At 61.9% G+C, this 43262-nt stretch carries 45 protein-coding genes and 2 riboswitches (1 of these 47 cut by a window edge); of the genes, 9 read left to right on the top strand and 36 right to left on the bottom strand.

Annotated elements, in window-relative coordinates; translation table 11 throughout:
• The first annotated feature begins 109 nt into the window (after positions 1 to 109).
• The gene (locus ACN0VH_RS06420; RefSeq protein ID WP_417699962.1) at positions 110 to 361 is read left to right on the top strand and encodes a response regulator; all 252 of its coding nucleotides are present in this window, start codon (positions 110 to 112) and stop codon (positions 359 to 361) included.
• Between the two features lie 234 nt (positions 362 to 595).
• Here the strand turns inward: ACN0VH_RS06420 and ACN0VH_RS06415 are convergent, their stop codons facing one another.
• Positions 596 to 985, bottom strand: a complete 390-nt coding sequence (locus ACN0VH_RS06415; protein ID WP_417699960.1) for a DUF983 domain-containing protein — start codon at positions 983 to 985, stop codon at positions 596 to 598.
• Positions 986 to 1157: 172 nt separating this feature from the next.
• Here ACN0VH_RS06415 and ACN0VH_RS06410 point away from each other — a divergent pair, with 172 nt between their 5' ends.
• Together ACN0VH_RS06410 and ACN0VH_RS06405 are read left to right on the top strand one after the other, a co-directional pair.
• Positions 1158 to 2546: an aminotransferase-like domain-containing protein gene (locus tag ACN0VH_RS06410; protein WP_417699958.1), complete on the top strand. Its 1389-nt coding sequence runs from the start codon at positions 1158 to 1160 to the stop codon at positions 2544 to 2546.
• 37 nt (positions 2547 to 2583) lie between these two features.
• Positions 2584 to 3450: a DMT family transporter gene (locus tag ACN0VH_RS06405; RefSeq protein WP_417699956.1), complete on the top strand. Its 867-nt coding sequence runs from the start codon at positions 2584 to 2586 to the stop codon at positions 3448 to 3450.
• A 10-nt stretch (positions 3451 to 3460) separates the two neighbouring features.
• Here ACN0VH_RS06405 and cobF read toward each other — a convergent pair whose 3' ends face one another.
• The 10 genes from cobF to cbiE all read right to left on the bottom strand — a co-directional run bounded on the left by cobF (position 3461) and on the right by cbiE (position 10946).
• Entirely contained in the window at positions 3461 to 4228 is a 768-nt protein-coding gene (gene cobF, locus ACN0VH_RS06400; protein ID WP_417700008.1) for a precorrin-6A synthase (deacetylating), read from the bottom strand.
• Positions 4229 to 4410: 182 nt separating this feature from the next.
• A complete protein-coding gene (locus tag ACN0VH_RS06395; protein WP_417699955.1) occupies positions 4411 to 4911 on the bottom strand; it encodes a hypothetical protein in 501 nt (166 codons plus the stop codon).
• Positions 4912 to 4974: 63 nt separating this feature from the next.
• Positions 4975 to 5664 carry a CbtA family protein gene (locus ACN0VH_RS06390; protein WP_278921247.1) on the bottom strand — a complete coding sequence of 230 codons (690 nt, stop codon included), beginning with the start codon at positions 5662 to 5664 and terminating at the stop codon, positions 4975 to 4977.
• 4 nt (positions 5665 to 5668) lie between these two features.
• On the bottom strand, positions 5669 to 5839 hold the full coding sequence (locus tag ACN0VH_RS06385; RefSeq protein WP_278921246.1) for a CbtB domain-containing protein: 171 nt from the start codon (positions 5837 to 5839) through the stop codon (positions 5669 to 5671).
• Positions 5840 to 5874: 35 nt separating this feature from the next.
• Positions 5875 to 6094: riboswitch (cobalamin riboswitch) on the bottom strand.
• Between the two features lie 95 nt (positions 6095 to 6189).
• The gene (locus tag ACN0VH_RS06380) at positions 6190 to 6525 is read right to left on the bottom strand and encodes a DUF1636 family protein (RefSeq protein ID WP_417699954.1); all 336 of its coding nucleotides are present in this window, start codon (positions 6523 to 6525) and stop codon (positions 6190 to 6192) included.
• Between the two features lie 4 nt (positions 6526 to 6529).
• Entirely contained in the window at positions 6530 to 7267 is a 738-nt protein-coding gene (gene cobA, locus ACN0VH_RS06375; protein WP_417699953.1) for a uroporphyrinogen-III C-methyltransferase, read from the bottom strand.
• Entirely contained in the window at positions 7264 to 8580 is a 1317-nt protein-coding gene (locus tag ACN0VH_RS06370) for a cobyrinic acid a,c-diamide synthase CobB (RefSeq protein ID WP_417699952.1), read from the bottom strand. Before ACN0VH_RS06370 ends, cobA begins: the two co-directional genes overlap by 4 nt.
• Positions 8573 to 9367: a precorrin-4 C(11)-methyltransferase gene (cobM, locus tag ACN0VH_RS06365; protein WP_278921242.1), complete on the bottom strand. Its 795-nt coding sequence runs from the start codon at positions 9365 to 9367 to the stop codon at positions 8573 to 8575. The genes ACN0VH_RS06370 and cobM overlap by 8 nt, the downstream gene beginning before the upstream one ends.
• Positions 9364 to 9741, bottom strand: coding sequence for a cobalamin biosynthesis protein (locus ACN0VH_RS06360; protein WP_417699951.1), 378 nt, complete (start codon positions 9739 to 9741; stop codon positions 9364 to 9366). The genes cobM and ACN0VH_RS06360 overlap by 4 nt, the downstream gene beginning before the upstream one ends.
• Positions 9738 to 10946 carry a precorrin-6y C5,15-methyltransferase (decarboxylating) subunit CbiE gene (gene cbiE / locus ACN0VH_RS06355; RefSeq protein ID WP_278921240.1) on the bottom strand — a complete coding sequence of 403 codons (1209 nt, stop codon included), beginning with the start codon at positions 10944 to 10946 and terminating at the stop codon, positions 9738 to 9740. Before cbiE ends, ACN0VH_RS06360 begins: the two co-directional genes overlap by 4 nt.
• Between cbiE and ACN0VH_RS06350 the strand changes: the two genes are divergently transcribed.
• A complete protein-coding gene (locus tag ACN0VH_RS06350; protein WP_417699950.1) occupies positions 10945 to 11688 on the top strand; it encodes a cobalt-precorrin-6A reductase in 744 nt (247 codons plus the stop codon). The two genes, cbiE and ACN0VH_RS06350, sit on opposite strands and share 2 nt — an antisense overlap.
• Here ACN0VH_RS06350 and cobJ read toward each other — a convergent pair.
• The 7 genes from cobJ to ACN0VH_RS06315 form a co-directional block, all read right to left on the bottom strand.
• A complete protein-coding gene (gene cobJ / locus ACN0VH_RS06345; protein ID WP_278921238.1) occupies positions 11670 to 12431 on the bottom strand; it encodes a precorrin-3B C(17)-methyltransferase in 762 nt (253 codons plus the stop codon). The two genes, ACN0VH_RS06350 and cobJ, sit on opposite strands and share 19 nt — an antisense overlap.
• Positions 12428 to 13165, bottom strand: a complete 738-nt coding sequence (locus ACN0VH_RS06340) for a precorrin-2 C(20)-methyltransferase (protein ID WP_417699949.1) — start codon at positions 13163 to 13165, stop codon at positions 12428 to 12430. The genes cobJ and ACN0VH_RS06340 overlap by 4 nt, the downstream gene beginning before the upstream one ends.
• A gap of 2 nt (positions 13166 to 13167) precedes the next feature.
• Complete coding sequence (locus ACN0VH_RS06335) at positions 13168 to 13797, bottom strand: precorrin-8X methylmutase (protein WP_278921236.1); 630 nt, start codon at positions 13795 to 13797, stop codon at positions 13168 to 13170.
• A gap of 1 nt (position 13798) precedes the next feature.
• Entirely contained in the window at positions 13799 to 14986 is a 1188-nt protein-coding gene (cobG, locus tag ACN0VH_RS06330; RefSeq protein ID WP_417699948.1) for a precorrin-3B synthase, read from the bottom strand.
• Positions 14983 to 18228, bottom strand: a complete 3246-nt coding sequence (cobN, locus tag ACN0VH_RS06325; RefSeq protein WP_417699946.1) for a cobaltochelatase subunit CobN — start codon at positions 18226 to 18228, stop codon at positions 14983 to 14985. Before cobN ends, cobG begins: the two co-directional genes overlap by 4 nt.
• A gap of 89 nt (positions 18229 to 18317) precedes the next feature.
• Complete coding sequence (gene cobW / locus ACN0VH_RS06320; RefSeq protein WP_278921233.1) at positions 18318 to 19352, bottom strand: cobalamin biosynthesis protein CobW; 1035 nt, start codon at positions 19350 to 19352, stop codon at positions 18318 to 18320.
• On the bottom strand, positions 19349 to 19768 hold the full coding sequence (locus ACN0VH_RS06315; RefSeq protein WP_417699945.1) for a DUF1636 family protein: 420 nt from the start codon (positions 19766 to 19768) through the stop codon (positions 19349 to 19351). Before ACN0VH_RS06315 ends, cobW begins: the two co-directional genes overlap by 4 nt.
• Before the next feature lie 94 nt (positions 19769 to 19862).
• Positions 19863 to 20091, bottom strand: a riboswitch (cobalamin riboswitch).
• A 50-nt stretch (positions 20092 to 20141) separates the two neighbouring features.
• Here ACN0VH_RS06315 and cobO point away from each other — a divergent pair.
• The gene (gene cobO / locus ACN0VH_RS06310) at positions 20142 to 20777 is read left to right on the top strand and encodes a cob(I)yrinic acid a,c-diamide adenosyltransferase (RefSeq protein ID WP_417699944.1); all 636 of its coding nucleotides are present in this window, start codon (positions 20142 to 20144) and stop codon (positions 20775 to 20777) included.
• Between the two features lie 104 nt (positions 20778 to 20881).
• On the opposite strand, the gene glpD is transcribed toward cobO, so the two are convergent.
• The 15 genes from glpD to ACN0VH_RS06235 form a co-directional block, all read right to left on the bottom strand.
• Entirely contained in the window at positions 20882 to 22492 is a 1611-nt protein-coding gene (gene glpD / locus ACN0VH_RS06305; RefSeq protein WP_417699942.1) for a glycerol-3-phosphate dehydrogenase, read from the bottom strand.
• Complete coding sequence (locus ACN0VH_RS06300; RefSeq protein ID WP_278921229.1) at positions 22485 to 23270, bottom strand: DeoR/GlpR family DNA-binding transcription regulator; 786 nt, start codon at positions 23268 to 23270, stop codon at positions 22485 to 22487. Before ACN0VH_RS06300 ends, glpD begins: the two co-directional genes overlap by 8 nt.
• Positions 23271 to 23441: 171 nt before the next feature.
• A complete protein-coding gene (locus ACN0VH_RS06295; RefSeq protein ID WP_417699941.1) occupies positions 23442 to 24527 on the bottom strand; it encodes a DUF1513 domain-containing protein in 1086 nt (361 codons plus the stop codon).
• Positions 24528 to 24568: 41 nt separating this feature from the next.
• Positions 24569 to 25573, bottom strand: a complete 1005-nt coding sequence (locus ACN0VH_RS06290) for an imelysin family protein (RefSeq protein ID WP_278921227.1) — start codon at positions 25571 to 25573, stop codon at positions 24569 to 24571.
• Position 25574: 1 nt separating this feature from the next.
• Positions 25575 to 27167 (bottom strand): di-heme oxidoreductase family protein, encoded by a 1593-nt coding sequence (locus ACN0VH_RS06285; protein ID WP_417699940.1) that lies wholly within the window; start codon positions 27165 to 27167, stop codon positions 25575 to 25577.
• Positions 27124 to 27612, bottom strand: coding sequence for a bacterioferritin (gene bfr, locus ACN0VH_RS06280; protein ID WP_417699939.1), 489 nt, complete (start codon positions 27610 to 27612; stop codon positions 27124 to 27126). Before bfr ends, ACN0VH_RS06285 begins: the two co-directional genes overlap by 44 nt.
• On the bottom strand, positions 27560 to 27853 hold the full coding sequence (locus tag ACN0VH_RS06275) for a (2Fe-2S)-binding protein (protein WP_278921224.1): 294 nt from the start codon (positions 27851 to 27853) through the stop codon (positions 27560 to 27562). The genes bfr and ACN0VH_RS06275 overlap by 53 nt, the downstream gene beginning before the upstream one ends.
• A 248-nt stretch (positions 27854 to 28101) precedes the next feature.
• The gene (locus ACN0VH_RS06270; RefSeq protein ID WP_417699937.1) at positions 28102 to 29118 is read right to left on the bottom strand and encodes a porin; all 1017 of its coding nucleotides are present in this window, start codon (positions 29116 to 29118) and stop codon (positions 28102 to 28104) included.
• Between the two features lie 86 nt (positions 29119 to 29204).
• Entirely contained in the window at positions 29205 to 30473 is a 1269-nt protein-coding gene (locus tag ACN0VH_RS06265) for an imelysin family protein (RefSeq protein WP_417699935.1), read from the bottom strand.
• Between the two features lie 47 nt (positions 30474 to 30520).
• The gene (locus tag ACN0VH_RS06260) at positions 30521 to 31000 is read right to left on the bottom strand and encodes a hypothetical protein (RefSeq protein ID WP_278921221.1); all 480 of its coding nucleotides are present in this window, start codon (positions 30998 to 31000) and stop codon (positions 30521 to 30523) included.
• The gene (gene hemP / locus ACN0VH_RS06255) at positions 30997 to 31170 is read right to left on the bottom strand and encodes a hemin uptake protein HemP (RefSeq protein WP_278921220.1); all 174 of its coding nucleotides are present in this window, start codon (positions 31168 to 31170) and stop codon (positions 30997 to 30999) included. Before hemP ends, ACN0VH_RS06260 begins: the two co-directional genes overlap by 4 nt.
• A 525-nt stretch (positions 31171 to 31695) precedes the next feature.
• Positions 31696 to 33414, bottom strand: coding sequence for a methionine--tRNA ligase (metG, locus tag ACN0VH_RS06250; RefSeq protein ID WP_278921219.1), 1719 nt, complete (start codon positions 33412 to 33414; stop codon positions 31696 to 31698).
• A 138-nt stretch (positions 33415 to 33552) separates the two neighbouring features.
• The gene (locus tag ACN0VH_RS06245) at positions 33553 to 34782 is read right to left on the bottom strand and encodes an MFS transporter (protein WP_417699934.1); all 1230 of its coding nucleotides are present in this window, start codon (positions 34780 to 34782) and stop codon (positions 33553 to 33555) included.
• An 83-nt stretch (positions 34783 to 34865) separates the two neighbouring features.
• Entirely contained in the window at positions 34866 to 35477 is a 612-nt protein-coding gene (locus ACN0VH_RS06240) for a YceI family protein (RefSeq protein WP_278921217.1), read from the bottom strand.
• Between the two features lie 264 nt (positions 35478 to 35741).
• Entirely contained in the window at positions 35742 to 36143 is a 402-nt protein-coding gene (locus ACN0VH_RS06235) for a rhodanese-like domain-containing protein (protein ID WP_278921216.1), read from the bottom strand.
• A 157-nt stretch (positions 36144 to 36300) separates the two neighbouring features.
• Between ACN0VH_RS06235 and ACN0VH_RS06230 the strand changes: the two genes are divergently transcribed.
• Complete coding sequence (locus ACN0VH_RS06230; RefSeq protein ID WP_278921215.1) at positions 36301 to 37344, top strand: aldo/keto reductase; 1044 nt, start codon at positions 36301 to 36303, stop codon at positions 37342 to 37344.
• 216 nt (positions 37345 to 37560) lie between these two features.
• Here ACN0VH_RS06230 and ACN0VH_RS06225 read toward each other — a convergent pair whose 3' ends face one another.
• A complete protein-coding gene (locus ACN0VH_RS06225; RefSeq protein WP_278921214.1) occupies positions 37561 to 38598 on the bottom strand; it encodes a GlxA family transcriptional regulator in 1038 nt (345 codons plus the stop codon).
• Positions 38599 to 38731: 133 nt separating this feature from the next.
• Between ACN0VH_RS06225 and bcoG the strand changes: the two genes are divergently transcribed.
• The gene (gene bcoG / locus ACN0VH_RS06220) at positions 38732 to 39649 is read left to right on the top strand and encodes a 3-dehydrocarnitine:acetyl-CoA trimethylamine transferase BcoG (RefSeq protein ID WP_278921213.1); all 918 of its coding nucleotides are present in this window, start codon (positions 38732 to 38734) and stop codon (positions 39647 to 39649) included.
• A gap of 73 nt (positions 39650 to 39722) precedes the next feature.
• Here the strand turns inward: bcoG and ACN0VH_RS06215 are convergent, their stop codons facing one another.
• A complete protein-coding gene (locus ACN0VH_RS06215; RefSeq protein ID WP_417699932.1) occupies positions 39723 to 40196 on the bottom strand; it encodes a DUF1203 domain-containing protein in 474 nt (157 codons plus the stop codon).
• 74 nt (positions 40197 to 40270) lie between these two features.
• On the opposite strand from ACN0VH_RS06215, the gene ACN0VH_RS06210 reads away from it, so the two are divergent.
• Both ACN0VH_RS06210 and ACN0VH_RS06205 read left to right on the top strand, forming a co-directional pair.
• The gene (locus ACN0VH_RS06210; protein ID WP_417699931.1) at positions 40271 to 41746 is read left to right on the top strand and encodes a carnitine 3-dehydrogenase; all 1476 of its coding nucleotides are present in this window, start codon (positions 40271 to 40273) and stop codon (positions 41744 to 41746) included.
• The gene (locus ACN0VH_RS06205) at positions 41743 to 42513 is read left to right on the top strand and encodes an SDR family oxidoreductase (RefSeq protein WP_417699930.1); all 771 of its coding nucleotides are present in this window, start codon (positions 41743 to 41745) and stop codon (positions 42511 to 42513) included. Before ACN0VH_RS06210 ends, ACN0VH_RS06205 begins: the two co-directional genes overlap by 4 nt.
• Positions 42514 to 42637: 124 nt before the next feature.
• On the opposite strand, the gene ACN0VH_RS06200 is transcribed toward ACN0VH_RS06205, so the two are convergent.
• A protein-coding gene (locus ACN0VH_RS06200) for a helix-turn-helix domain-containing protein (protein ID WP_278921209.1) crosses the window boundary here: on the bottom strand, positions 42638 to 43262 show its 3' portion. 239 nt of this gene lie beyond the right edge of the window; 625 of the gene's 864 nt are visible here — the last part of the coding sequence; its start codon lies beyond the right edge, outside the window; the stop codon is at positions 42638 to 42640.

The raw sequence follows: 43262 nt of genomic DNA, 5'->3' as shown, positions 1-43262 counted from the left end.
AAACTGGCCGCGTAGGGCCATCAAACCAACCCCAAGGACTCTCCGCTAGGTGGAGGAAACTTGGGGCTCAGGTCACCAGGATCCCGCTGTCGTATTGGTTGATATCAATATGCCCGAAAAAGACGGCATCGAAGTGATCGAAGGGCTGACTGATATTTCGCGCCCACTGCGATTTCGCTTTATGACCGGGGGCGCAGATGCCCCAATGTTGGCGGCCAAATTGATGGCGCGGGCCAGAAATCTTTCGGTTGGGCGCAATCTCTATAAACCCATTCCAATGGACACGCTGAAACGGGTGTTGGTGGAGGAGTGGGAGGAGCTTTTGCTTTTGCAGGAAAGCCCCAGCCAGCAGGTGCAATAAGCACGCCTGCCAGGTGGTTAGCTCGCTTGATATCCGCAGCAGCGGCCTTACCAGAGTGATCCTGGCTTTCAGGTGGTGGAGGTGGTCGTTGATTGGTCGGCCGGTAACACATGTGTCTGCCGTAGGGGCGGGGCGCAGGTTATCACCATACACGCGGCCACCGGACGGATCGGCCCATACGGCCATGCAGCATGGGATAACGTCACTGGCTTCTGGCTCAAGGGCTGGCTGGCGTCAAAAGCCGTGCATGCGTTTGGCCCATTGATAGGCTATAACCAGTCCCTTCATGCGGGGCAAGAGCGCCAGCGAGGCGCCAATGGTCACCGCAGACATGATCAAGGCCAGGGTCAGCGGATCGGGGCGGTAGGTGATGTAGGTGATGTGCAGCACGAACCCCAGCAGATGGCCCACCAGCAGAATGGTCAGGTAGGCTGGGCCGTCATCGGCGCGGTTGTGGTGCAGCGGTTGACCGCAGTTGCCACAACTGTCTTTTACTTTCAGGTAGCTGTGCAACATCTTGCCTTCGCCACAGTTGGGGCAGCGCAGCCGTAGCCCACGCAGGACAGCAGGTTTCCAGGGGCGTGGTGCTGCTTCTGTCGGGGTGATTTGGGCGGGCGTGGTCATGGCGGCTCTCCTGTGTTGTACGGTTTCTAGGATGTTCGAAAATTGATTGCAATCAATTATGCAATCAATTACCGATCAATTTGACTGCAACGGGTCAACCGCCTGTGCGTGCCTCCGGCATCAAAGAGCGCTGGACAGCCCGCCACGGGAGCGCCTGCCAAGGGAGAGAGTTTTGAAACAATGGCATCCAACCCTGCCGGGTTCTGATCGGCCGCGCTATGTGGAGATTGCCGACGCCATTCGCGCCGATATCCGCGCTGGGGTGCTGCATCCGGGCGACCGCCTGCCGCCACAGCGCGGAGTGGCACAGGAATTGGGTGTTGATTTTTCTACAGTTTCAAGAGGGTACGCCGAATCCGTGCGCCGGGGGGACATTGAAACCTTTGTTGGACGTGGCACCTTTGTGCGCGCACCAGAGGTCGCCACAAAACCGGACGAAGCCCTGCCTCTGCCAGATCCGCGTCGGGTTCTGGAAGAAGATCCGATGATGAATATGCCGCCAGAGCCCAATGATCCGGCGCTGGTCGCCCGGATGGCTGCTGGCGTCTCCGATATTGCCGCCAATCTTGTACCGCTGCTGCGCTATCAATCGGTGCGGGGCAGTGCCGCCGACCGCGACATTGCCCAGGGCTGGATGCAGGCCAATGGGCTGGAATATGCACCGGATCGCTTTGCCATCACACCGGGGACCCACGCCAGCCTTTATGCGATATTGACGCAGCTGAGCGAGCCGGGGCAGGTGCTGCTTTGTGAGACCTTGACCTATCCTGGTATTCGTGCCATCGCGGCCCGTCTGGATCTGCGTCTGGTGGGGGTTGCTTCTGACCAGGATGGGATGTGCCCGCAGGCGCTGGAGCAGGCGATCACCAGCCATTGGCCGGTGGCGCTTTACCTCAATCCGACCTTGCAAAACCCAACGACCCAGACCCTGAGCGAGGGCCGCCGCCGCGAGATTGCCGAGGTGTTGAAACGACATGAGATGCCGCTGATCGAGGATGATGCCTACCGCTTTGTCGCGCGCGATGCACCGCCGCCCCTTGCCCAATCTCTGCCTGATCTGGCCTGGCATGTGGCGGGGATTTCAAAATGCTTTGGCGCCGGGCTACGGCTTGCCTATACTACGGTGCCGCAACGGGCGGATATGGGCGGGTTCTTGCAGGCCCTGCGCAGCATTAATGTGATGGCCTCGCCGCTAAGCCTGGCGCTGTTGGGGCGCTGGATCGAAGATGGTACCGCCGCCGAGATCCAGGCCTTCGTGCGCAGCGCTGCCGCCGAGAGACAGGCGCTGGCGCAGAGCTGTCTGAGCGGCTGCGCCCTGCGCGGCGCACCCGAGGCCTTTAACCTGTGGATTGATCTGCCCGCAGGCACCAGCCGGGCAGAAATCATGGGTCGTATGGCCAATCATCAGATTGGCATTATGCCCAGCGATGCCTTCACCGTCACCGAAACCCCCAGTGAAGCCCTGCGCGTGTGCCTTGGCGGACCCATCGGTCTGCCGCAGTTGCGTCAGGATCTGATGGCTCTGCGCGATGCCATCCTGCGTAAGGATTGGCTGGGATGATGGGTACTGCAATCCTCCCCTCTCTCGGAGAGCGCCGATGACCTCACATATTCCATTCCGGGTTCTGGGGACGGTGGTCCTGGCCATGACCCTGATTGTCACCGGTGATGCCGCTGGCAAGGCCCTGACCATGGCGGGGGCCAGCCCATTTTTCGTGGCCTGGTCGCGTTTTGCCGTGGCGGCGGTGGTGCTTCTCCCCTTTAGCGGCTTGCAAGCGGCAGAGCTGCGCGGGTTTCTTGATTGGCGTATCCTGTTGCGCGGTCTGCTGATCGCCACGGGCATCCTGTGCATTTTGACCGCGCTGCGTACCGAACCGATTGCCAATGTCTTCGGCGGTTTCTTTGTCGGGCCGATTGTGGCCTTTGCGCTGTCGGCACTGGTGCTGAAAGAGCGCGCTGATCCAAGCCGGGTGGCACTGTTGCTGGTCAGTTTTGGCGGTGTGCTTTTGGTGGTCAAGCCGGGGTTCGGCATGCAGGCCGGTATGGGGTTCGCCGTGCTGGCGGGCTGTTTCCATGGGTCTTACCTAGTGGCGACACGCAGCCTTGCAGGGCAGTACCGACCTCGGTTCTTGCTGATATCACAGTTGATTATTGGTGCTGTTGTGCTGCTGCCCTTTACCCTGGGGGCGCTGCCGCAAAGTCTGGGCCCAACGCAGATCGGGCTGGTCTTGATCAGCGCCCTTGGATCGGCGGCGGGGAATTTCCTTTTGGTGCTGGTCAACCGAACAACCCCTGCCAATATCGTGGCGCCACTGATCTACAGTCAGCTGCTGGCTGCCACGGTGCTGGGCGGTGTTGTCTTTGGCACCTGGCCCGATGGGGTGGCGCTCTTGGGGCTCTGCGTGATTATCCTGTCGGGACTGTCATCGCTGTGGCTGGCAGGGCGGCGCCTGGCGCAGCCTTGAACCCGGCGTTTTAAGCGGCGGAGGGCGTGCGGCGTAGCAGGTAGATATCCATGATCCAGCCGTGGTCAGCCCTTGCCCTGGCGCGGGTTTCGCAGATCTGGTCTGCCACCTCGCGCAACCTGCCAGAGATGCTGATCTGGTTTTCCATGCCAGCATAGGCTGACCACCAGATGTCAACGCCAGTGGGGTCGATCTTCTGGAATGAGCAGTCGCCATCCAGCATGATCACCAGGGTATCGGCACTGTCAGGCCAGCCGTTTTCGCGCAGCTGTCGCCCGGTGGTCACCGTAAAGGGTGCGCCAATCTCGTTCAGGGGGATGGCATGTGCGGCGGTCAGCGCCTGGATCGAGGTCACGCCGGGAATGACCTTTAGCGTGATATCCTGCGTGGCCTTCAGGCGCTCGGCGATGCGCATGGTGCTGTCATATAGCGACGGATCCCCCCAGACCAGAAAGCCAACCCTGACCTTGCCACCGGGGCAGTGGTCGCGGATGGTTTTGATCCAGACCTCGGCAATGGCATCGTGCCAGTGATCCACGCGGGCGGTGTAGTCCTGGATCGCGGGGTCGCGCACCGGCAGGGAAAATTCAACAATGCGCGGGCCGGGGGGCTGGATCACCTGGGCGCAGATCTGCTGGCGCAGCCCGGCGAGGTCGTCTTTGCCCGCGCCCTTATGCGGGATCAGGATCAGATCGCAGGCATTGAGCGCGGCGACTGCTTGCAGGGTCAGATGCTGCGGGTTGCCGGTGCCAATGCCAATGAGCGAAAGCTCGATCATGGCCGCCGTACTGTCATTGTTCATCTGTCGGGCTCCTGCCAAAAAGAAACACGGCCCGCTATGGCGCCGTGTTTCAGCATAATCAAGCCCGGATCCGGCGGCATCGCGGGATCGGGCCGCTTTGTATCGACTTCGCGTCAGGTCAGGCGGCAGACCAGGGCTGCAACCGGGGCACCAAGGGGTCAGGGGTTTTCAATGATCACGCTGTCAGCAATCGGATCTGTCTCGATCATCAGCGGGCTGTGGCTATTGGCGTTCAGCGCCACCGTGATTTCGACCTTGCCCTTGGGCAGATCGCCCAGATGCAGCCAGTTGCCATAGAGCCGCGTCAGCTTGCTGCCGTTGATATAGACATGGGCATGGCCTTCGCCGGGACGATCCGCGGTAGAGACGTGCTCGGGCGAGAAGAGGAAATTCTCTGTCGTGACCTGCAGGTTCCAGCCAGACATCGGGTCCTTGTGGACTTTGACTGCGATTTTCGGCGCGCTACTGCCCGCTGTGATCATCAGCGGCTGGCTATGCGCGTGGCCGAGGCTTTCCATCTGGTGCTCTGCGCCGCCGTGCTGCGCCGGGTCGCCGTGGTCGTGACCGGTGAAGGTGATGCCATTGCCGGCAGCGACAACAAAACCGATGCCACAGCCAAAGGTAAGCCCAATGGCAAAGAGTGCGAGGGAACGGGACATTCTTGATCCTTTGAAACAGAAACCTCCGCCGGTGGCGATGCGTCGGCGGAGGTCTTGTTGCGATTACGCTGCGGCGGTACGAGGCGCTTCCGACTGCCAGAAATAACCGGCGAAGGTGCCAAGCAGAACCCAGGCGGCCATGCCAACGCCAAGGGCGCGTGCGGCAAACAGCGCGCCGATCTCGGTTGGAACCGGACCGGTAAAGCTGTCTGGCTCCGGGGCACCAATCAGATGCGGCAGCAGCAACAGCGCCACGGCAATGGCATAAGAGACCAGATTGCCGCCAAAGGCGATGAGCCACATGGCAATGCCAGCAGCAGCCACGGTTGCTGTCCACCAGATCTGGCGGTCAAAAACATCGGCAGCGGCGACGCCGGGCACTTCTGGTGCCAGGGTCAAAGCTGGCGCCAGATGGAAGGTGACAAAACCTGCCAGCCCCCAGAGAATGCCCGCCCGTGCGGTGACAACATGGCCCTTGCTCTCGGCAAGTGACATCAGGGCAACCATGACCAGCGCATAGCCGGTGTAGGTCAACATGGTGAAAATGATGCTCAACCCGTCGCGCATGACGTCAAAGCCGGGCAGCTCCGGATGCGCCGAAACTGCGGCACCGCCAAAATGCACCAGCTCGCCGCTTTCATAAAGCTCGGCATGCAAAAGAACAGGCTGCACAAAAAGAAGCTGCAGCAGAGCGGTTATCAACCCTGCTGCAGCACCAGCGAACAACGCGCTGGTCAAGATACGGTTCATCATCTGCTTAGTGGCAGGGGAAGCCGGTTGCGTGACGGACGTCATGGGCCGCGTCATGCAGGGCAGAGGCCTGTACGTGACCGGTCAGGGTGACAATACCCAGGCCGAGGATCACGGCAAACAGAGCGGGTGCAAAACCAACGCCTGCAGCGGATTTGTTCAGTGTCTTTGTTGTCATCATTATTCTCCACGTCGTCACACCCGACGACAAAAGTTGCATTCCAATACATGGCCGGTCTCCTGACTCGCAGGTCACAGCGGTTTTTCCCCTTCCCGGTGGCCAGATTGGCCCCAGTGGATATGAAAAACCGCTCTCTGCTCACAGTCGCGGGGGCGGTTGAGGGTGTGGCGCCGCGATTTGGTCCGCCATTCCTCATTCCCGTTTCAGCCCTGATGCTTTGCACCGTTGGACACCATGTTCATTTGTTGTGCCCTTTGTCACACCGCCCGGTCAAGTTGGAAACCGTCCTGCATGGGCAAAGATGCGACTTTTCGGCGGGCAGGGTGATTTTGCCCCTGTTGCAGGATCTAGTCCAGATCCGCCGGGATTCGCGCGATGGCCTTCATCCGCAGCGCTCCCAGAGGGCGGGCATCTGCCAGGGTGCCATCTGCGCTTTCGTCAAAGAGCCGCAAAAAGACGACGATATCTGGCAGGTCCGCTGCGGTGATCTCGCCAAAGAGATAGGCCGTCTTGCCGCTTTGCCGTACCGCAAGGGTCTGCGGGCGTGTGCAGCCGGACATGCAGTCCACCTCCTGCACCCGCGCCGCGATCCCGGCCTGTTTCAAGGCCTCTGTCAGGCGAAGGGGCAGGGCCAGATCGGCGCTCCGGCAACTCCGGCAGAGGGTCAGGGTCGGCTGCGGCACCGGCTCAGCCTCTCGGGGTCAGATCGGTATCGGCCAGCGGGCCGTAGAGTATGAGAACCGGCGCAGTGGTTTCCATCGCACGCAGAACCTGTGGCAATTCACCCACCGTATGGCAGCTGAGTTCCTGTTCGGGTGTGGATACCCCCAATGCCACCAGCGCATGGGTTTCAGGTGGCAAACCGGCTTCGACCAGCTTTTCCGCCAGGGCGGCAAAGGTGCGTTTGCCCATATAGACAACCGTGGTGGCATCAGGGTCGGCCAGTGCCGCCATGTTGAGGCTATCTGGCAGGCCACCGGTGACGTCGTGACCGGTGATGAACTGCATACGGCGCGCCGTCAGCCGCCGGGTCAGCGGGATATTGGCCGCCGCCGCCGCCGCCGAAGCGGCCGTTACACCAGGCACGATCTCAAACGCGATACCGGCGGCCCGTAGCGCAGTGATTTCTTCTTCCAGGCGACCAAAAACGCCACTGTCGCCGGATTTCAGCCGCACCACATTCTGTCCGCTTAGGGCGTAGTCCACCAAGAGCTGGCTTACGTGGTCCTGTTTGGGCGAGGGGCGTCCGGCGCGTTTGCCAACACCCACCAGATCGGCCTCGGCGCGGGCATGGGTAAGGATCGGCCCGGCAGACAGATCATCAAACAGCACCGCATCGGCAGCTTCCAGTCTCTTGACCGCCTTCACCGTCAACAGGTCGGGATCGCCCGGCCCGGAAGAGACAAAGCTGACAAAGCCGCTCATGCGCCTTCTCCGGTGATCAGATGGAAAAAGGTGCCGGTGACATGGCCCTTGATGGAGCCGGTCTCCGGCACCGGATTGCCATCGGCGTCCATGACATGGGCCAGTGGGGCGTCGGGTTCATCCAGAATGGTGGAATAGTGGAACTCATGCCCGCGCAGGGCTGCACCTGTTGCAAAGCCCGGCATCGGCGCCTGCAGCTCGGCGCGGCGATAGCCCAAATGGAATTTGCGTTTTTCATAGGAGGTGACCAGCCCCAGCAGACCGGCCATCTGATGGCGATTGCCTTCCTTGTCGATCAGCGCGTTGCCAAGGGCCATGTAGCCCCCACATTCGCCATGCACTGGCTTGGTCTCGGCGTGCTTGCGCAGGCCCGCACGGAAGGTCTCGGCGGCGGCCAGGGTGCCGCCGTGCAGTTCCGGGTAACCGCCGGGCAACCAGACCAGATCGGCGTCTTGGGCCGGGGCCTCATCCGCGAGGGGGGAAAACGGCAGGATTTCAGCGCCAGCGGCGCGCCAGCCGGTCAAAAGATGCGGATAGGTAAAGGAAAAGGCCGCATCCCGTGCCAGCGCGATGCGCTGCGCCGGGGGCTTTGGCAGCCTGTTGGGGGCTGGGGCGGCCGCGCCCATGGCTGCCGATTTGAGCGCCTCAAGATCCACATGTTCGCGCAGGAAAGTGGCATAGCCTGCGATGGCGGCTTCCAGATCGGGATGTTCCACCGCCTGAATCAGGCCCAGGTGGCGTTCGGGCAAGGCGAGATCGCCGCGCCGGGGCAGCGCGCCCAGAACCTTGACGCCTGCGCGCTCCATCCCCAGCCGGGTCAGGCGTTCGTGGCGGGGGCTGGCAACCCGGTTCAGGATTACGCCCGCAAAGGGCACCTCGGGGTCGTAGGATTTAAACCCCAAAGCGGTGGCGGCAGCGGACTGCGCCTGGCCGCCCACGTCAATCACCAGCACCACCGGCCAGCCCATACGCTTGGCGGTTTCGGCAGAAGAGCCAAAGCCGGTCTGCCCACGGGTGGCAACCCCGTCAAACAGCCCCATCGAGCCTTCGCCGATGCAGATTTCAGCCCCTGTTGCCTGTCCGGCAACCGCATCCAGCAGCGGCGCGTCCATCGCCCAGGTATCCAGGTTAAAACTGGGGCGTTTGGCGGCGGCAAAGTGAAAGGCCGGGTCGATGTAGTCGGGGCCGCTTTTGAAGGGCTGAACCGCCAGGCCGTCTTCGGCCAGGGCCCGCAGCAGGCCCAGCATCACCGTGGTCTTGCCGGTGCCAGAGGCCGGGGCGGAGATCATCAAACCTTTGGGGAAATCAGTCATCACCTTCGCTCCAGTTGGCCCATTGGCTGTCGGCGCTTTGTGGCCGGTAGCGGCGGTCGTAATCCTGCGCGTAAAGGCAGCTTTCGTCAAAGCCTTCGTTGCCAAGCGCCGGTCCGACCAGGATCAGCGCGGTGCGTCCACGCATCCCACCCGTCGCCTCTTCCAGGGTGCCAAGCGTCGCCTTGACCACCTTTTGGTCGGGCCAGCTGGCGCGCCAGACCACGGCAACCGGGCACTCGGCGCCATAACTGGGGGTGAGCCGGGCGATCACATCCTCCAGCACATGCACCGAGAGGTGAATGGCCAGGGTCGCACCGGTGCGGGCAAAGTTTTCCAGCGTTTCGCCTTCGGGCATGGCCGATGCCTTGCCGGATGTGCGCGTCAGCACCAACGATTGCGCCACGCCGGGCAGGGTAAGTTCTGCACCCAGGGTGGCGGCGGCGGCGGCGAAGGCCGGCACGCCGGGCGTGATGTCATAGGCGATGTCCAGCGCGCGCAAGCGGCGCAGCTGTTCGCCAAGGGCCGACCAGACCGACAGATCGCCCGAATGCAGCCGCGCGACATCCTGCCCGGCGGCATCGGCGGCCTGAATATGGGCGATGATCTCATCCAGTGACAGGGCGGCGGTGTTGATCACCTTGGCCCCTTTGGGGCAGTGCTGCAGCAGGGCCTCGGGCACCAGCGATCCCGCATAGAGACAGACCGGGCAGGCGGCGATCAGGTCGCGCCCGCGCAGGGTGATAAGATCGGCGGCGCCGGGACCGGCGCCGATGAAGTGAACGGTCATGGCTCAACTCTTTCTGCAATTGCCGCGGTGGCGATACCATCCGCGGTGATAACTCGGGGGGCGATCAGGCGGGACCGGGCCAGGCCTGCGCCTTGGCGGGCGGCCACCAGGGCGCAGGCCTCGGCAACCGAGCCGGTGCCAAATCGGGATTTTATGCGGGGTGAACAGGTGAGGGTCTGTTCGCCGGCGATGTCTTCTTCGCACAGGGCAATCAGCGGCAGCGCCAGTTCCCGGGCTAGCTCTATCAGCGCAGGCTGCGCCGCCTTTGCCGCCAGGCTGGCCAGGGCATCGGGGCGCGCCCCTGTCAGGGCCAGGGCGGCGCGCAGATCGGCCAATGTTGCGGTGCTGCGAAATCCAAATCCAGCGATCTTCATCGGGTGACGCTCCACTGGATGACCGGGCGGGCGCGCTGCCAGTCACGCATGGACCCTAGGGGGCCGGCCTCGGCAATTTCAGCCTTCAGCAGATGGCCGCCCCATTGTGCATGGGCCTGCATCAGCAGGGTTTCGGTCTCCAGCGTGACGCCATTGGCCACCAGTCGGGTGCCGGGTGGCAGGATCTGCCACAGATGATCCAGCAGCGCCTGCGAGCCACCGCCGCCGATAAAGACGCAGTCGGGCAGCGCATGTCCCGTCAGCACTTCGGGGGCTTTGCCCTGGACTGCCACCATGCGGTGGCTCAGGCCAAAACGCGCGGCATTGGCGCGGATGTTTTCCAGCCGCTCGGTACGGGGTTCAAAGCTGATGGCGCGGGCTCCGGCAGCGGCCAGACACCATTCCACCGAGACAGAGCCAGAGCCGCCGCCAATATCCCACAGCAGTTCGCCTCTGCGTGGCGCCAGCGCCGAAAGGGTCAGGGCGCGAATGGGGCGTTTGGTGATCTGGCCATCGCTGGCGAAATGCGCATCGGCCAGCCCCGAAGCCTGCGGCAGCCCGGGCTGAGTTGCCTCGATGGCGACGAGGACCGGAGCCCCCCCTGGCGGCAGATCCCATTCCTTGGCGGTGGCCTGAAACAGGCGTTCCCGGGGGCCTCCCAGCCGTTCCATCACATGTATCCGCGCCGCATCCTGGCCGTTCTCAACCAGCCAGCGGGCCAGTTCAGCCGGGGCCGCGCCGTCGCGCAGGGTGCAAATTGCGCGGGTGCCCCGGCCCAGCAGCGGCAATAGTTGTGCAAAAGGCGCTGCATGCAGCCCGAGGCAAAGCACCTCTTCCAGTTTCCAGCCCAGCCGGTTGGCGGCGAGCGCAAAGCAGGAGGGCACCGGATGAGAAACCCATTCGTGAGGATCAAGGTCGCCCATCAAGGATCCTCCGGCGCCGTGCCAGAAGGGATCACCCGAGGCAAGCACCACCACCGGGCGTCCCCGTTGCGCCAGAACGGGCTGGATGGAAAAGGGCACCGGCCAGGGCTGCCCCTTGACCCCAGCCTGCACCAGATCAAGATGACGTGGCCCGCCAAAGATGGTTTCCGCATCCGCCAGCGCTTTGCGGCTTGCCTCTGACAGGCCGACCAGTCCATCTTCGCCCAGACCAATCACCGTGAGCCAGGGCTGGCCTGCGGTTTGCAAGACAGGATCAGACATGACACGCACCCTTGTTCTGGGCGGCACGACCGAGGCCTCTACGCTGGCGCGCGCCCTGGCCGACAGCGGCGCCGATGCGGTGTTTTCCTATGCCGGGCGCACCGCCAAGCCGGTGCCGCAGCCCTTGCCGATGCGGCTGGGGGGCTTTGGCGGTATTGTCGGCTTGCGGGCCTATCTTCGGGAAAATGACATCAGCCATGTGGTGGATGCCACCCATCCCTTTGCTGCCCAGATGAGCCGCAATGCACTGCAGGCCTGCGCCGAGGCGGGGGTTGCGATCTGCACGTTTGAACGCCCGCCCTGGCAGGCCGAGGCTGGCGATACATGGTGTCATGTGCCAGATATGGCTGGCGCAGTTGCCGCTTTGCCCCAACAGGCCGCGCGGGTGTTTCTGGCCATTGGCAAGCAGAATTTGGCCCCCTTCGCGGCAAAGCCGCAGCATCACTATCTGCTGCGGCTGGTCGATGCACCGGCGGGGGATCTGCAGCTGCCTGACTGCACGGTGGAATTGGCGCGTGGGCCGTTTGATCCGGCGGGCGATCTGGCGCTGCTGAGGCGTCACCGCATCTCTCATATCGTGGCCAAGAACGCAGGTGGCACCGGCGCAGTGGCCAAACTTACTGCTGCGCGTGCGCTGGGTCTGCCGATCATTATGATCGACAGACCCAGGCTGCCAGCCCGGCGCGTGCTGGGCTCTCTGGCAGAGGTTTTGGCCTGGCTGTCTCATGTGTCTGATGCGTAGCGCGGCGTGTAGACATGCGGGCCGACACGGCGGGTGTCCTTGTTGCCGACGATGACCACGGTGCGCATATCCGCCATTTCTGGCCGCGCCTCGTTCAGGGTGACGGTGGTGATTTCCTCTGTCGGTTTGGACACATCGCGGGCAAAGGAAATCAACGTCTCGCCACCGCAGGCCTCGCGCAGGATCTCTAGTGCCCGGCCAAACTGATGTGGCCGTGATTTGGAGCGCGGATTGTAAAACCCCATGGCAAAGCCCGCTTCGCCGGCAAGGCGCAGGCGCTTTTCGATCAGGCCCCAGGGTTTCAGATTGTCGCTGAGGTTGATGGCGGCAAAGTCATGCCCCATCGGTGCGCCGATCCGGGCCGAGGCCGCCAGCATCGCGGTGATGCCCGGCAGCACCTGAATATCGAGATCCAGCCAGTCAGGGCGATTGGCCAGCTCCAGCGCTTCGAACAGGGCCGAGGCCATGGCAAAAACGCCGGGATCGCCAGAGGAAACAACCGCGACACGCTTGCCCTCGGCTGCCATTTCCAGTGCATGGGTCGCGCGCTCCACCTCGACCCGGTTATCTGTGGCATGTAGGGTCAGGCCAGGGCGCTCGGGAATACGTTTCACATAGGGGATATAGCCCACCACATCGGTGGCCTCGGCGATCACCTGCTGGACCTGGGCTGTCACCATGGTCTCGTCGCCGGGGCCAAGGCCGAGGATCTTTACCCAGCCTTTTGTTGCTGCATCTGTCATGGTCTGCGCCCCTGTCCATGCACCAGAACGATCGAAAAATAAGGCACATCGCCGGTGAGCTCGGAGAGTTTTTTCAGGCTTTGGCTTGGCATGGTGCCGCGTTCCACCAGCCAGGCATCCTGCAGTTTATTGGCGCGCTCCAGAGCGCGACGCAGCTTGGGCAGGTTGCGGCCAATCTTCATCACCACCAGCGCGTCGGTTTCCGCAATGCGGCGGGTGAGTTCATCCTCGCTGAGCGTGGCCATTGCCACGGTCAGCACATCATCGCCCCAGGTGATGGGATGGCCGGTGGCTGTCCAGCAGCCGGACATGCCGGTGATGCCGGGAATGATCTCTTGCGCGATACGACCCTGCAACCGGGTATAAAGATGCATGTAAGAGCCGTAAAAGAAGGGATCCCCTTCGCAGAGCACCACCACATCATCGCCGTCGTTCTTTGCAATACCGGCCAGAGTTTCGGCCCATTGATCATAGAAGGCAGCAAGGATGCGATTGTATTCGGGGTCAGAGAAATGGATCTCGGTGGTGACCGGATATTCCATCGCGTGTTCGATCACCCCGGCGGGCAAAAGACCTTCGACCAGGGCGCGGGCCTGACCTTTGCGGCCTTCCTTGCGGAAATAGGCCACATGTTTGGCCCCCTGGATGGCTCGCCAGGATTTGACGCTCATCAGGTCGGGGTCGCCAGGGCCGAGCCCGGCGCAGATCACTTTACCCGGTGTTACTGTTGGCATGGTCACTCTTTCCAGCTGGCAAGCGCATTGACCGCCGCCACGGTGATGGCAGAGCCGCCCAGGCGGCCCTTTACGATCATCGAGGGCACCGGAAGGTCCTGCATCAGGGCGTCTTTTGATTCCATAGCGCCGACAAAGCCAACCGGGCAGCCGATGATGGCGGCGGGGCGCGGGCAGGTGGGATCCTTCAGCATGTTGAGCAGGTGAAACAGGGCGGTGGGGGCATTGCCGATGGCGACGACGGCGCCGTCAAGATGTGGGCGCCACAGCTCCAACGCCGCGGCTGAGCGGGTATTGCCCATCTCTTTGGCCATCTGGGGCACACGTTCATCGCGCAGGGTGCAGATAACCGGGTTATTGGCGGCAAGTCGGGGGCGGGTGATGCCCTCGCTGACCATATAGGCATCACAGAGGATCGGCGCACCACCAGCCAGCGCGGCGCGGGCGGTTTGTGCCATCCCAGGGGAAAAACGCACATGTTCTTCCAGGCCAATCATACCGGCGGCATGGATCATGCGAACGGTGACGCTTTCCTCATCCTTGTTGAACCGGGCCAGATCTGCCTCGGCGCGGATGGTGGCAAAGCTCTCGGCATAGATGGCGGCGCCGTTGGTTTCATAGGTGTGGAGCATGTCAGCTGCCCTCTGTCAGGATTTGTGGCGCGGCGCGCAAGGCGTCGGCCCTTAGGGAGACTCTTAACGGTTGATCCCCGGCCTTGCCATGGTGGATCAGAGCAAATGTGTCGGGGGCGGTTGCGGTCAATACCAGTGGCGCCGGGCCGGGATGGGCACAGCCCTTGGCACAGCCCGAGACATGCAGCAGCTGCCCTTCTGGTACGAAGCGGGCCAGATCGCGGGCCAGATCGCGGGTGGCCGAAAGCGCCTGCAGGCAACCGGGCGCGCCGGTGCAGGCGCTCACTCGCAGGCGCGGATCGCGGGCGTCAAGGATCAGGCCGGGCAGGTGGCGGGCGGTCAGGTCGCGCGCGCCTTCTACCAGCAGCATGCGCCAAGGGGTCAGGCGCAGGGCGCCTTGCTCTGCCAGGGTCGCGAGGGCTTGAGCGGTGATTTGGCCGAACTCAAGCCCGACCAATTGGCCAATGGCGCAATGTCCGATCATTGGCGACGGGGTGCTGGTGCGACGGGGCGTGATATGTGACGTGGGTGGCCCGCGGCGCGCTATGAGCGGCTGCATTCTGCCACGCCCCTCGGGCGCGCCGCCCTGTTGCAAGAACCATCGCGCCAGATCGAGTGCTGCCTTGGCGGCGGTCTTGGCGGAAACCACTTTGCCATAGTCTGCGCCATCAGCCAGAAGCAAAAGCTCGGCACCGCTTGCCTCAATGCGAATATCGCCGGCGCAGTCGCGTAGCCGGGGGCTCTCTCCCGCATCGACCACGAAGCCGAATTTTCCGGGCAGCGAGAGATCCTGGGCATCGCGGAGCGCCTGTTCAAGCTGGGTGGCGATACGGTGACTGATGTCCTCGGGCTGCCACAGGGGGGTCAATATCACGTTGCGGCGGGCCTCGGCGGCGCTGTCATGATCCACCAGACCGAGGTCCTGCAGGGCGGCAATCAAGGCAGGATAGCTGTCGGCAGTGATGCCGCGCAGTTGCAGGTTGGCCCGCGCCGAGAGGTCGATAAGACCATTGCCAAAGCGTTCAGACAGGCTGGCAATGGCGCGCGCTTGATCCTGGCTGAGCCGCCCCTGCGGTGCCCGGATGCGCAGGACCAGCCCGTCGCCCGACATCATTGGACGCAGGGCGCCCGGGCACCAGCCATAGACCTTTGGGTCAGAAGCGTCAGCAGGGCCAGGAGCTTTGGTCACGCGGTGTCCTCCAGCAGGGCCATGATGGAATTGCGCCGGGTGGTCCACAGATCAGCCGCTGCCAGGGCGCGAAAGCGGTCGCGCATTGCCGCCAGGGCTTTGGGATTTTCCTGTTCGAGAAAGGCGACAAGATCTTCGCGCCCCAGGGTGGCCTCGAAGTAGAGATCAAACAGATGCGGCGGCACCACCTGGGCCAGATGGGCAAAGGCCGCCATATGATCCAGCGTGGCCGCAATCTCTGCCCCACCACGAAAACCGTGTTGCATCATCGCGCTGGCCCAGTCGGGATTGCTGGCGCGGGCTCGGGTGACGCGGGCAATCTCTTCGCCCAGCGAACGGGCCTGCGGACGGTCCGGCCGGGTGGCATCCAGATGGTAAAGCGCAGGTGCTGGGGCGCCGATGCGGGCCATGGCAGCGGCAAAGCCTGCCTCATGGGCGGCGTAGTCTTCGGCAATCAACAGGTCCGTTTCGGGCAGATCCTGCAGGTGAACAAAGCTGTCGGCACCCTTCAGGCGGGCCTCCAGGGCGCTGCGGGCCTCTGATATATCGCCCTGGGCATCAATGGCATGTGACGAGGCGGTGATCCAGGCCTCGCCCGCCGCTGCGCGTGCATCGTCGCTGTAGCTGTCGATATGTGGCCCCATGGACAGGCCGTAGAGGCCGGGTTTGGGGCCAAAAACCCGTGGGCCCTGTGCCAGGTAAGGATTGTCGGAGGGGTCTTCGTCGCGCCCCGCCAGCGCCCCGGCGGCGGCTTCGAACATCTGGGCCAGGCCGGGAAAGATATCGCGGAACAGGCCGGAGACCCGCAGGGTGACATCAATGCGAGGGCGTCCCAACATGGAGAGGGGCAGGACTTCAAAGCCGGAGACCCGTTCCGAATCCTTATCCCATTTGGGGGCCAGCCCGGCCAGATGCAGCGCCATGGCAAATTCCTCGCCGGCGGTGCGCATGGTGGCAGAGCCCCAGAGATCAATCACCAGCCCCTGTGGCCAGTCGCCCTGGTCCTGCAGGTGGCGGCGCAGCAACTCTTCCGCCAGTTTGACCCCCTGCACCTGCGCCGCCCGTGACGGCACCGCGCGCGGGTCGGTTGTAAAGAGGTTGCGCCCGGTGGGCAGTACGTCTGAACGGCCGCGAAACGGAGAGCCAGACGGGCCGGGAGGCACCAACTGCCCATTCAGCGCAGCGATCAGCCCGGCATGTTCCGCCGCGCCGCAATCGCCGGTGCCAAAGATGTGCAGCCCCTCGCCATACTGGCTTTCCTTGATGTCGCAGACAAAGGCATCGATCCGGGTGATGGCCTCTGCCGCAGAGGTGTCAGGGGTGAGGCCGAGATCTGCCTCGACGCCAGTGCCCTGGGCCTCAGCGCGGATATCCTCCAGCAGACGGTCGCGCCGTGCCGGGTCCAGCCCATCGGCGGTGGAATATTCATCCAGCAGGTTTTCCAGCCGCGCCATGCCCTCGGGCAGGGTGGTCTGGGCCAGGGGCGGCGGCACATGGCCCAGGGTTACGGCACCAATGCGACGCTTGGCCTGGGCGGCCTCGCCGGGGTCGTTGACGATAAAGGGATAGACAACGGGCAGCGCGCCGGTCAGCGCTTCGGGCCAGCAGGCCGCCGAGAGTGCAACGGATTTGCCGGGCAGCCATTCGAGGGTGCCATGGGCACCGATATGGACCAGCGCATCGCTGTGCTGGCGCAGCCAGAGATAAAAGGCGACATAGGCATGGCGCGGCGTGCGTTCCAGATCATGGTAGTCGTCAACGCGGGTCTGTACCTCGCCACGTTCCGGTTGCAGGGCGATCAGCGCCTTGCCCGCCTGCAGCGCCTTGAAGTGAAACGCGCCATCCCTGCAGTCGGGATCCTGCTGCGGCGCCCCCCAGGCGGCGGCCAGGTCCTGTTGTAGCACCTGCGGCAGGCTGGCCAGCGCGGCGGTATATTCCTGCAGCGAAAAGCGCAGAGCGGCGCTGTCCAGCCGCAGGCCAAGATCCCCCTGCGGCGCGGTGTCATAGCCCTGCTTGGCCAATCCTGCCAGGATTTCCTCACAGGAGGCCAGCGCATCCAGCCCCACCGCATGGGCCAGATTGTGGGCCTTGCCGGGATAGGTCGACAGGATCAGCGCCGGGCGCTTGGCCGTATTGGGCTGGGCTGCAAGACGCAGCCAGCCTTCGACCCGGTCGACAACCGCCGCGATGCGATCAGCAACGGGGCGGTGGGCAAAGCGGGAATACTGAAGGTCCGGATCCTGCTTGCCGGGGGATTTGAAACTTACAACCCCTGCCAGGATACGACCGTCTACTTCGGGCAGAACGACATGCATCGCCAGATCCGCAGGCGAGAGCCCGCGCGCCGCTTCGGCCCAATCCTTTTTGCGGGCGGTGGACAGCGCCACCTGAAACACCGGGCAGCCAGTGGCATTCAGCGGCGAGGCGCTGCCATCACTGCCCTGGGCCGAAAAGGCGGTGGCGTTGACAATAGCGGCTGGCTTCAGCACCGGCAGGGTCTCGCGCAGCCAGGCGGCGGTCTGGGTGGATTTCAAGCTGGCGGCAAACACGCCGTAGGCAGCGTAGCCACGGGCGCGCAGTTCAGCAATCAAGGCATCCACCGGGGCGGTATCGGCGGCAGTCAGGTAAGAGCGGTAGAAACTGATCAGAACCAAAGGTTTATTCTGCATATCGGGGGGCGAAATCACCCCCAGATCAGGATCATAGAAGCCGTGCTGCGGGGTGGATTTCAACCCCAGAACTGGCCCGGCATATAGTCCCGCCGCCAGCGAGAGCTGCGCCAGCGCCGCCTGCGCCGCTACCGCGCCGCCCGCATCACAAAGCGCCTGCAGCCGCCGCAGGGTCGAGGCTGGCAGGGTCGACAGATCGTCCAGCCGAGGATCTTCACGGCCATCGGCAGGCAGGATTGCCAGGGCGATGCCGCGGCGGCGGGCCAGATCCTGCAGGGTGGCCAGCCCATAGGGCCAATAGCTTTCGCCGCCAATCAGCCGCACCAGCACCCCCTTGGCCCCGGCGAGTGTCTGTTCGGCATAGGTGTCGACCGACAGCGGGTGTTTCAGCGCCACCAGATTGGCCAGCCGCAGGCTGGGTAGTTTGCCATCGGCGCGATGCCAGCCTGCCGCAAAGGCCCCAAGGTCGCTGTCGGAAAAGGACAGCACCACCAAATCTGCGGGCGATTGCCCCAGATCCTGTGGCGTGTCGGTTTGATCCAACCCGTGGCTTTCACGAAAAACGACGTGCATTGGTGAGGCCTCTTGCAGAGTGTTTAGGGTGCCGCCTGGCCTTGCAGCCGGAATGCGGCACCCGCGTTTGCTTTGTCTTTGCCAGTGGCCTAGGCGCCCAGGTCTGCCCGGATGGCGGCCCCGTCGATATTGTCATGTTCGGCAATGACCACCAACTGGGTGCGACGCGGTGCATCGCCCCAGGGCTGATCATATTGTGCCCGCAGACGTTCGCCAACGGCCTGTACCAACATGCGCATTGGCTTGCCCTTTACTGCAACATAGCCTTTGACCCGCAGGATATTGCGTGTCCGAGCCAGGTTCACAATGGCATTTTGCAGCGCTTCCGGGTCAGAAACTTCGCCCATTTCGACAACTATGCTTTCAAAATCGTCATGTTCGTGGTCGTGGTGGCCATCGTGATGGCTGGGGCGTGCCTCCAGATCGTCTTCGGCGGCTGCATTAAGCCCCAGAATGATGCGCGGATCAATCACGCCCTCGCTCATGGGGAGGATCGGCAGCTGGCGCGGGGCTTCGGCCTCGATCACCTTGCGGGCCTGTTCCAGTCCGGCCTCGCCCGCCAGATCGGCCTTGGACAAGAGCACGATATCGGCGCAAGCGATCTGATCCTCAAACACTTCCGACAGCGGCGTTTCATGATCCAGGCTATCGTCGGCAGCGCGCTGGGCCTCGACGGCGGCGAGATCGGGGGCAAACTGCCCTGCGGCCACGGCTTCGGCGTCGGCTAGGGCAATGACGCCATCAACGGTGATGCGCGATCGGATGGCCGGCCAGTCAAAGGCCTTGAGCAGCGGCTTGGGCAGGGCCAGGCCTGAGGTCTCGATCAGGATATGTTCGGGGGCCTCTGGCAGGGCCATCAGGGCCTCGATGGTGGGGATGAAATCATCCGCCACGGTGCAGCAGATACAGCCGTTTGCCAGCTCCACAATGTTGTTTTCAGGACAGTTTTCATCGGCGCAGGATTTCAGGATATCGCCATCGACGCCTGCGGTGCCAAATTCATTGACCAGAACCGCCAGGCGCTTGCCCTGGGGGTTTTGCATCAGGTGGCGGATCAGCGTGGTCTTGCCCGCACCGAGGAAACCAGTGATGACGGTGACAGGAATTTTGTTGAGATCGCTCATGGGGTTTCGTCCTTGCAGGGGAATGTGATCGGGGGAATGCGGGCGATGGATTGCTTGCGAAATACCTGTGGGCGTTCGCGCCAGGGCACCAGCCCATCGGTCGTGGCAGCATAGGCGGCAGCCCCGGCCAGAATGTCGTCGACATGGGCTTCGGGATCTAGGTCGCCGTAGATGTAGCTCCAGCGGGTATCGCCACCGGTCAGCACCATGGCGCAGCCACGTTTGCAGGCGGACAGGCATTCAACACCGCGCACCGTGACCCCGTCTGGCAATGTCGCCTCGGAGAGGGCCGACAGCAGCAGGGTGCCGGGGCGTGTGGATTCGGGGTCAACACCTTCGCGTTTGCAGGTGGTGCAGATCGTCAGGGTGACCTCTGCGGTATTTGGGGCGGGGGGGTCCGCCATATCGTCTGCCATCAGCGCGCACATCCATTGTGGGGCCAAGGGGCAGTGCCAGCAGGGGGAGGGCAGAGGTGCGCTCCCACAACCAGTTGCGACACACCCCGTTCGCCCGTTGTCTCATGCGTTGGCAGGTCTCCCGGCTTGCGGATTTCAACAGGCCTAGGGCCTGTCTGCGGCTCTCTTGCCTTCCCGGCGCAGGGCACCAGTGGCATCAGAGACCTCTCCGGTCACGGTCGCGGGGGCGGCTGTGCTTGAGACTGATGCCAAGGGGGGGGCACCTGCCTGTCACATTCCCTCTTCGCCTGCAATTTGCAGGAACCAACGAAAACCCCTTGCGCTATTGGGGGCTTCCTTGTCAAGACTTGCACAAACAGCAGGAGTGACCCCAGTGAGCGAGAAGTCCGAAACCGGCGTTTCAGAAGAGGAAGCGGCACGGCATGCCTCAAAGATGGCCAAGAAAAAGGCCGCCCGCGATCGCATGATGAAAAACAAGGATGGCGAAAAGGGGCTGATCATCGTCCACACTGGCCCGGGCAAGGGCAAGTCCAGCTCGGGATTCGGGATGATCATGCGGTGTATCGCCCATGGCATGCCCTCGGCTGTGGTGCAATTCATCAAAGGCGCCTGGCAGACCGGCGAGCGTAGCCTGATTGAGGAAAACTTCAGCGATCTGTGCCAGTTTTATGCGATGGGCGAAGGCTTTACCTGGGAAACACAGGATAAGGCGCGCGATATCGCTGCGGCGCAAAAGGGCTGGGAAAAAGCCAAAGAGATGATTCGGGATGAGCGCAACACCATGGTGCTCTTGGACGAGATCAACATCGCGCTGCGCTATGATTACCTGGATCTGGACGAAGTGCTGGAATTCCTGGTGGAGGAAAAGCCGCCGATGACCCATGTGGTGCTGACCGGCCGCAACGCCAAAGAAGAGCTGATCGAGATCGCCGATCTTGTCACCGAGATGGGGCAGGTCAAGCACCCCTTTCGTGCCGGTATTAAGGCGCAAAAAGGCGTGGAATTTTAAGAGAAAGGCGCTGCGCGGTCGAAAAGGCGGGCAGTGCCTTGCCCGCCGCGCAGGCGGACTTGTGCATCCCCAAAAAAACGGATCAGGCCCAGATTATATCTGGGTCACGTCTGAGCCACCGACGCAGCCCGGTTTTCTGCAGCTGACAGAAGGGCGGGATTGTTTCGAATATACGCATCCACAGCCGCACGCTGGGCTGCATCAAGCCGCAGGTTCAGCTTGGTGCGGCGCAATAGAAAATCTTCGCCTGTGCGCACCCATTCGTTCCTGATTACCCAGTCCAGCTCGCGTGCAGTGATGGTTGCGCCAAAATCCTGCCCCAGATCTTCTGGTGCTTTTGCATCTCCCAGAACCTCCCAGGCTTCCAGCCCGTAGGCACGGATCAGACGGCGCGTGGCATAGGCGCTGAGGAACGGATAGTCGCTGGCCAGTTTGGCCGTCAGCTTGGCGACATCTTCCACCGGAAAGTCGCCTCCTGGCATCGGCACGCCAGCGGTCCAGTTGCCTGAAAGGCCTGGCAGGGCCTCGCCAATCTTGGCCAGGGCGGATTCCGCCAGCTTGCGATAGGTGGTGATCTTGCCGCCAAAGACATTCAGCAGCGGCGCCTGGGTTTGATCCAGCGTCAGCACATATTCGCGCGTCGCTGCGGTGGCCGAACTGGCGCCATCATCATAAAGTGGGCGCACCCCGGAATAGGTCCAGATCACATCATCGCGGCTGAGCGGCTTTGCAAAATACTGCGACGCAAAATTCACCAGATAGTCCTGTTCTTCTGGCGTGCATTCCGGCGCGGTTCCGGGATCAGGGTGATCTGCATCGGTGGTGCCGATCAGGGTGAAGTCTTCTTCATAGGGGATGGCAAAGATAATCCGGCCATCGGTCCCCTGAAAGAAATAGCAGCGACCGTGGTCAAACAGTTTTGGCACCACGATATGGCTGCCGCGCACCAGACGCACGGTTTCGCGGCTGTTTTGCCCCAGGGTCTGGCGCAGCAGATCCGCCACCCATGGCCCGCCTGCATTGACCAGCATCTTGGCGTGATGCTCTGCCGTTTCGCCGCTGGCGTGATCCTTGACAGTGATGACCCAGTGATCGGCGCGGCGCTCTGCGTGCAAGACTTCGGTGCGGGTCATGATATTGGCGCCACGGGCCTGCGCGTCGCGGGCGTTCAGCACCACCAGCCGGGCGTCTTCGACCCAGCAATCGGAATATTCAAAGGCCTTTTTGAATTTCGACTTCAGCGGGCGGCCTGCCACATCGGTGGTCAGATCCACCGTGCTGGTGCCGGGCAGGATGCCACGCTTGCCAAGGGAATCGTACAAAAACAGCCCCAGACGGATCAGCCAGGCCGGGCGCCGCCCCTTCATCCAGGGCATGAAGGTGGTCAGCAGTTTTGACGTCGGCGTGTCATTGTCGAACCGCATATCCTTGTGGAAGGGCAGCACAAAGCGCATTGGCCAGGAAATATGCGGCATCGCTTTCAACAGTACCTCGCGTTCGATCAGGGCCTCGCGCACCAGTCTGAATTCGAAGTATTCAAGATAGCGCAGCCCGCCATGAAACAGCTTGGTCGAGGCCGAAGACGTGGCCGAAGCCAGGTCGTTCATCTCGGCCAGCGTGACGGAAAGGCCGCGCCCGGCGGCGTCACGGGCGATGCCGCAGCCATTGATACCGCCGCCAATGATAAAGAGATCGGTGATCTTGGTGTCAGACATTTTCGGGGCTTTCGTTTGTGGCAGTGGTCAGGATGCGGGTGCCAGCGGCGCGGGCGACATCGCAAAATTGGGCAGGGGGCAATTGGTCGGTGATCACGATATCCAGGTCTGTCAGGTCGCAGATTCGCACCGGTGCAGAGAGAGCGAATTTGCTGCCATCACAGAGAAGGATCTTGTTGCGCGCATTCTTCAACAGGGCGCGGGCGACAGAAACCTCGTTGGCGTCATGGTCCAGGACGGCGCCATCCGCATCCAGCGCCGAGGCACCGATGATGGCATAATCCACTTTGTATCGCGAGATAAACTTGACTGCATCCTCGCCAATGATTGCGCCATCGCTTTGCCGCACAGTGCCACCGACCAGAACCAGCTCCTTGGACTCTCCGCCAATCATAAGATTGATAATATTTATATTATTGGAAAGAACAGTCAGCCCCCGGTGACTGCTGAGCGCCCGTGCGGCTTGTTCGGTTGAGGTGCCGATATTCAGCGCGACAGAGCAGCGATCGGGGATCAGATCTGCCAGAACGGCGGCCATGGCCTGCTTGGCGCTGGCGTTTTGTTTGCGCCGATCGGCATAGGCGCGGTTGGCAGCAGAGCTGATGCGCACTGCGCCGCCATGGACACGCGACAACGCGCCCCGCGCGGAAAGATCGCGCAGATCCGTGCGGATGGTTTGCAGTGAGACCGCAAAACGGCGCGACAGATCCTCCACCTCGACCCGTTCCTGGGCGTTCAGCAGATCCAGAATGTGAGAGTGACGAGTCGCTGCATCCATTGGCTTTCCTTTTGATGTGGGATTTAGCCTATCTCATTTCGAGAGTCATCATTTGTTTTCGTTTTACTTTCGCATCTGGCGGCGGGAAAAGAAAAAGGCGCGATCAAAGACCGCGCCTCGCCATGGATTGCAGCTTTGTCCCAACATCAGCCCGGGAATAAACCTGCCAGATTATCCTAGCCGAATAAGGTGGTTGTCCCAGGCCAGATCATGGCTCTGCTGGTGGGTGACTGTGGGGCCATCCAGCGTCAGAACCTGGCCAAGCCCGGTGCTGGCCATCAACCCGTCTGCGGTTGTCGCCAGGCCACAGACATCCGCAAGCGGGATTTCCTGAATGATTTCGGCGCTTTCAACCTGCATCACCTGTACCAGCCCGCCACGCGGAGAGCTGACCGCGATCTTGCGCCCATCCGGTGTAAAGGCGACTGAACCACCATATCCCTGCAGATGCCGCAAACGGGGATCATCTTCCCCCATCAGCCGGGGGGGCGTATCCGGGTGGTAAAGGCCAACAATCGGTAGGTCGGCGCCCAGATCCCCCTGCCACTGCATTGCAAACCCCACCCCCCCATCAGCCGAGAGCGCAAGGTGACGGATCGAGTTCAGGCGCAGGTCCGGGGCCAGCTCCATCACATCCTGCACATCGCCGTCCAGCGACAGCAGGCTGAGATTGGGCCGCATCTGCGGCAGGTTCAGCTTGGCGCGGCCACTGTCTGGGTGGGTTTCAATGCCGCCATTGGCCACAACGATCTGCTGGCCCGCCTCGTGGGGGCGCAGCAGCATGTCGTGGGGGCCGATCCCTCCAGAGCTAAAGCTGGCGCTGCGCTGATAGCCCCGCGCGACCTTCCAGACGCCGATGACGCCGCGGCCATTTTCAAAGTCATTTTCGGTCGTGTATAATCGGCTGCCATCGGGGCTAAAGACGCCATGCCCATAGAAATGGTGTCCCTTTGGGGGCTCTAGCCGGGCAAGGCGCGCGCCGGTCCGGCAGTCGATCACATCGGCAAATCGTCCGGGACGGCGGGCAAAGGCCACGGCTTCGGGGCGTTGCGGGTGGGCGGCTGCGGCATGGCCCCGGCCGGGCAGGGGGCAGGTAAAACGGATCGCCCCCTGATCAGAGAGCCCCGCGAGCAGATAGCCGCCCTGCGGGGTTTTGGCAGCGGCCAGAAAGGCAGGGCCGCCAAGATCAGCCCAACTGGGGCTAGGGGCAAGGCCTGTCGCCAACAGCCCGGCGAGAAAGCCACGTCGTGTCGTCATCTGCTGCTCCTTGTCTGACACAGGATGAGTGGGGCCGGAACCTAGTCGCCATCCAATGAGTTGAAGCCCGCCAAGACCCCAAGCGCCGGGCCGAGATCACTGGCGATCAGGGTGCGCAGGTCATTGATCTCTTGCTGCAGGGCCTCGATGTGGATGCGTTTTGCGGGGTCCGCAACACCTGCAAGGATGGGGTCCTCAAGTCGCAGCGCGCGTAGGGTTGGCCTTTCAAAGGCGGCGTCAAGGCGGGCGATCAGGGCGGCATCGCCATCTGCCAGGGCAGTGGCCAGCGGGTGGAGTGCTTGCAGGGCCAGCACGATATGGTGCTGGCTGCGACCAGAGCGCCAGGCCTCGGCCCGTTTGGGGCGCGGGGCATCAAACCGTCCCAGCGGCCGTCCCAGCCGCATGTCCGCCAGCATTTGCAGCCCTGTGTTCAGCGATTTGAACAGCTCTTGCTTGACCTCTGCTTCGTCCTGATAGCGCCCGGTGGCATTGCGCATCTGCGCGGCATAACTGTTCTGCCAGTCCTGCTGGATCGCTCTGGCGGTTGTGGCGATGTCCTGGGCCATGACGGCGGCCAGCGTGCAGCGATAAGCGGCCGCTGGGGCGCTGGCTGCTTTGGGATCAAAATAGAGGAACTCCAGCGCATAAAACCCGCGCCCGGCGATTGAAGACTGCGCAAAGGTGTTCGGCTCCAGCAGGGCGGGATCCGCTGCTTGCAGGTGTTTTGCCAGGGTTTTGGGGATCTTGCCGCGGCTGTCGGGCCAAAAGGCCAGGGCAAAGGCGCGGTTTTTGGTCTCGCTGGGGCCAAAGCGCAGGTGACTGACCTGGATCCAGTCATCAAAGGCTTGATCATAGGCGTCCCGCAGTTTGCCCCCCTCGGGGGTGCAATGGGTCTGCGCGGTCTGGGCCAGATACGCGCTGCTATCGACCAGGGCCTGCATCCCAGGCAGGATCTGATCGTCGAGAACCTCATCCACAACATCCGCCCGTAGCGCAGGCGGCGCAAGGCAGGCAATGGCGGCGACGGCAAAAAGGAGGTGTTTCACATCAAAGACTTTCCAAGAAACGAAGAAGGGCAGCGCGATCCGCTGGGGCAAGGGCGATGACACGGTTGCGCGCGGGCTCTGCCTCGCCGCCATGCCAGAGCACGGCTTCCAGCAAGCTGCGGGCGCGCCCGTCATGCAGGTAGGTGGCATCGGGGTTGACCTGTCGCGTCAGGCCAATCCCCCAGAGCGGCGGCGTGCGCCATTCCCGGCCCGTCGCGCGGCCCTCGGGGCGATTGTCGGCCAGATCCGGGCCCATGTCATGCAGCAGGAAGTCGCTATAGGGCCAGATCAGCTGAAAGCTGTTTTCCGGCCGGTCTGTCAGCCGCTGTGTGACAAATTTGGGCTGATGGCAACCGGTGCAGCCGCTGCCATAGAACAGGGCCTTGCCGCGCAACACCTGCGGGTCGTCCAGATCGCGCCGGGCAGGCACGGCAAGGTTGCGGGCGTAAAAGGTCACGAGATCCATATTGGCCTGGTCGATTTCGGTGCCGCGTATATCACCGTCGCCATGCGGCGCCGCAAGGCAGCCTGTCTGGGCGGCAGTGCAATCGCCCGCAGCTGCGTCAAACAGCGGCGTCGAAATGCCGATATCGCCGGAAAAGGCCGCTGCCGACTGCTGGTGCAGCGTGGGCATCCCGGCCTTTTGGCCAAATCGCCCCAGCATGATCTGGTCGTATTCAGCCGACCATGCCAGGTTGGCCCGCCCGGATATACCGTCGCCATCGGCGTCGAGTTCATCCACATTGGCCAGTATATCAGCGGTTGAAATTGCCTCGATCAAGCCAAGGCCGATCATCGGCGGTGCCAGCCGGGGCGATAGCATCGCATCGGGGTGGAGCGGCCCATACCCCAGCGCAGCGGCGGTGTAGGTTGGACGGCGCAGGGTGACGCTTTCGCCGCCGCTCAGGGCCAGGGTTTGGGGGGTGTAGCTGACCTGCAGGCGGTATTCCGAGGGTACTCCGGGGCGGGAAAAATCCTGCAGCTGGCCGCCATAGTTCGGGTCTGGCGCAGTGCCAATATAGTCGCGCACGGCGCGCATCTGCGCAGGTGGTGGCGCAGGAATTGAGACGCGCAAAAACATCGAGGCGGCGCGGTAATCCGGGTCTGTCGGCACCTGGCCGCGCCCGTCCTTGATATGGCAGCGCTGACAGGATCGCGCGTTATACAGTGGCCCCAACCCATCTGACGCAAGCGTCGAGGCCGGGGAAAACACCCAGATTTTCTTGAACAATCCATTGCCCAGCTTGAAGGCCAGTTCCTGTTCAAAAGAGAGATTGGCACCATGCTGCGAAAAGGCGGTGGTGTCGCCGCGCGCGGGCACGGTAGCGCTGCCGACGGGACGGGCTTCAAAGGCTTCGGGAGCGGTGAAATTCTGTGTCGGCGCGGTGACGGCTGCGATACGCGCCTGTTCTACCGCGCTGCGGGGCAGGCTGTTCAGATGCGGATCCGACAGGGGGATCGAGGAGAGTTCAAAGGTGGGTTCCCCAGCGCATGCAGGGGCAAGACCGGCAAAGGAGGTGGCAACCACCAGAGCGGTAGCCACCAAAAGATTACTCTTCGACCGCTTCCATTTTGGTGGCGTTGAGCTGTGCATAGTTTTCGGCGCCAATCCGGTCGTGCAGGTCTAGCTGGGTTTCGAGGAAGTCGATATGGCCTTCTTCGTCTGCCATCAATGTTTCAAACAGTTTCATGGTGACGAAATCACCCGCCTGGTTGCAGATTTCGCGGGCCTCTTTGTAGAGTGCGCGGGCACTTTCTTCCGCCGCCAGGTCACATTCCAGCGTTTCCTTGGGCGTCTGGCCAATGCGCAGCGGATCCAGTTTTTGCAGGTTTGGATGACCGCCGAGGAACAAAATACGTTCGATCAGATCATCCGCATGCTGCATCTCTTCGATGCTTTCCTCGCGGCTTTTCTTGGCCATGCTGCCAAGGCCCCAATCGTCCTGCAGGCGATAGTGGAGCCAGTACTGGCTGACGGCTGTCAGCTCATGTCGCAGCGCTTTGTTGAGGTAGTCGATGACTTTGGGGTCGCCCTTCATAGGTGATCTCCTGATTTGTGCGGCGGCGCAGGTTCTGTAATTGCGCCGGTACGGTCACCTTATCATTGCTGCGCATGGTGTCGAGGAAGAGTGGCATGCACCCGCCACAATCAGCGGTTTTCCCAAGGGCATGGTAGATTTTTCCAGGGGTGATGATGGTCTCTGGGTCGGCGCTGCGCATCCAGTCGATGGCGGCGTGGATATCATGATCAGAGATAGAGGTGCAGTGGCAGATAATCATGCGGAGGTCCCAAGGATATGTCTCGTGGGGGGTGGCTTGAATATCTGACAAAAAGAATAGGTTTTCAAGGGTGAAATTCTTATGGTTTTAGTAAGGCACGGGTTTTCGTCGATATCGCCTTGTAAAAACGTGTTCTTTTCTTGCGGTTTTGGCTTGTTTTACGCGCGGCTTCTGGCCCAATACGCCATAAACTGACTGGCTGGCCCTGAGGACAGGATAGCCAGCCAGTCAGGCCTGGTTTGTTGGGGTTAGCTGCCCAATGGAACCACCAGATTGAGGCCAAGAATGGTGTCCTTGATGCCGCTGTCGTCCTGATAGGCCAGCGCGCCGCCGAGGGTCATGCCGTTCTGGAATTCGTACTCAGCCGCGAGTGAGTGCAGATCCGTCTTGCCGCCTGCGTCAAGATCCCGTTGCGACAGAGTGCCCGATAGGGTCAGATCGCCAATGGCATAGGCCGCGTTCAAGGTTGCAAAACCTGCATCATCCGCACCGCCGCCAAAGTTGTCGAAGCTGGCAAATTCGGCATAGAGATCAAAACCGCCCTGGAAGCTGTGGCCAAGACCGGCCACCAGGCCCTGTTCATCATCCACGTCACCCGCGCTGGCGCTTAGGTGGCGCGCGCCGATGTGGAACCGGGTTCCGTCGACCTCATGCGCCCATTGAATGGCAAAATTGTCCAGGGTTCCGGTATTGCCCGCACCGCCGGTGTCGGATCTGTTGCGGCCCCGATCTGTGCCCCAGGATCGGCTTAGCCCCGTGTCATCGGCGAAAAAGACACCAAAGGACAGGGTGCCTGCACCGTTCAGGTCCACATCGGCCAATACGCCGATCTGCTCTGCCAGTTCATAGTCTTCGGCCAGGGTGCCACCAAAGAAGCCAGCCGCATCGTCCCAGGCGGTGCCAAAGACCGGGTGCAGTTTACCAAGCGTCACCGTGGTGGCCTGACCCAGGCCAAAGCTAAGGCCGAGCTCTTCAACATAGAGGCCCATATCGTCAAAGCTGCGATCTGCGGTCGGGTCTGTCACGCTCTCGGCGGTGAGGGTGGAAAAGATCGAAACGCCAGACCCAAATGTATAGGTGCCGGTAGCGGTGATGATGGCATAGGTGTTGCGGATTTCATTCCCTGCAACATCAGAAGAGACAACCTGTTCGTTGCCGATTTCGATTTCGCCTTCCCAAGAGAAGCCTTGGTCCGCCAGGGCCACATTGGCGCACAGCAGCAGGGGTGCGCCGAAGGCCAGCGCGGCAGTTGTATTTCGTGTCATTTCAGGAGATTTCTTTGCTTCAAAAGGGGGTGGGCGGGCAGAAGAGCTGGCTGCCCCCTTTTATGTTTGTGTAATATTACAGAGGATTACTGGAAAACCGCATTGGGGTTATCCAAGCTGTCAGAGCCTTCGAAGGCCAGGCCATCCAGGTTGAGAACCTTTACCACGCGTTCAATGGATCGTGTCTGATCGACCAGGCCATTGACGCCACCCATGACAAGGGCTTCGCCAGCGGCATTGCCCTGTTCCAGCATCTGATCATAGGAAAAACCTGCCTCGGCGGTGGTCTTGATGCGGCCCAGAGCCTGCATGGTGGTGGAGAGCTTGCGGCGCATTTCGCTGTCCAGATCTGGGTCGGCTGCGGCGACCAGATCCGACAGTGACGGGCCAGAGACTAGCGCGCCATTCACCCGCACATATTCACCCAGATAGACGTTCTGCACCCCAAGCCCATCGTAATAGTGGCTGTTGTGGGTGTTGTCGGAAAAGCAGTCGTGCTCTTCTTCCGGATCATTGAGCATCAGGCCCAACCGCATGCGTTCGCCGGCCTGTTCGCCATAAGACAGTGACCCCATGCCTGTCAGCATGGCCGAAATGCCGGCACTTTCATTCGCAAGCAGGGTGCTGCGGGCCGCGCCGGTTTCGGACCACTGCGCCGCCATCCAGTCCAGATCAGCGACCAGCAGATCTGTTGCGGCTTTCAGGTAGGCACCACGTCGATCACAATTGCCATTGGTGCAGGTGTCGCCTGCCGCATAGTCGGTCCAGCTGCGCTGGCCTGCACCGTGCTTGGTGCCGTTCAGATCCTGCCCCCAAAGCAGGAATTCGATGGCGTGATAGCCAGTGGCCACATTGGCCTCGACGCCATCTGCTTCGTGCAGCGTCTCGGCCAGCAGGGCAGGGGTGATCTGGCTGGTGTCGATGGTTTTCCCAGACAGTTCAAACTCCGGGTTGGCCACCACATTCAGCGCAGCCAGGGCATTTTCGTCGGTGGCCCCGCCGTAAGAGGCATCTGTATAGTCAATCAGACCTTCATCCAACGGCCAGGCATTTACCTTGCCTTCCCACTCATCGACGATGGCATTGCCAAAGCGAAAGACTTCGGATTGCTGATAGGGCACGCGTGCGGCCAGCCAGGCCTGGCGCGCGGCGGTCAGGGCCTCGGCTGAAGGGGCGGCAATCAGGGCCTCGACGGCGGCCTGCAGGGTCTGCGCCGTGGACAGGCTGTCTTGGTATTTCGCCTGGGCGATATTGGCGTAGTTGGTCAAAACACCGCTTGCATCGGCGGCCAGGGCCGAGGTGCTGCCAAAGGCAAGACCTGCCAGAGCGGTACCCGTCAGAAACAGAGATTTCATATATAAAGTCCTTGATGGTTTTGCGGGGTGGGTCGGTTGAAAGGAGGTCAATGCAGGGTCGCAGACCCCGGACGATAGAGACGCCGTAGCGGGGCCTTGCCGACGAGATGTAGCAATAACAGGCCTGTCTGCGCCGCCAGGGCGCTAAGCGCCTGCGCCTTTTGCGGTGGGACAAGCAGCGCGGCCAGGAGGTCGGCATCAGCTGCCTCGCCCTGGGTTGCCGCCGCGACAAGGTTGGCAAAACAATTCTCGTCAGCGCCCAGGCAGGAGCAGGTCATGCCATGACGGATCAGCGGACGGCGGCCATGGGTGACGCAAAAATCACAAAGCCTGCCAAAGCTGTCATAGGCGCTTTGGGCGCTGTCGGGGCCAAGGCTGTCGCAAAGCGCCTGCTGCAGATCGGCGCGGGCCGATGGGCCGCTGAACCAATAGCGAAAATACCGCACCGTCCCCGCCTCTAGCGGGGGGAGATCGGCCAGCAGGCCGACAGCAGCGCCGCCGCGAAGGGAGGTCTGCGGCTGGGTCATTTTGTCAGGATCAGCTTTCCGGCCCGGGTGATGCGCAGGCTGTAGATCTGACCATTGAGCAGAATGCGTGCCTGAATGCCGCCGCGCGTCAGGTCCTCTGCGTGATAGGTCGGGAAAACTTCGGGGGTGGCGGTGGTGGTTGCCACCGGATCAGATGTCATCTGGTTCATAAGGATTGCCCATTGTTGAAGTCCGCCTTGTCCAAGAGCCATTCCAGATTTGCGCCCGCCGGGGCGATCCCGGTCAAGGACAACTCGGCCAGCTCGGGGCTGGAGAGTGGGTCGCGGTCGGCGCCCGGCGTGGTCTGATATGTATCAGGCCTGGCCTTGGGGGTAAGGCGGGTTCGGGCCGTGCGAGACTGGAGAGGCTTGGGCGACATAGCGGCGATTTCTAAGTTGTGAAGCTGCGGTGGGCTGGCCTGTCGAGTCAGGTTGGCTGAGCCTTTTATATCTTATTATTTTAATCAGGAAACCCTTTCCGAGTATTTTTGTCGGAAAAAGTATCTCAATAATATATCTATGCGGAACAGCTTGCGATATCTGCAGGGGGCTGGGCGCGGGATGCCTTGCGGCTGTGGCGGGCACCGGTGGGGCAGGGGCTGAAAAAAGGAAAAGCCCGCCTGAAGGCAGGCGGGCTTTGCAGGGTGTGGCGGGCCTGAGGGCCCGCCGGATTGGGATTTGTGGCGCGGAAGCGGATCAGTCGCGGTTGCCGGCGAACCTGGCCTGCCAGTCTTCGCGCTCTTCGTCGGTGATCTTGGCAAAAAGGTTTTCCGGCACCGTAAAGCCATGGCCTGCGGGCAGGGCCGCCAGGGCGGTTTCGATGTCACTGGGCCAGCTGTCGTCGGTGCAGTTCAGGGCCTGCATCAGGGTGGCGCTGGCGGTGGGAATGAAAGGGGCGCTCAACACGGCATAAAGACGGATCAGATTGAGCCCAAGGCGTACCTGGGCTGCAGCTTGGTCGGGATCGGTCTTGAAGGTGGACCAGGGGGCCGTGCTTTGCAGATACTCATTCCCGGCCACCCAGATGGCACGCAGTTCTTGCGCGGATTTGCGGACTTCCATGTTTTCCATGTGCTGCTCGTAGGCCCGGACCCGTTTGGTCAGATCCTCCATCAGTGCCTGCTCTGCTGCGCCATAGCTGCCGCCCTCGGGGACGGCTTCGCCAAACTTGGACCGGCAGAATTTGGTGATGCGGCTGACAAAGTTGCCCAGAACATCGGCCAGATCTTTATTGGTGGACTGCTGGAAGTTTTCCCAGGTAAATTCAGCATCAGAGCTCTCGGGGGCGTGGCTGAGCAGCCACCAGCGCCAGTAGTCGGCTGGCAGCAGCTCAAGCGCCTGATCCATGAAGATGCCGCGTCCCTGGCTGGTAGAGAACTGGCCGCCATCATAATTCAGATAGTTGAAGCTTTTCAGGTGATCGACCAGTTTCCAAGGCTCGCCAGAGCCCAGGATGGTCGCCGGGAAGGACAAAGTGTGGAAGGGCACGTTGTCTTTGCCCATGAACTGGACATATTTCACGTCATCGGCGCCCATGTCAGTGCGCCACCAGCGCTGCCAGTCGGCGTCGGTTTTGCCATTGGCCTCGGCCCATTCGCCAGCGGCGGCGATATATTCGATGGGGGCGTCGAACCAGACGTAAAAGACCTTACCCTCCATGCCGGGCCAGTCTTCCGTGCCCTTTTTCACCGGAATGCCCCAGTCCAGATCGCGGGTGATGCCCCGATCCTGCAGGCCGTCGCCATCATGCAGCCATTTCTTGGCAATAGAGGTGGTCAGTATCGGCCAGTCGGCTTTGCTGTCGATCCAGGCGTCCAGCTGGTCTTTCATCTGGGATTGGCACAGGAACAGATGTTTGGTCGCGCGGACCTCCAGATCGGTCGATCCTGAAATGGCCGAGCGCGGATTGATCAGATCGGTGGGATCCAGCTGTTTGGTGCATTCTTCGCACTGATCGCCACGCGCCTTTTCAAAGCCGCAGTTCGGGCAGGTGCCTTCAACATAGCGGTCGGGCAGAAATCGGCCATCCGCATGAGAATAGATCTGGCTGTCGTCAACTTCGCGGATCAGGCCTGCCTCGGCCAGCTTGCCGGCAAAATGCTGGGTCAAGGCATGGTTTTGCGGGCTGGAAGAGCGACCGAAGTGGTCAAAGCTAAGGCCGAACCCCTTGGCAATATCAGCCTGGACCTGGTGCATTTCGGCGCAGAATTCCGCAACCGGTTTGTCGGCCTTGGCGGCGGCCAGCTCTGCCGGGGTGCCATGTTCATCCGTGGCGCAGAGAAACAGCACCTCATTGCCAATGCTGCGCTGGTAGCGGGCATAAAGATCAGCCGGAAGCTGACTGCCAACCAGATTGCCCAGGTGCTTGATCCCATTGATATAGGGAATTGCCGAAGTAATCAGAACGCGTGCCATGCCATCTACCCATGTGTAAAGTCAAAGCTGCGTCTACCCCATGCAGCGCGGCGCGAAAACCCCGGCTGAGCCATTGGCGGGAAATTTTGCTGCCATAGCGGCGCTAGGGATCTGTCACGATAGGGGGGCAGGGGCAGGTTATTTGCGCTCCCGTGCGCGTTTCATCAGGCGTCCGATGGTGAAAGAGGTCCGCGGTGCATAGACATAGCGGGTGCGTTCTTGCGGGTCTGGGGCGGCGCGGGCATGCATCCGGGTCAGGCCAAAGGCGATGAGCAGCGCATGGCCCAGGGCGACAAAGGCAAACAGCGCCGAAGGGCCAAACTGGCTGATCAGGCTTGAGGCCACCAGCGGCGCGGCAATCGCCCCAAGGGCAAAAAAGAACATCAAGGCTGCGGCCAGCTCGACGCGCTGTTCGGAGGTGGCAAAATCATTGGCATGGGCCGAAGAGAGCGAAAAAATCGGAAAGGTGGTCAAGCCAAAGAACCCGGCTGCCAGCATCACCCCGAGCGTGCCAGTCTGGCTGGCGGCCATGGTGATCAGGCAGCTGACCACCGCCGCCCCCGAGAGCCAGATCAGCACCCAGCGCCGGTCATATTTGTCCGCCAGCCAGCCCATCGGATACTGCGCCAGGGCACCGCCCAGCACAAAAGAGGCAAGGAAAAAGGCGATCTGGTCGATCTCCAGCCCGACCTCCTGACCATAAATCGGCCCCACCATCCGAAAGGAGGCAGAGCTGAGCGCCGCCACCGTCACCCCAGCCACAGCTAAAGGGGAGCATTGCCAGGCCAGCTTGGGCCGCAGGCGTGGCGCGCCCGGTGTCGTCGGCTGGCTGGCACGGGTCAGGGTCAGCGGTAGAAGCGCCGCACAGCATAGCAGCGCCAGCAGGTTGTAAGACAGGTAATAGGCCGGCGGCAGTACCGCGATGAGCAGCTGCGCCCCAAGTGAGCCGCCCATATCGACCAGCCGATAGGTGCCCATGGCACGGCCGCGGGTTTCATTGGTGACCTTGGCGTTCAGCCAGGCTTCGATCACCGTGTAGCTGCCCGCGACACAGAGCCCGGAGGCAATGCGCATTGCGGCCCAGGCGTAGGGATCATTTGTCAGCGTATGCGCCAGCAGCCCCATAGCCCCCAGCGCGGTACAGACGGCAAAGGTGCGCGAATGGCCAATGGTGCCCAGCAGCCGTGGTGCCCACCAGCAGCCAATGAAAAACCCCAGGAAATGCGCCGACCCCAACAGGCCAATCTGCTCTTTGTCAAAACCAAGGGCAAAGCCGGATAGCGCATCCAGCGGGCCAACGCCGCCGGTGGCGAATTGCAACAGCACGACTGACAGGAAAAGGGCGGCAAAGGAAATGATCATACGCATGATCTGGCCATCAACGCCGCGACTGGCACAGAAGGCAAGTGGTTTTCCGACGCAAATGTCGCATTCGCGGTAGCAGTGGCGTTTTACTGATCGCGAATAATACGGGCGTCGATGGCCAACTGCACCCTGTCCCCGACCAGCGCGGCAAAACCCGAGGCCCCATAGGCGGCCCGGCTGAGGCTGCCGGTCAGACGGAACTCCAACTGGCTAAGATCATCCATCGCGCTGCCCGCGCGCCGGTACAGTGCTGCCTGCAGCGTGATCGGCTTTGTGATACCTCGCAGTGTAAGATCGCCAGTGATTTCAGCCCCGTCTGACAGGCGCCCCTTCGCACCCAGGTGGATCTTGCGGGATGTAAAGTGGATGGTCGGATAGCGTGCGATATCCAGAACCTCGGGGCCGGTCATGGCCTGGGTGGCAATGATGAACCCGGTTTTGGCCGCAGTTGCATCCAGCACCACAGAAACTCTGGTGGCGGCCAATTGGTTTGGATTTAATTCAATCGCTGAGCTGGTGATGGGCATGGTGCCGCTTTGCCATATGCCATTGAGTTGAAATTTAAACTGAACGGTGGTCGCATCCAGATCCAGCCTGTAGCCACTGTTGCCGGCCCAAAGGCGCACAGGTGTTGTGACAAGACCTGCGTAACCAGCATGGCCCAGCAGACCCAGAAGCATCTGGCGTCGTGACGGCATGAGAGGGATCCTGCTATTGCTTGGTCCGGCGTGAAGGGGTCACTCTGGTCTCCGACTAAAATGCTAGCACAAAAAAAGCGCGCGCACAGGATTGCTTTTGGTCTTGCTTATTGGTCCTGCGGTTCTGGCTGGATAGTTTGCGGCGCATGCAGCCTGTGGGGCAGGCAAGGGGCAGCAGCGGCGACAGGCCGCTGGACTGCAGTCAGCGCGATTTGCGCGCGACGCCACGCGGCTTGCCTGCAAGAGCGGGGCGCAATCAGCGGATCAGGCCGTCTGCGGCACGACGGCCCCGCCCGCCTTTTCCCAGGCGGTAAAGCCGCCTTCAAGATGCATCACCGGGGCGAGCCCCATTTCCATCGCGATGCGCGCGCTGAGCGCCGAACGCCAGGCGCTGGCACAGTAAAAGACATAGGTTTTATCCTGGTTGAATATGGGCTTGTGATAGGGGCTGTCAGGATCGATCCAGAACTCCAACATGCCACGCGGGCAGGAGAAGGCGCCGGGAATCAAACCGCTGCGCTGCAACTCGCGGATATCGCGCAGATCAACAAAGACGTAGTTGGGATCCAGCGCCTTTTCCTTGGCCTCCTCTACCGACAGGGTGGTGACCTTGGCATTGGCCTCGGCAAGCAGGGCCTTCACGCCCTTGGTAATGTTCTGCGCCATTTCTTGGCTCTCCTGGCTGAACTTTGGATGCGGGTAGGCTGTTGTATTTTGTGGCAAAGCACAAGGCGACTGTTGGCTTGCGATCACGGGACGGGGCGCTAAGGTCGCGGAGGGAAATATCAGGCCTGTTGGCATCCAAGCAGTGAAGGAAAGCGCAATGAAGAAGAACCCCCTTGGTCGTACTGGAATGGAGGTTTCGGAACTCTGCCTTGGAACCATGACCTATGGCACCCAGACATCAGAGGCCGAGGCGCATGTGCAGATCGACACGGCGTTGGCGGCCGGGATCAACTTTATTGATACGGCAGAAATGTATCCGGTGAACCCGATCCGCCCCGAAACCATCGGCCGTAGTGAAGAGATCCTGGGCACCTGGCACGCGAAAACCGGGCGGCGGGGCGATTACATCCTGGCGACCAAACATTCTGGCGAGGGTATGCAGGCCGTGCGTGACGGCGCGCCGATCAGTTCGCAGACCATCGCCGCCACGATCGAAGGGTCACTGAAACGGCTGCAGTGCGATTATATTGATCTCTACCAGTTCCATTGGCCCAATCGCGGTAGCTACATGTTCCGCAAGAACTGGAGCTATGATCCCTCGACCCAGAACCGTGAAGAAACCCTGGACAACATGCGCGACTGCCTGGAGGCGTTGCAGGGGCAGGTCGACAAGGGCAATATCCGCGCCTTTGGGCTAAGCAATGAAAGCGCCTGGGGCACGGCACAGTGGCTGCGCCTTTCTGACGAGGGGCTGGGGCCAAGGGTGGCCTCGATCCAGAATGAGTATTCGCTGATCTGCCGGATGTATGACACCGATCTGGCGGAGCTGAGCGTCAACGAGGATGTGGGGCTGTTGGCCTTTTCACCGCTGGGAACCGGGTTGTTGACAGGCAAGTATCAAGAGGGGGCGGTGCCGGAAGGATCACGCAAATCCATCGTCCCAGAGCTGGGCGGGCGGCATTCGCCACGGGTCTACGATGCGGTTGCCGCCTATCTGGACATTGCCGCGCGGCATGGGCTGGATCCGGTGCATATGGCGCTGGCCTGGTGTCGCACACGGCCCTTTATGACCAGCGCCATCTTTGGCGCCACGACGCAGGGGCAACTGGAACATGCGTTGAAATCGGTGGAGCTGGAGCTGTCGGCAGAGGTGCTGGAGGAGATCAATCTGGCCCACCGCGCCCATCCGATGCCCTACTAATCCGAGAAGGGGGGGGCGCTCCCGCCTGCGCCAGAGGCATTAAAATGCCTCTTTGCAGTTGGGCCCGGCGCCGCGCTATGCGCGGCGCCGGCACGCGACTTAAGAGGTGGCTCAAGGAGGTATATCCCCCCTCTTTAGGCCGCCAATGCCAGTGTCCTCTGCCTAAACCCGGCGGCGCTGGGCAGGCCGCCGAAGGTGCCTGGCTGCCCTATTGGGTTAGTGGGTTGTCGGGCGCGGCGTTTCCGGGCGGGAGGACCCCGTGGTGCCAAAGCTGGCACTACTCATGCTGCTGCGGTTTTGACGCAGTTCGCGGGCAGAGGTGCCATGGGCAACCCGAAAGGCGCGGGCAAAGCTTGAGGGCGAGGTAAAGCCAGTAGCCAGGGCAACCTCCATCAGGGACAGATCCGTATCGCTGACCAGGCGGCGGGCCTCGGCCAGACGCAGGTGCAGGTAGTGGTCCTGTGGGGTTGTGTTCAGCCGCAGGCGGAACTGCTGCTGCAGGCTGCGTGGGCTGGTGCCAAGCCGCTCTGCGATGGTGGTCAGGGTCAGGGGTTCGTCCAGAGCGGCCTCCATCAGCGCATTGGCCTTGGCGGTCAGTGCATTGTGCTTGTGGCTGCCCAGGCGGCTTTGGGCGCGTGTTGGTGCAGCGGGGCCGTCATAGAGGAACAGACCAGCCACCCGGGCGGCAAAGCCGGCCCCATGGCGGGCGCTGATGATATGCAGCATCATTTCGATCGCCGGCGTTGCGCCGCCAGAGGTCAGGCGACCCTCGGAGACGGTGAAGCGGTCATTGCGGCAATCCACCCCGGCAAAGCGGTTGGCAAAGTTTTCCAGATCTTCCCAATGGGTGGTGGCGGGGTGCCCCTCGAGCAGCCCGGCCTCTGCCATCAGCCAGGGGCCGCCGTCGATGCCGGCAATGGTGGTGCCCCTGGCCGCCAGACGCCGTAGCCCCGCCAGCAGGCTGGGGGTGGCTTGCTGGGCCAGCTGGAAGCCGGCCACTACGATCAGCAGCTCGCAGTCTTGCAGCCGGGCCAGGGGAAAGCCTGGCACATGCAGGCCACTGGTCAGCATTGGCTGCTCTTCGGTGGCACTTACATAGTCCCAGTCAAAGACGCAGCGCCCGGCAAGGCGATTGGCGGCGCGCATCGGATCGACGGCGGCCGCAAAAGAGAGCGTGTTGCATTCGTCGAGTACCAGCACCGCTGTTTTCAGCGGGCGATGTTCGGGCTGCAGGATGTTTTTTGCGGATTTCATCAACTTCGATTCGCTTAGTGTAAACTGTCTGCACAAAGGCTGAGGCAGACTAGGCGGTGAAGCAAATAGGAATCTGGGGAAGAGCTTGGGGATAACTCTAGGCACAACCCTGTACATTGCGGGGAAAACCAAAATGCCTCTGAATATGAACAAAAACGTCTTTATCACCTGCGCCGTGACCGGCTCTGGCAGCAGCCAGGATCGCAGCCCACATGTGCCGCGCTCGCCTGCGCAAATCGCCGAGAGCGCCATCGCCGCAGCCAAGGCCGGGGCGGCTGTGGTGCATTGCCATGTGCGCGATCCCGAGACCGGTGTGCCCTCACGCGATCTGGGTCTCTACCGCGAAGTGACCGATCGGATCCGCGACAGCGACACGGATGTGGTGCTGAATCTGACCGCCGGCATGGGTGGCGATATGGTCTTTGGCGATGTTGAAAACCCGCTGCCGGTAAATGAGGCCGGAACCGACATGATCGGCGCAACTGCCCGGATGGCGCATATTGCAGAATGCCTGCCAGAGATCTGCACGCTGGACTGCGGCACCATGAACTTTGCCGAGGCCGACTATGTCATGACCAACACCCCTGGCATGCTGCGGGCCATGGGGCAGATGATGGCCGATCTTGGCGTGAAGCCCGAGATCGAGGCCTTTGACACCGGCCATCTTTGGTTCGCCAAAGAACTGGAGAAAGAAGGCATCCTGCAAAGCCCTGCGCTGGTACAGCTTTGCATGGGGGTACCTTGGGGCGCGCCCAATGATCTGAACACATTCATGGCGATGGTCAACAATGTGCCTGAGAGCTGGAACTGGTCGGCCTTCTCCTTGGGACGTGATCAGATGGCCTATGTGGCGGCCTCGGTGCTGGCGGGCGGCAATGTGCGCGTCGGGCTTGAAGACAATCTCTGGCTGGAAAAGGGTGTGCTGGCCGAGAATTATCAGCTGGTGGAACGGGCAGGCAGCATCATTGAAAACATGGGCGGCAAGCTGATGGGGCCAGCGGAGGTGCGCGCGCAGCTTGGGTTGACCAAACGTGCGCCCGTGGCGGTGTGATCTGCCGATGCACAGCCGTTTGAGGATCGCCGCGCAGCACAGGTCTGCGCGGTTCTCATCGATAACCGTTGGATCAATCAGCGCGGTGGATGCGGCAGAGGAAGCAATTGTTGCTGGCACTGCGCAGATCGACAAAGGCAATGTCCGGGCGGGCCAGCAACCTGGCTGCATAGTCGACCAGCTGGCTGCGCGGGGTGACGGCACCGGTGCCGTAGACGATGCGTTCCGCAGCCGAGTAGCCGCGCAGGATATAGGCATCCGCCTGCAGCATCGCGGGTGGAACCGGCGCAGGCTCGGCCCGCCTGCATTTTTCGGCGCAGAGGAAAATCGGCCCTGTCTCGGAAAACGGGTTGCGGGTTTGAAACGGGCGATGTGCCAGCGTCAGATAGGGCTGTCCCTCGGCAACGTGGCACAGACAGTGGCGACAGGGCATTCCGCCTGCTTCGGCACGGGGGTGGCGTTCGACAGGATCGCCGTAGGAATCAAGACCCGTGCGATGGATGGTCTCGACCACCTCGCTGGGCAAAACGTGAAATTCAAGTCTCATGAAATGTCTCCTTTCCTGGGTGTTGTGGCAGAGCACCTACCGGTGAGGCGACCCGAAATATGCGGGAAAGAACTATGACAAAAACAGCAGCAATCATCGGTGGCGGTGTTATTGGCGGCGGCTGGGCCGCGCGGTTCCTGCTCAATGGCTGGGATGTGCAGGTCTATGACCCCGACCCGGAAGCCGAGCGCAAAATCAGCGAGGTGCTGGACAATGCGCGCCGCTCATTGCCTGGTCTGGGCAATGTGGCGCTGCCCGCCGAAGGCGGGCTCAGCTTTCATGGGACAATTGCCGAGGCTGTCGCTGGGGCTGACTGGATCCAGGAAAGCGTCCCCGAGCGGCTGGACCTGAAACAAAAGGTCTATGCTGAACTGGAAAAACACTGCGATGGTGATGCGGTGATTGGTTCTTCCACCTCCGGGTTCAAACCTTCCGAGTTGCAGGAGGGGCGTGGCAATGCAGGCCAGATCCTTGTGGCACATCCATTCAACCCGGTTTACCTGCTGCCCTTGGTCGAAGTCGTGACAACCCCCGCCAATTCAGAGCAGGTGGCAGTGCGGGCCAAGGATATCCTGTCGGGTCTTGGCATGTATCCCTTGCACCTGAAGAAAGAGATCGACGCCCATGTCGCTGACCGCTTCCTAGAGGCAGTCTGGCGCGAGGCGCTGTGGCTGGTCAAGGATGGCATCGCCACCACAGAAGAGATCGACAATGCCATTCGCTATGGTTTTGGCATTCGCTGGGCGCAGATGGGGTTGTTTGATACCTATCGCGTTGCTGGTGGCGAAGCGGGCATGAAGCATTTCATGGCGCAGTTTGGCCCCTGCCTGACCTCTCCCTGGACCAAGCTGATGGATGTGCCAGAGTTCACCGAAGAGCTGGTCGACCTGATCGCCGGCCAGTCGGATGCACAGTCTGGCCATTTGCCGATCCGCGAGATGGAGCGTATTCGCGACGACAACCTTGTGGGCATGATGCGGGCCTTGGGTGCCAATGACTGGGGCACGGGTGCGCTGCAAAACGCCCATGACAAGGGCCTGGAGGCTGCAGCCGGACTGGTCAGCACGCTTGAGGATCTTGCGGATCTCAGCCAGCCGGTGCTGACCCAGAGCCGTATCGTGCCACTGGACTGGACCGACTATAATGGCCACATGACCGAAAGCCGCTATCTGGATGCCTTTGCCCAGTCCACCGATCGCTTGATGATGCTGATTGGCTGTGATGCTGAATATATCGCCAATGGTGGCAGCTATTTTACCGCCGAGACCCATATTCGCCACATCGACGAAGTGCATGCAGGCCACCCGATTCAGGTCAAGACCCGTGTCATCATGGGGGCGGGCAAGAAGATGCACCTCTGGCATGAAATGTACGAAGGCGACCGGCTGCTGGCCACCGGGGAACATATGCTGCTGCATGTGGATCTGAAAACCCGCCGCTCGGCGCCGCCCGCGGCCCATATCGAGGCCAATCTGGCCAAACTGGCCAAGGCCCATGCGGATCTGTCGGCACCAGAGGGGCTGGGCCGTTCCATCGGCGCGCCGCGATGACATCGCCGCGTCAGCGGGTTTTGATTACGGCTGGCGGGGCCGGGATTGGCCGCGCCATTGCCGAGGGGTTTTCGGCGGCAGGATTTGAGGTCTGGATCACCGATCTCAACCCCGAGACCGTTGCAAACCTGCCCGAGGGCTGGCGCGGCACGGTTGCCAATGCTGCAGATGAGGGCGCGGTCAGCGCCTTGTTTGCGCAGATCGCAGAGGTCTGGGGCGGCTTGGAGGTGCTCTGTGCCAATGCAGGCATCGCCGGCCCGACGGCATTGGTGGAGGATGTGGAACTGGCGGATTGGCGGGCCTGCGTCAGCGTCAATCTGGAGGGGGCCTTTTTGGCGGCAAAATACGCCACGCCGATGATGAAGGCGGCCAAAGCTGGCGCGATCATCGTGACCTCGTCGACGGCGGGGCAATATGGCTACCCCAACCGGGCGCCCTATGCGGCGGCCAAATGGGCGATGATCGGCCTGACCAAAACCCTGGCGATGGAGCTGGGCCCCCACGGTATTCGCGCCAATGTGATCTGCCCTGGTTCGGTGGAAGGCCCCCGCATGGAGGGCGTTCTGACCCGCGAGGCCAGAGCCAAGGGCATGACCCGCGATCAGGTCTATCAGGGCTATGTGTCCGGCACCTCCATGCGCTCTTTCGTGGAGGCGGAGGACATCGCCAATATGGCGGTCTTCCTTGGCTCTGATGCAGCGCGGCTGGTGTCGGGGCAGGTGATCGCAGTGGATGGCCATACCGAAAACCCAGATCCAAAAGTCTGATCCGTCACCGGCTCTGTTGGCGCGAGGCAGGCTCAAACCGCTGCCGCGGTTTGAGCCTGAGCGGCGCGCTTGCGCGCGCCTGACGCAGGGGGCGAGAGGCCCGGAGCATGTTGCGCAACATGCTCTAGGTGTTCAAGGCTGCCTTCAGGGCGCGAATGCGACCGGGGAGCTGGCGGGCGGTGATATCGGATTCGCGGATCAGTTGATCAAAATGATGGGTGAAGGTCTCGATCCGCTCGCGGTCTCGAAAGGCCATATAGTGGCTGCCGCCGTAAAAGACGCAGAGCAGCGGGCCAAAGATGGTGAGTGGCGCGGAAAACAGCCGCTTGGCATCAAACAGGTATATCCGCAGGCGCGGATAGAGCTGGGTGGTGAGGCGTTCAAACTGTTCCAGCTGTTCCAAACGGATTTCCAGCGGCAGCCCCGCATAATAGCCGGTGGCCTGGGCAAAGCTGTCCAGCTCGTACAGGGGCATGGCGATTTCATAATCCGATTGCGCCTGGCGCATCCAGGCCAGGCGATCCTCTGAGGCGCCAATGGCCTGATCAGCAGTCCGCCCCAGATGCGGCGCATATTCCCATTCCAGCAGCGCCCGGGTCTTGAGCATATCGGGCAGCGCCGCAGGCACATAGCGGATTTTATAGCCGGCTGCCTCTACGTGCCAGTCAAAGATCCGCTGATCTACCAGGGCGCGGGGCGCTTCGCTTAGCGACATGCTGGCGGCCATCAACTCTGCGGCGCTTTCGGGG

This window comes from Pseudophaeobacter sp. (assembly GCF_048267565.1).
Taxonomy (GTDB): Bacteria; Pseudomonadota; Alphaproteobacteria; order Rhodobacterales; family Rhodobacteraceae; genus Pseudophaeobacter; species Pseudophaeobacter profundi.
The sequence above is the reverse complement of the archived record's forward strand: the minus strand, read 5'-3'. Positions and strand labels throughout refer to the sequence as shown.

Excerpts from the sequence above, each read along its gene's own strand:
- ACN0VH_RS06420 (WP_417699962.1), top strand. The coding sequence starts at position 110 with ATGCCCGAAAAAGACGGCATCGAAGTGATCGAAGGGCTGACTGATATT.
- ACN0VH_RS06415 (WP_417699960.1), bottom strand. The coding sequence starts at position 985 with ATGACCACGCCCGCCCAAATCACCCCGACAGAAGCAGCACCACGCCCC.
- ACN0VH_RS06405 (WP_417699956.1), top strand. The coding sequence starts at position 2,584 with ATGACCTCACATATTCCATTCCGGGTTCTGGGGACGGTGGTCCTGGCC.
- cobF (WP_417700008.1), bottom strand. The coding sequence starts at position 4,228 with ATGATCGAGCTTTCGCTCATTGGCATTGGCACCGGCAACCCGCAGCAT.
- ACN0VH_RS06395 (WP_417699955.1), bottom strand. The coding sequence starts at position 4,911 with ATGTCCCGTTCCCTCGCACTCTTTGCCATTGGGCTTACCTTTGGCTGT.
- ACN0VH_RS06390 (WP_278921247.1), bottom strand. The coding sequence starts at position 5,664 with ATGATGAACCGTATCTTGACCAGCGCGTTGTTCGCTGGTGCTGCAGCA.
- ACN0VH_RS06385 (WP_278921246.1), bottom strand. The coding sequence starts at position 5,839 with ATGACAACAAAGACACTGAACAAATCCGCTGCAGGCGTTGGTTTTGCA.
- cobA (WP_417699953.1), bottom strand. The coding sequence starts at position 7,267 with ATGAGCGGCTTTGTCAGCTTTGTCTCTTCCGGGCCGGGCGATCCCGAC.
- ACN0VH_RS06370 (WP_417699952.1), bottom strand. The coding sequence starts at position 8,580 with ATGACTGATTTCCCCAAAGGTTTGATGATCTCCGCCCCGGCCTCTGGC.
- cobM (WP_278921242.1), bottom strand. The coding sequence starts at position 9,367 with ATGACCGTTCACTTCATCGGCGCCGGTCCCGGCGCCGCCGATCTTATC.
- ACN0VH_RS06360 (WP_417699951.1), bottom strand. The coding sequence starts at position 9,741 with ATGAAGATCGCTGGATTTGGATTTCGCAGCACCGCAACATTGGCCGAT.
- ACN0VH_RS06350 (WP_417699950.1), top strand. The coding sequence starts at position 10,945 with ATGACACGCACCCTTGTTCTGGGCGGCACGACCGAGGCCTCTACGCTG.
- cbiE (WP_278921240.1), bottom strand. The coding sequence starts at position 10,946 with ATGTCTGATCCTGTCTTGCAAACCGCAGGCCAGCCCTGGCTCACGGTG.
- cobJ (WP_278921238.1), bottom strand. The coding sequence starts at position 12,431 with ATGACAGATGCAGCAACAAAAGGCTGGGTAAAGATCCTCGGCCTTGGC.
- ACN0VH_RS06340 (WP_417699949.1), bottom strand. The coding sequence starts at position 13,165 with ATGCCAACAGTAACACCGGGTAAAGTGATCTGCGCCGGGCTCGGCCCT.
- ACN0VH_RS06335 (WP_278921236.1), bottom strand. The coding sequence starts at position 13,797 with ATGCTCCACACCTATGAAACCAACGGCGCCGCCATCTATGCCGAGAGC.
- cobN (WP_417699946.1), bottom strand. The coding sequence starts at position 18,228 with ATGCACGTCGTTTTTCGTGAAAGCCACGGGTTGGATCAAACCGACACG.
- cobW (WP_278921233.1), bottom strand. The coding sequence starts at position 19,352 with ATGAGCGATCTCAACAAAATTCCTGTCACCGTCATCACTGGTTTCCTC.
- ACN0VH_RS06315 (WP_417699945.1), bottom strand. The coding sequence starts at position 19,768 with ATGGCAGACGATATGGCGGACCCCCCCGCCCCAAATACCGCAGAGGTC.
- glpD (WP_417699942.1), bottom strand. The coding sequence starts at position 22,492 with ATGTCTGACACCAAGATCACCGATCTCTTTATCATTGGCGGCGGTATC.
- ACN0VH_RS06300 (WP_278921229.1), bottom strand. The coding sequence starts at position 23,270 with ATGGATGCAGCGACTCGTCACTCTCACATTCTGGATCTGCTGAACGCC.
- ACN0VH_RS06295 (WP_417699941.1), bottom strand. The coding sequence starts at position 24,527 with ATGACGACACGACGTGGCTTTCTCGCCGGGCTGTTGGCGACAGGCCTT.
- ACN0VH_RS06285 (WP_417699940.1), bottom strand. The coding sequence starts at position 27,167 with ATGCACAGCTCAACGCCACCAAAATGGAAGCGGTCGAAGAGTAATCTT.
- bfr (WP_417699939.1), bottom strand. The coding sequence starts at position 27,612 with ATGAAGGGCGACCCCAAAGTCATCGACTACCTCAACAAAGCGCTGCGA.
- ACN0VH_RS06275 (WP_278921224.1), bottom strand. The coding sequence starts at position 27,853 with ATGATTATCTGCCACTGCACCTCTATCTCTGATCATGATATCCACGCC.
- ACN0VH_RS06270 (WP_417699937.1), bottom strand. The coding sequence starts at position 29,118 with ATGACACGAAATACAACTGCCGCGCTGGCCTTCGGCGCACCCCTGCTG.
- ACN0VH_RS06265 (WP_417699935.1), bottom strand. The coding sequence starts at position 30,473 with ATGAAATCTCTGTTTCTGACGGGTACCGCTCTGGCAGGTCTTGCCTTT.
- ACN0VH_RS06260 (WP_278921221.1), bottom strand. The coding sequence starts at position 31,000 with ATGACCCAGCCGCAGACCTCCCTTCGCGGCGGCGCTGCTGTCGGCCTG.
- hemP (WP_278921220.1), bottom strand. The coding sequence starts at position 31,170 with ATGAACCAGATGACATCTGATCCGGTGGCAACCACCACCGCCACCCCC.
- metG (WP_278921219.1), bottom strand. The coding sequence starts at position 33,414 with ATGGCACGCGTTCTGATTACTTCGGCAATTCCCTATATCAATGGGATC.
- ACN0VH_RS06245 (WP_417699934.1), bottom strand. The coding sequence starts at position 34,782 with ATGCGTATGATCATTTCCTTTGCCGCCCTTTTCCTGTCAGTCGTGCTG.
- ACN0VH_RS06240 (WP_278921217.1), bottom strand. The coding sequence starts at position 35,477 with ATGCCGTCACGACGCCAGATGCTTCTGGGTCTGCTGGGCCATGCTGGT.
- ACN0VH_RS06235 (WP_278921216.1), bottom strand. The coding sequence starts at position 36,143 with ATGGCGCAGAACATTACCAAGGGCGTGAAGGCCCTGCTTGCCGAGGCC.
- ACN0VH_RS06230 (WP_278921215.1), top strand. The coding sequence starts at position 36,301 with ATGAAGAAGAACCCCCTTGGTCGTACTGGAATGGAGGTTTCGGAACTC.
- ACN0VH_RS06225 (WP_278921214.1), bottom strand. The coding sequence starts at position 38,598 with ATGAAATCCGCAAAAAACATCCTGCAGCCCGAACATCGCCCGCTGAAA.
- bcoG (WP_278921213.1), top strand. The coding sequence starts at position 38,732 with ATGCCTCTGAATATGAACAAAAACGTCTTTATCACCTGCGCCGTGACC.
- ACN0VH_RS06215 (WP_417699932.1), bottom strand. The coding sequence starts at position 40,196 with ATGAGACTTGAATTTCACGTTTTGCCCAGCGAGGTGGTCGAGACCATC.
- ACN0VH_RS06210 (WP_417699931.1), top strand. The coding sequence starts at position 40,271 with ATGACAAAAACAGCAGCAATCATCGGTGGCGGTGTTATTGGCGGCGGC.
- ACN0VH_RS06205 (WP_417699930.1), top strand. The coding sequence starts at position 41,743 with ATGACATCGCCGCGTCAGCGGGTTTTGATTACGGCTGGCGGGGCCGGG.